The organism is Lewinella sp. JB7 (genome assembly GCF_024297185.1).
Lineage (GTDB): Bacteria > Bacteroidota > Bacteroidia > Chitinophagales > Saprospiraceae > Neolewinella.
In genome coordinates this window covers 346,030-403,700 of record NZ_JANCTD010000004.1, presented here as the reverse complement: position 1 = coordinate 403,700, position 57,671 = coordinate 346,030, and the positions used below count along the sequence as shown (strand labels likewise).

Below are 57,671 nucleotides of genomic sequence, written 5' to 3'. Positions count from 1 at the left end.
CTTGAACACCACGATCAGGTAGGGGGCGGTGGTGAGGAATGGCTTGTGCCAGTCGGTCCCGAACACGGCCAGGTCCTCCAGCCACTCCTCCGACATGCGGCCGTGGTAATTGTCGTACTCCTCCTTCTCGGCGGCCTCCCGAATCTGCCGTTTGATCTCCGGGTCGCTGACCACGCAGAAGTGCCACGGCTGTTTATGGGCACCCGAGGGAGCGGTAGCCGCGGTGCGCACGATGTCCTCGATCACGGTGCGCGGAACCGCCGCAGCGGAGAAATCGCGGACGGTACGGCGGCGACTTAGTTCGCGGTAATCAGCCGCCGCGGTGGCGGCCATGTCGTCGGGCGAGCGAGCCTGGTGGTCGAGGGGAAGGTAGTCGGGCATGGCCAAAAATAAGGATAGCATTCCGTCGCCGCCCAAGTCCGGACCCGTCGGACCAGTAGGGGGGCGAAGGTGGTAGATTATTCCGCTCCGTTCGTCGAACAGCGGATCGGGGCGGCAATAGGGGGGTAGGGCGGAACGTAATTTTGCCGTCTACCCCCCGATCGCCCAGTTATGAAAGCAGCCCTACTTTTTCTTTGCCTCTGCACGACTTCCCTCTTCGCTCAGTACCCCGGAGCCGGTGGCCCACCCGCCATCAAGGGTACGATCAGGGGGATGGTTACCGACGCCGAAACCGGAGACCCCGTCGAATACGCCACCATCGTGCTGCTGGCCGCCGACGGGCAGACCCAGATCAACGGTACGCTGACCGAACCCGACGGCAGCTTTAAGCTCACGGATATCCCGGTAGGGGAGTACCAGATCAAAGCCTCCTTCATCGGCTACACGGAGCAGACCGTCGCCGAGGTAAAGACCACGAAAAAAAGCCCCGACCTCGAGCTACCCCCGATTGCTTTGGCCACCGACGCCGTCATGCTGGACGGCGTAGAAGTTACGGGTGAAGCCAGCCTGGTGGAGAACCGCATCGACAAACTCGTTTACAACGCCGAGAAGGATGCCACCAACCAGGGCGGTGATGCCAGCGACGTACTACGCAAGGTGCCCCTGCTGAGCGTCGACCTGGAGGGCAACGTAAGTCTGCGCGGCTCCTCCAATCTCCGCATCCTCATCAACGGACGGCCATCGACCATCTTCGCCACCAGCGTCGCCGACGCCCTGAAGAGCATCCCCTCCGACCAGATCAAATCGGTGGAAGTGATCACCACCCCCTCGGCCCGCTACGACGGCGAAGGCTCCGGCGGCATCATCAACATCATCACCAAGAAGAAGGACGCCCAGGGCTTCACCGGCACCGTCAACTCCAGCATCGGCACCCGGCAGAACAACTTCGGGCTCAACGTCAATGCTCTCGTGGGGCGCTTCGGCATCAACGGCGGCGTGAACGGCTTCTGGAGCTGGAAACGTGACGCCCAAATCGATTTCCTGCGCACCGACTTCGGCCCTAACGGCCCCGTCCGCCAACTCAGCCAGCACGGGGTGAACGCCTCCGGTTTCTTCGGAGCCAACGGCAACCTCGGCGCCTTCTACGACTTCAACGCCTACAACAGCCTCAACCTGAGCGGGCGGTATAATCGATTCGCCCGCAACGTGGAGGGTACGACCGATGGCTTCATCAACGCCTATGCTGAGGGCAATAACGTCAGTTTTTCCCGCTTCAACGACAGCGAAAACGCCAACGCTGGTTTCGACGGTACCCTAGACTACCGCCGCACCTTTCCCGACCAACCGGACCGGGAACTCATCGTCGCCTTCCAGGTCAGCGGACAGGACAGCCGCACCGATAACATCGTCGACCAAACCGGCGACCTGGATATCTACCAGCGCGACCTGATCAACACCAACGACGGCCTGAACCTGGAGTACACCGGTCAGTTGGACTACGTCCACCCCGCCGGCGACCGCCTGAAGGTGGAAACCGGCCTGAAGACCGTGCTGCGCCGTATCGACAGTGACTACCGTACTCAGGTGAAACCCAACGACGCCGGCACTTTCACCGATTCCCCCCGGCTTACCGACCTGTTTCTTTATGACCAGGACGTATACGCCGCCTACCTAAGTGCTAACTGGACCATTAGCGATAACTGGGGACTCGTGGCCGGCGCCCGGTACGAGACAACGGAGATCGGCGGGGAATTCCGGAGCGAGAATCCGAGCTTCGGGAACAGCTACCAAAACTTCTTGCCGAGCATCATCCTGAGCCGTAAACTCAGTCAGTTCAGCAACCTGAAGGGCAGTTACAACCAGCGCATACAACGGCCGAGCCTGTACTACATTAACCCCTTTACGGCCATCTCGGACCCCAACTCCCTGCAGATCGGTAATCCCGACCTAAAACCCGAGGTCGTCGACCAGTACGAACTGGCTTACAACACCTACATCAAGGGCGTCGTCCTGAACGCCTCCGTGTACTACCGGGAGACTAAGGACCTCATCGAAAGCTTCCTGCGCATCGACGACGACGGCGTAGCCAGTACCACCACCTTTCTCAACATCGGCAGCAGCGATACCTACGGCGCCAACTTCTTCACCTCCTTCACGCTCTGGCAGAAACTGCAGTTACGGGCCAGCATTAACTACGGCCGCTATAACGGTACCGGTATCGTAGGGGGCGAACAACTGGAGCGCTCGGCCGACATCATCAGCGGCAACGGCGGCGGCAGCTACAAATTCAGCGACAAGCTGCGGGCTGACTTCTTCGTCTTCGGTCGCGGACCCCAGCAGACCCTCCAGGGCAGCAACCCGAGTTTCAGCATCTACGGCGTGGGCCTGAACTACGACCTCAGCGAACGCACCTCCCTGGGCTTACGGGTTATTACGCCCTTCAGCGACGATAAGGTATTCGCCTCCAGCCTACGCGGAGAAACCTTCGAGCAGGAAAGTTCCTTCACCATTCCCTTCCGCAGCTTCGGCATCAACTTCAGCCACAAGTTCGGCGCCATCGACTTCAAGGCGCAGAATCGCCGCAGTCGCGTGCGCAACGACGACCAGAAGGAGGGTGAGGGGAACCAGCAGTTTTAAATTTCCAATTGAAAATTTGACATTTAAAATTTGACATTGGCAATTTAAAATTTCGCCGATCCCCGCTTCTCGAAGGCCGGTCGCTCCGGCTGCGGCGTCGGGTTTTCGCGCAGTTGCCGCATCACCTCTTCGATCGCCCGTTCCAGTTGGGGGTCGCGGCCGGCCATGACTTCCTGCGGGTACTGCTCGACTACGATGTCCGGCGCGACGCCTTCGTTCTCGACCCGGTAGCCGTCCTTATCCCAGAAGGCTACGTTCGGGGCGGTCACCGATCCACCATCGATGAATTCGGGGAAACCTAAGACGCCGACCAGTCCGCCCCAGGTGCGCTTACCGATCATGGGCCCGAGCTCATTCTGCCGCCAGAGGTAGGGGAAGAGGTCTCCGCCCGAGCCGGCCGTTTCGTCGACGAGGAGAACCTTCGGCCCCTGAATAGAGGCGACGGGCGCGTGCTGGTCCTGGCCGTAGCGGTAGGTCCAGCTGTTCTGGTAGGGGCGCATGAGGAGTTCGATGTAGTAGTCCGCGATCTGCCCGCCGCCGTTGAACCGTTCGTCAACGATGATGGCCTGCTTATCGACCTGCGGGAAAAAGTAGCGCTTGAAGTACTCGAACCCACCGCCCCCGGTATTCGGCACGTATACGTAAGCTACCTTCCCGCCGGTGGCCGCATTCACCTTCCTGAGGTTACCCTCCACCCAGTCTCGATTACGCAGATCGTATTCGTCCTCGATGGGGGTGACCTTTACCTTCCGGGAGTTACTGCCGTCGGCACTGGGCCCGACCGTAAGCGTTACCGTGCGGCCCGCCGTCCGTTCGAAGAGGCGGTATAGGTTGTCACCGGCCACCAGCGGTTGACCGTCGACCGCCAGCAGGTAGTCGCCCTCCCGCACGTCGACCCCCGGCTCGGTAAGGGGGGAAGCCAGGTCGCGGTTCCAGTTGAGTCCCCCGTAGATTTTGGCGAAGCGGTAGCGATCGTTCGCGATGGCGTAGTCAGCGCCGAGTAGTCCACCCTTTACTTCCTCGGCTTCCCGCAGCGGTTCGCCCCGGCTTCCGAAGCGGTGGTGACCGACCCCGAGTTCGCTGCCCATCCACTCCATGACGCGGTACAGGTCGGCACTGGTACGTACGTCGGCCAGGAAGGGCTCGTACTTCGCCTTCATGGCGGCCCAGTCCACGCCGTGCATATTGGGGTCATAGAAATAATCCCGATTGACGCGCCACATTTCGTGGAAGATATTGCGCCATTCGGCTACGGGATCGATCCTTACGCTGAGTCCGTAGGCTTCCGGTTCCTTGAGGTCCTCCAGACTGGGTTGTTGTTGGTCGGTAACCCCCCAGCGGCCGTAGCTGCTGACGAAGAGCTTCTGGCCATCGGCCGTGGGGATGAACCAGTCGGCGGGAATGAGTTCCTCCATTTCCCGGGTTTCGAGGGAGTAGCGTTGCAGCACGGACTCCTCCTCCCCGTAATTGATGAACAGTAGTTCCCCCGCCACGGGTGCCGCCAGATTCGCGTAATTGCCGTTCGGGAGGGGTACGTGGACGATCCGCTTTTCCAGCCCGTCGAAGTCGATGCGCACCGGCCCCGGTACGGTATCGGCGGGCGGGGTAGCGGATTCTTCCATTGCCGGTTTTCCGGCCGAGCGCTCCTTCTCCAGGGCGGCTTCAAAACGCTCGTCGGCGTCCGTCCCTTCGCGGTCGTTGCGGTGGAAGAAGGGAGAGACCACTTCCTTCTGTAGGGTGATCAGGTAGATTCCGTTGGTGGCCCGCATGTCGTTGCTCGACTGCTGGAACCAGTTTACGACGGGTCCCGCGTCGGTGGAGGCGGTCAGGTAAAGGTACTTCCCCGTCGGGTCGAATACCGGCTCGGTGACATTGACGAGCGGATCGGTTACCGCCCGGGACGCTCCGTTGTCGACGTTATAGACGTACGCCCGTTCGAAGTTCGTCGGCGTAATCTTGGAGTAGGCCAGCCACTTGCTGTCGGGAGACCACGAACCGAAGAGGTCGCGGTACTCACCGGGGTAGTACAGTTGATCCTGGTCCACCTTAGTGACGCGTCCGCTGGCTACGTCGAGCACGTATAAGTTGCGACCATTATCCACGAAGGCCAGTCGGTTGGCGTCGGGCGACCAGTGGAGATGGGCGTAGAAACCGGTGCCGGGAAGTTCGATCTCGCGCACCTTGTCGCCCGGCCCCTCACGATCCAGGCGGGACAGGTGCAGGGCATATTCTCCGGAAGCATCGCTGAAGTACGCGACCGTCTTTCCGTCCGGCGACCAGGCGGGGTAGGTTTCGTGGGCGCCGGGGGAATGGCTCAGGTTCTCCACGTCACCCTGGTCGGCGGGCGCGGTGAGGATTTCGCCCCGGTAGTCGAACACCAGGCGCTTCCCGCTGGGAGATACGTCGGAGGAGCGTACGTGGTCGCCGGTCACGTAGCGGGGCCGGATATCGAGTACGTCTGCACTGAAATTGATGTCGAGTTGATTCACCTCGCCGGTGGTCGGATCGTAGGTGTGTAAATAGCCCGCTTGTTCGAAGATGACGGCTCCCGCGCCCGCGCGCAGGGCAATGACCGGAAAGTCCCGGAAGTCGGTCAGGCGATCGACGGATTGGGTGGCGGGATCGAAGGCATGGAGGTTGTATTCTCCGTCGCGGTCGCTGCGGAAATACACCTTGCCGTCGAGCCACTGGGGGGCATTGTCGTTACTGCCCGTCTCCGGTTTAGGGATTTCGACGACGGAGCTGTCCGCCCGGGTGAATACCCAGATCCGGGACACGGTACCACCCCGGTAGTTCTTCCACATGGAACTGCGGTCGCCCAGTGGGGTGTAGGCCAAACGGCTGCCGTCGGCGGAATAATCGGCCTGAAAGGCGGTCGGGATATTCAGGGGGGTCACGCGGCCGCCCTCCAGACCTACCGTAAATAGTTGGTTATACCGATTGGTGAATACGTCGCGCTTGGAGGTGAACAGAATTTGCTTGCCGTCCGGGGAGAAGGCCTGCACCTCGTCGGGGTAGGGATGCCAGGTCAGCCGCCGCGGAATCCCGCCGGTCACGGGGACGGTGTACACATCCAGGTTGCCGTCGTAAGCGCCGGTAAAGGCCAGGGTCTGGCCGTCAGGACTAAACACGGGGTGCGTTTCCTGCCCCTCCCCGATCGTAAGCCGCCGTACGTTACTGCCGTCCCGATCGGCAACCCATAGGTCGCCCGCGTAGGTGAAGGCGACGTGGTTGGCGCTGATGGCGGGATCCGCGAGGAGCCGTGTCTGGGCGGGAAGGGAGCCGGCAAGTAGTAAAAACAGCCCGGTGAGTAGTCGGTAAGTCATGGCAGGGATTTCGATTCGTAGGGAAAGTATATATATCCGGCGACATCCGTAGGTATCTTGCTCCGATGAAAGTCTCTACCGTACTCATTGCCAGTCTTATCACCTGTTCCCTCTTCGGTCAGCGGCCCGGCCCGGACCAGATCGGCGAATTAGCCAGGCACTACGCCGATGCCACCTTCCCGGAACTGATCGAGTTACTCAGCCTGCCGAATGATGCCCACTATCCGGAGGACATCGAGCGCAACGTCCGGTGGTGCGAATCGGCCTTTGCCCGTCGGGACTTCGTCCTGCAACGCATCGAAACACCCACCGTACCCTTATTACTGGCGCGGCGTGAGGTTGCGGGAGCGGAGAAGACGGTCCTGGTGTACTTACAGGTGGATGGTCAGCCAACGGATACCAGTCGTTGGAAAACCGATCCGTTTCGACCGGCCATCCGGCGGAGCGGCGGCGATACGGAAGGCGGGCAATGGCTAACCACTTTTTTACCCGAAGAACTGCGGGACGACGACCGCGTCTACGCCCGTTCCGCCTCGGATGCCAAGGGCCCCATCGGTATGTTACTGGCCGCCCTGGACGCCGTGTCCGATCAGGGGCTGGCCCCGAACTATAATCTAAAGATCATTATGGACTTCGAGGAGGAACTGGGTTCGCCCCGCCTTCCGGCCGCCGTCGACCGCCACCAGCAGCTCCTGGCGGCCGATATGCTCATCATCTTCGACGGTCCGCTCCACCCGAGCAACCGGCCGACGCTGAAGTTCGGAGCCCGGGGGATCGCCGACGTGACCCTGACGACCTACGGTCCGGTAGCCCCCCAGCACAGCGGTCACTACGGCAATTACGCGCCAAACCCCGCGCTGGCCCTGGCCCAGTTACTGGCCTCCATGAAGGATGCGGACGGAAGAGTACTGATCCCCGGCTACTACGAGGGCGTGAATCTTGACGCGGACACCCGCCAAATACTCGCTGCCGTGCCGGACGATGAGGTCGCGATCCGTGACCAACTCCAGATCGGGCGAGTAGACAGCGTCGGCCTCAGCTACCAGGAGTCGATCCAGTACCCTTCCCTCAATATCCGGGGCATGCGGAGCGGCTGGATCGACGAAGAGGCGCGCACCATCATCCCCGCCTGGGCCCGGGCGGAGCTGGACCTCCGACTGGTCCTGGAATCCGATCCGAACCGGCTCATACGTCTGGTAACGGAGCACATCGAACGCCAGGGATACCACGTACTCGATCGTGAACCAAGCAAGGAAGAACGCCTGGCTTACCCCCGGATCGCGACCCTTACCGCTCAGGTCTTCTACCAGTCGTTCCGGACGGACTTCGACACGGAGGTAGGGCAGTGGCTGCACCGGGCGCTGACCTACGTACACGGTCGCGAGCCGGTAATGATCCGGATGACGGGAGGCTCCATTCCGATTGCTCCCTTCGTCGTTACGCTGGGGATTCCTGCCGTTACGGTACCTACCGTCAATATGGACAACAACCAACACAGCCCCAACGAAAATTTGCGCATCGGAAACTACCGGGAGGGCGTGAAAACGATGATCGGTATCTTAACGGAGGAACTCTGACCTTCCCCATACACGGCTCCCGCGTCCGCGCCCCGTTGGTGAACTGCTGGTGCGTACAGCCGTTTGATCTTCATCCCGCGGACGGTCGCCGACCGATCGGGGGAGACGACCGGAAAACCCAATCCACCATGACCATTGACGACCACGCCATCGTGACCATGACCTACGAAGTCCGCGACGGCGGCCCGTCCGGCACCCTGCTGGAACGCATGGACGTTAATTACCCCTTCAAGTTTATGTTCGGTACCGGACGTATGCTGCCCGCCTGGGAGCGTCGCATCTTCGGTCTCAAAAGCGGAATGGGATTCAGCTTTCTGCTGGCCCCCGAGGATGCCTACGGGCAGACCAGCCCCGATCACATCCTCGAAGCACCTATTTCGATCTTCCGGAACGAGCGGGAACAGATCGAACCCGGCCTCCTGGAGCGCGGACAGTACCTTACGCTCACCGACTCCAACGGAAAGGCCGTCAACGCCAAGGTGATCGACTGGGACGATAAGTTCGTTACCCTCGATGCCAACCACGCGCTGGCCGGCAAGACTTTATTCTTCTCCGGAGCCATCCTCAGCGTCCGACCGCCCACCGTAGACGAGCTGGTGCGGAAGCAGTACATCGAGGAAGGAGGGGTAAGGAGCTAGAAATTTCAAAGTTTAAATATCAAATTTTAAATTTAAAATTTTCTAGCTGCGTAGGCCGCGAAGAACTCCGGTACCGTCTCAATGCCCTTGTAGAAATTCCAGAGGCCGAAGTGCTCGTTCGGACTGTGGAGGCCGTCGGTGTCAAAGCCGAAGCCCATCAGGATGGTCTCGATTTGGAGCACCTCCTTGAACTGGGCGACGATGGGGATGGAGCCGCCTTCGTACATAGGTACCGGCGTGTTCCCGAAGGTCTTTTCCATGGCCGCCTCGGCTGCTTTGTACTCGGGGGTGTCGGTGGGGGTGACGTAGGGGTTGCCGCCGTGGTGGGGAATGACATCCACCTTTACCGTCGGGGGTGCGATGCTTTTGAAGTGGTCGGAGAATAGTTTGGTGATCTTCTCGTGGTCCTGCCGCGACACCAGGCGCATGCTGATCTTGGCGTTGGCTACGGCCGGGATAACGGTCTTCGAGCCCTCACCCGTAAATCCGCCCCAGATACCGTTGACGTCGAGGGTGGGCAGGATGCCCGTACGTTCGTAAGTAGTGAATCCTTTTTCTCCCTCCAGGCCGAAAACGCCAGGCGAGTCCATGTACTCCTGCTCGTTGAAGGGAGCTTCCCGCATCAGGGTGCGGTCGCGCTCGCTGGGGAAGTGTACATCGTCGTAGAAGCCGGGGATGGTGATGTGCTTGTCCTCGTCCTTGAGACTGGCGATCATGTCGCAGAGTACGTTAATGGGATTGGCGACCGCGCCGCCGAAGAGCCCGGAGTGCATATCGGCGCGGGCCGAACGCACCTTCACGTCGAGGTAGGTCAGCCCCCGCAAGCCTACCGTGATGCTCGGATGACTCTTGCTCAGCAGACTCGTATCGGAAACCAGGATGACGTCGGCCTTCAGCTTGTCTTTGTGTTCCTTAATGAAGGGGACCAGGTTGGGGCTGCCGATCTCCTCCTCGCCCTCGATCATGAACTTGACGTTGCAGGGCAGGCTGTCCGTCTGGATCATCGCCTCTACGGCCTTGACGTGAATGAACATCTGCCCCTTGTCGTCGGTGGCGCCCCGGGCGAATACGGCGCCGTCGGGATGCTGGGCCGTTTTCTTTACGGTCGGCTCGAAGGGCGGCGTTTCCCACTCGTCGAGCGGATCGGCGGGCTGCACGTCGTAGTGGCCGTAGATCAGTACCGTAGGAGCCTTTTCGTCGACGATCTTTTCCGCGTACACGATCGGGTGGCCGTCCGTAGGGTAAAGTTCCGCCCGCTCCAGGCCGGCCCGGACGAGGTATTCCTGGACCTGCACGGCGCAGTGGTGAGTGTCTTTGTCGTGCTCGCGGGCGGTACTGATGCTGGGAATGCGGATCAGCGTTTTCAGTTCTTCAAGAAAGCGCTCACGGTGCTGGTCGATGTATTGCTGGGTGGTCATTCGGTTAAGTTAAGTACAACGCGGTCTCCGACCGCGACGGTAAAACGCTGCCTCCGGCGGCGAAGTAAGATGCTGCCTCCGGCAGCGGCAGTAAAATGCGGTCTCTGACCGCGACGGTAAAATGCGGTCTCTGACCGCGAAAGTAAGCTGCGGTCTCCGACTGCGGTAGCCGTCGGGGCGATCTCCAGTCACAACGAACACTACAACCCACCGACGAGGTTGTATAACAAATTCAGCAAACCATGAATATCCGTCGAATCCTACCCGTCCTTCCTTTTATCGTTCTGCTCACCGCCTGCGGCGAGAACGTCAGCGCCGGAGAGGCCATGGCCGGTGGTATGGGCATCATGGCCATCGGTGGCATCCTGGCCCTCATCATCATCGTGCTGGCCGTGCTCGACCTCATCAAAAAGCCTTATCCCATGGAGAAGAAGCTGATCTGGGGAGCGATCATTTTCTTTATTCCCTTTCTGGGGGCGCTGCTGTACTTCATCCTTGGCCGCAACAAGCAGTCGGTTTTTTAGAGGTACATATCCAGCAACTCCGTCAGTCGCTCTTCCGAGATTCCGCGTTCCAGGATGCCCCCGTAGGCAAAGGAAATTTTGCCGGTTTCCTCCGAGACGATGAAGCATGCGACGTCGATCTTCTCGGTGACTCCGACGGCCGCCCGGTGGCGCAGACCTACCGCCGCCGGCAGGTCGCTGTTCTCCGATACGGGCAAGATGGCGCTGGCCTTTACGATCCGACGGTTGGAGATCAGCACGGCCCCGTCGTGCAGTGGGCTTTCCTTATTGAAAATGCTGACCAGCAGTCCGTAGCTGATGTCCGCGTTCAGTTCCGTACCGCCGGTGATGACGGTGCTGGGATCGGCTTCCTGGGTACAGACGATGAGCGCGCCGGTCCGCTGCCGGGCCATGCGCAGGAAGGCGCGGCGTACGACGGCCGTTTGGGGGGCTTTGTCGCGCTCGAACTCCTCCCGGCCCAGTAGGCGGTTCCAGAAACTATCGCGCTGCTTCATGGTGCCGCTCCCGAGGAGCAGGAGAAAGCGGCGTACCTCGGGCTGAAAGATGATGATGAGGCTGATGAATCCGACCTGAATAAACTGATTGAGAATATTGCTCAGCAGATCCATCCCCAGGGCGGTAAAGGCCTGGTAGCTGAAGAACAGGGCGACGATGCCCACGAAGATGTTCAGCGCGATGCTTCCCCGCAGCAGGCGGTACAGCCAGTAGATCAGGTAGCCGACGACGAGCACGTCGAAGACGTCCCAGATGTCTACGGGAAGAAAACCGATCTTGAAGAGCAGGGGAAATCGCATGCCTCAGCTTACTGAACGCTGTCCTGGGCCACGTTTAGTCTTTCCAGGACGAGCGGCGTAATGTCGTAGCGGTCGTTGGTGATGAGCACGGCCGAGTTTTGTCCCTGGTTCAGGATATAGTCGTAGTTATTCTCGGCCTGCAGTTCTTCCAACACGGCCTTCACCCGCTCCGAAAACTCCTGCTGAATCCGCAGCTGATCTTCCTGGATGCTGCCCAGTGCGATGTCCCGCTGCTGCATGATCTCCTGTTCCTTTTTGGCCATGCGTTGCTGCTCGGCCTGGATCTTATTGGGTGCCAGGAGGCCCTGCTGTACTTGGTTCTGCACCCGCTGGACTTCCTTCTGGAAGGCAGCCACCCGCGCGTTGTGGTTCTGCTCGGCCTTGTTGAAGTTTTCCTCCAGGCGGCTCAGCTCGTCGGCCACCCGGGTATACCCGGCCTGAAGACTATCGACCTTGACGAATACGATGCTCAGGCCGGCTCCGGGCGCGCCGTCGGGCTCCGTGGTGGTTGGCGCGGCGGCGGTGGCCGTTTCTTCCGCGGCCGGACGGTCGCAGCTAAAAAAGCCCACGCAGAGCAGAACTAAAGCGGCGCTGGAAAGTATTCTTGCGAAGTCGGTCATCACTCTATCTTGATTTCCCGCAAAAGTACGCCGAGTTATGGGACGTGACCGCTTGCTCATCCTCCTTGCTTTCTTCACTACCTATTTTGTCTGGGGAGCCACCTACCTGGCCAATTACTGGGCGATTGATTCCATCCCCGTATTCGGCATGGGGGCCACCCGCTTTACCGTCGCCGGACTACTGCTCTACGGCTACACCGTACTTCGGGGGGATCGCACGCTGCCGCGACCGCGCTACCTGATCAATTCCGGCATCATCGGTGTCCTTTTGCTGAGTGTCGGGACGGGGGCCGTCGTCTGGGCGCAGCAGTACATTCCTACCAGCACCACTTCCCTCATCATTTCCTTCGAGCCCCTGGTGGTCATGCTGATGATGTGGGTGGTACTGGATAGTCGCCCCTCGGTAAAGGCATTCGTGGGGGCCTTCATCAGCATTTGCGGGATGGCGCTGCTGATCGCCCAACCCATTGCCGTGGGTGGGCCGGAAGCCACCAAGGGCTTCATCGGCATCGTTTCCGGTATGCTCTGTTGGGGAGCGGGTATGCTCCTGCGGCAGCGCCTCGATCTGGGGCCGAACCGGGTGCGGGCGACGGCCATGCAGATGATCGTAGCGGGGCTTTTCCTGGGCCTGTTCAGCCTGTCCCTTGACGAATGGGACGGGTGGAGCGTAGCTCAGCTCACCGCCCGCTCGGCTTATTCCTGGCTGTTTCTGGTTGTTTTCGGTTCCATTGCCGCCTTCACGGCCTTCAACTTCCTGCTGGGTAAAGTGAGTGCCGATAAGGTTTCCACGAACACCTACGTCAATCCGGTGGTAGCCGTGCTGCTCGGCGGACTCTTCAACGGCGAAGTGATCACGGGGCAGTCGCTGCTCGCCGGCGCGTTGCTGCTCGCGGGGGTCTACTTTATCAATTCCGCCAAATAAGGCGGCCGCCCGTCAGCCCATGCGCGCTTCGTAGTCGGCGTAGCCGAAACTGCGGTGCTGTACGACATCCCCCTCCGCGTCCACTACGACGATGTCCGGGTGGGGCACCCCGTTAAACATCGTCGACTTTACCGTGGTGTAGTGCGCCATATCCTCGAAAATGAGGGTATCGCCCACCCGCGCCGGCTGGCGGAAGTAGTAGGTGTCGAGATAGTCCCCGGCCAGGCAACTCATGCCCCCGAGGCGGTAGGGATAGGCGTACCCTTCTTTCTCTTCCGCGCTCGCGGCCCGTACGACCGGACGGTAGGGCATCTCCAGCGTATCGGGCATGTGGCAGGTAAAGCTGACGTCGAGCATCAGGGTTGCCGAACCGTAGTTGTTCACGATGTCGAGCACGGTGCACTGCAGGTAGCCCGTCTGCCATACGTGGGCACTGCCGGGCTCGAGGGTGACCTTCAGGTGGGGGTAACGCTTCCGTAGGTCGGTAAGGACTCCGATCAGTCGTGACGTGTCGTAGCCCTCCCGCGTCATCAGGTGGCCGCCCCCGAGGTTGAGCCATTCGATTTGCTCCAGATAGTGGCCGAACTGGGCGCGCGTACGCTCGATCAGGGTAGCCGTAGCGGCCGCATCGCTCTCGCACAGGGTATGCACGTGTAGGCCCCGCAGTCCACGTGGAGGACGGGTCGGCAGGTTGGGCAGGGTTTCGCCCAGGCGCCCGTGCTTGTTGGAGGGATTGTACAGGTCGGTTTCTACCGGGCTGTATTCCGGGTTTACCCGCAGGCCTACGCTGGTGCCGAGCTCCTCCCATTCCGCGCGGTACCGTTCCAGTTCGGTAAGCGTATTGAAGGTCAGATGGTGGGCCATCGCGGCGATTTGCCGGAATTCCGCGGGTCGGTAGACGGGGGCGTAGACGTGGGGCTGACGACCAAAGTGTTTTTCGATCAGCAGGGCCTCGTTCAGGCTGCTGGCGGTTGCTCCCGGCAGGTATTCCGCGATGATCGGAAAGGCGGGCCAGTACGCGAAGGCCTTCAGCGCCAGGATAATGTCGACACCGGCCGCCCGCGCTACGTCGGCCACCCGTTCCAGGTTACGGCGCATTTTGTCTTCTTCGATCACGAAAGCGGGAGAGGGGAGCGGCATGGAAAAATGTTAGGGAGTTTGCAAAATGTGGACTGGGGCGGCGGCGCGCGGGTCCAACAGGTCTATCGCTTGCAGGCCTTCACCCGAGCCTAGAACGCTTCGGGTCGCCGGGCGATGTTCCAGCGGATTCCCAGGTTGAGCAAGCTTGTTTCCAGGTCGCGGGCGGCCTGCTCGGAATCCTTACTCCGGGTAAAGTACTCACCCTCCAGCCAGAGGTTGGGACGGAGTTCGTACCCGGCCCGCAGCTGCAGAATGGTATTGGTGTAGTGGATTCCCTGGCCGATCTCGTTACCAAAGGTTTCGTTGCGCAGGTCGCTGGATTGGAAAGGATTCTCCCCCTCCACCACTCCCGGGCTACCCTCTCCCTGCTCGATCAGGTACGCCCGGCCGTACAGGTTCAGGCGGGGCAGGGGACGGTAGTCGAAACCAACCAGGTTTTCGGTAAAGTTGGCCCCCAGGGGGTGGGCCAGCGGCATGGCGAAGTGGGTATAGCTGCTCGGTCCGTCGTGGGAGTACATGTAGGGGCGGGCCACGTTGCGTTCCGCGACCAGGTCGAGCTGGTCGATCCCGAAGGCGTCGACGTGGCGGGCACCGATCTGGTAGGCCCACTTGTTGGCCCACCACCCACGTTTTTTTACGAACAACTCATCGTACTTGAATTCATCCAGGATAAACTGCCCGTACACCTCGGTACGGAAGGGCAGGCGGTACGCGGCCGTCAGGCCGATCACGACGTTGTCCGGGGAGCCCACGCTGCCCTCCACCGTGCGGTAGAGAATAACGGGATTGAGGTAGGCCAACTCAAATCCACTTTCCCGGTTAAGTACGACGGCTTCGAACAGTCCGACGGAGAGGCGCTTGCCGATGTCGATGGACAAGTGGTGAGCGACGAGAAACTTCTTCGGCAGCAGGGTGTCCGGCCCCGGCAGGTCCTGTGGACTGCCCGTCAGCTCCGCGAAAAGATTCCGGTAGTGGAACTTCCAGATGCGCCAGTTGATTTCCAGGAAGGGGTAGTTGTTGCTGAAATCGCTCAGGAACAGGCTGCGTTCGCCCTGACCGATGAAGTGCTGCCCGTAGCCGAGGCGGACCCCGACGTGACGCGTTACATCCGCCGACAGGTACCCGGCGCCGTTGAGAAAGTCATAGCCCCGCTCGATGTCAGCGAATCCGATGGTCAGGTCGTCCTTCGTCAGTCCGGCTCCCGGAAGCGATACGACCCGGTTGAAGTAGTCGCGAATGTAGTTCGGCGCGCCGAACTGCGTCTCCAGGATCTCGAAGTGCAGAAATATGCGATCGTCAATACCGGCGCGTAACCGCAATCCCCGCCGGTTGTACAGATAGGCCTGCTCGTCATCCTTTAGCTGACCGTAGCGGGCATCGATCACGGGATTTAGGCGGAGGTAGAAGTCTTTTTGGTTGTGCTCCAGGAAGAAGGAGGGCGTACGGTACAGGCTGCCGAGGAGCGGAGCCCGCTGGGAGGTGCGGTAGAGGGGGGAGCGGACCGATTCCAGGGCGAAGTCATCACCGATCCAGAAGGGCGCCCGGTCCGCATCCTCCGCGTCGGCCAGTGAGGGCAGGGCGAGCCACTCGTTGTTGTCGTCGAAAAAGCCCTGGAGCCGGTAGCGGTCTACGGCCGACAGGTCGCTTCCGTACAATTCGTAGTATGTCTTCGCGAGCCTGACGAGGTCACCGCGGCTGGCGGGCCGCAGGTTAAGGTCGGCCGCCGGAGCGGTAAAACCGGTATAACCGTACCGGAGCTGAAGCCGACGAATCAGGTCGTACCCTTCCTCGTTGACCGGTAAGGGGGCTCCCTGCGACAGGAGGAGACGGGTGGCCAGGACCAGTAGGGAGAAAAAGGACAGACGCAGCACGGGAAGGATTTACACGGAGGCGGGGGCAAGTTCGCCCGCATCCATTAACGGTAGTTCGCGGGTTTACGCGTGCAGGATCTTTTGCCGTTGGGCAAGGACTTCCTCCGCCTCTTCCCGTTCGGGGTCGGGTACGCAGCAGTCGACGGGGCATACGGCCGCGCACTGGGGCTCCTCGTGAAAACCCACGCACTCGGTACACTTGTCGGGAACGATGTAGTAGAACTCGTCGCTGACGGGTTCCTGATCTTCGTCGGGGGCAATCGTTTCTCCCGTCTCAATGGTATAGGGCGCACTGATGGTCGTGCCGTCGGAGATCGTCCACTCCACGCCGCCTTCGTAAATAGCATTGTTCGGGCATTCCGGTTCGCAGGCTCCGCAGTTGATGCAGTCGTCGGTAATCATAATGGCCATGGGGAGATCGTTTTAGGGGGGACAAAAGTACGGTGCGGGGTACACACCGTCTGCCGGAATGTGACCCTATTCGAGTGGTAACGTCAGTAAAGGGGCATCAGATTTGCATTAAACGCAAAAAAACATAACATTGAACGCCGGCCGGGCGTATTATGGCCTCAGTATTTAGCTTGGAAGAAGCCACCGGCTTCGACCTGACTACCCTACAGTTCAGTCTACGACATGGAAAGATACAGCGACGAAGAACTCGAAGAGTTCAAGGTTATCATAAAGGACAATTATCAGCAAGCCAAGAAGGAGTTGCAGATGCTCCGCGATCAGGTAAGTGAGTTCTCGGAGAACATTACCGAAGGCTTTGGTGCCGATTATACCCAGGACAGCAGCTCGGTGAGCCAGTTGGAACTATTGAATGAGCAGGTACTGCGCAAACGCGATCAGGTCCAGGACCTGCAAAACGCCATGCTGCGCATCAAGAACAAGGTGTACGGCGTCTGCTCCGTGACCGGTAAACTCATCGACCGCAAACGCCTGGAAGCCGTTCCCACAACCACCAAAAGCCTGGAAGGGATGCGCCTGCAGGCCAGCGGGGCGATGGACGTTACGGCGCAGGATCTGGCCCGTATGGCCAGTGAGCGCCGCGAGGGCCCCAACAAGGTGATCTCCAAGATCAAAAAACCACCCCCGCCCAAGGCCAAACCGGTAGTCAAAAAGCGCAGCCGCCGGCGCAAGGCCCAGGAGGAAGAAGAGGACGATCTCATCTGACCCATGGCCCTGATCATTCCCGTCCGCGGACACACCCCGCAGATCGGTACGGACTGCTTCCTTGCCCAAAACGCGACCCTCGTGGGGGAAGTCGTCATGGGCGATCACTGCAGCGTCTGGTTCACCGCCGTCATCCGGGGTGACGTAAACCGCATCGTAATGGGCGACCGCGTCAACGTACAGGACGGTGCCTGCATTCACTGTACCTACCAGCGAGCGGCCACGACCATCGGCAACGACGTCAGCATCGGTCACCGGGCCATCGTGCACGGGTGTACGGTGCACGACAGCGTCCTCATCGGCATGGGCGCGATCGTGATGGACGACGCGGTCATCGAAAGCAACGTGATCATCGGGGCCGGCGCGGTCGTGCCGGCCGGCATGCGGTGTGAACGCGATTCGGTGTACGCCGGCATCCCCGCCCGGAAGATCAAAACGCTTGCGCCCGACCAGCGGGAGGATACCATCGAACGCATCGCGGCCGCTTACCTCACCTACGCCGGGTGGTTTAAGGATTGATCTCGACCGCCGCCACGATGACGAAGGTCGGATAACACCGAAATTCCAGGTGAAAGTGCATGGTCACCGTCTCCGTACGTAAGTAGGCATCCGCGGTGCTGATCTCCGGTCCGTAATCCGCCAGGTTCACGTGCAGGTGTTCCCTAAAATCGAGTTGACGCTTTCCGTATGCCTTGTACATCGCCTCCTTGGCGGCCCAGATGAGGTGCAGCTGGGTCAGTTCGTATTCCTGTTGCAGATGTACGCTTTCCTCGACGTTGACGAACTTCCGGGCAAGGCGACGAATACGCGGCACGATGCGCTGTACGTCTACCCCACAGGGGCGGGGGTGGGCAATGGCGGCGGAATAGCCTACCGTATGACTGATACTTACGAAGAATAAGGAGTCATCCAGGTGCGGCTTGCCGTCGGTGTCCTTGATCAGTTCCGCCCGGACGCTGCGACCGCTCATGTGATGCAATAATAGCCGGGCGGCCAAAAACTCACGGCGGCGCTCGGCTCCCCGGATACGTTCGATCTGTTCGATCTCGCGGTGAAAGAGGGAGACGTGACCGCGGAGATCGGATTCCGATTCATCGATCCGCCACAGCCCCCATTCGCCGGGTGGCAGGACGGAGTCATGAAAAAGTAGAGGCAAGGAAGGGTAGTTCTATAGCCGAACCGCATTGATCCGGGTGTCAATGTAATAGCAGACGCAAGCTACTACAATACAGATGACTGCAATAGCAGCGGCAAGTTGCAAGGTGGCGGTGAACTGGGGAATTATAAAACCCACCGCCCAGCAGAGAAGAACTAGAAATATATATTTCATCTGGTGGGGTGGCGACGAACGCCAAAGGCTGGTGTGCCTTTAAAACCCTGACCCCTAACAACTTGTTCGCGTCGCTAATGCTAGTACGTCAACAACAGCGTTCGGGGCACCGCGCCGCGATCTACGATCTTCAACCCGCCGCCGACGGCTTTTACTCCGCCGCCGCCGACGGCTTTCTGGTGCACTGGCACCGCGCTGACGTGGACTTCGGACGCGTAGTCGCCACCGTGGAAGGCGGCAAGTTTCTGACGCTGACGACCACCGACGAAGGACTGGTAGCGGGGACCCTGGACGGCGGCGTCCACTGGCTTTATCCGGATATCCCCGAAAAGAACCGCCACGTCGCCCACCATCGTCGCGGCACCTTCAGCGTTCTCCGCGCAAACAATGAACTCTTCAGTGCCGGCGGCGACGGCGTACTCACCCGCTGGTCCGTAGCCGAAGCCCGCAGCCTCGAGAGCCTGCCACTGTCGCGTAACTCCCTGCGCCGGCTGGCCTACGATCCGGTGTACGACCGCCTGGCCGTAGGTGCCAGCGACGGAAAAATTTATTTGGTGGATCGGTCCGGTTTTTCCCTGATGGACGTTGCTCCCGCGCACCCGCCCTCCGTTTTCGCGCTGGCCTTTAGTCCCGACGGAGAGTACCTTTTTTCCGGTGGGCGCGATGCCCAGATGAGCCGCTGGCACGTACTCGGTGGCAAGCTGCGCCTCCAGCAATCCGTTACGGCTCACCTGATGACCGTCAATGCCATGGCCGTACACCCCTCCGGAGACTACCTCGCGACCGCCAGCCGCGATAAGACCGTCAAGCTGTGGCGTACCCACGACCTCGAACTGCTCAAAGTCTGCGAAGTCGTGCGCGACCGGGGCCACGTCAACTCCGTCAATACCCTGTGCTGGCTCGACCGGCACACCCTGATCACCGCGGGAGACGATCGGCGGGTGCTGGAGTGGAGCTTCGGGGAGTAGCGGGGAGGGTTTTACTCCTTCACGTATTCCTCGATCGGCGGACACGTACAGACGAAGTTCCGGTCCCCGTAGCCGTCGTCCACCCGCGCCACGCTGGGCCAGAACTTGAAACCCTGGCGAAGGTAGGGAAGCGGATAGGCCGCCTGACTGCGGGAATAGGGGTGGCTCCATTCGTCGGCCGTGACTTCGGCGATGGTATGGGGCGCGTTCTGTAGTACGTTGTCCGCGGCATCGACGTCGCCCCGCGCAATGGCATCGGCTTCGCGGCGGATGGAGAGGAGGGCGTCGCAGAAGCGGTCGAGCTCGTCCTTGCTCTCGCTCTCGGTGGGTTCGATCATGACGGTGCCGGCGACGGGCCACGAGAGGGTGGGGGCGTGGAAGCCGTAGTCGATCAGGCGCTTGGCCAGGTCTCCCGCGCTCATTACCGACTTGAAGGGGCGCAGATCGATGATCAGTTCGTGGGCGGCGCGGCCGTTTTCACCGGTAAAGAGCACGTCGTAGCTGTCGGCGATGCGGGCCTTGATGTAGTTGGCGTTGAGGATCGCGTACTCACTGGCTTCGCGCAATCCGCGCGCACCGAGCATCTTGATGTAGGCGTAGCTGATGAGCAGGATGCTGGCGCTGCCCCAGGGGGCGGAGGCCACCGCGGTGGTGCGTTTTTGTCCGCCGGTTTCCTGCAACGGGTGCCCGGGGAGGAAGGGGGCCAGTTTTTCGTTGCAGCAGATGGGCCCCATTCCGGGGCCGCCGCCGCCGTGGGGGATGGCGAAGGTCTTGTGCAGGTTGAGGTGGCATACGTCGGCACCGATGCGGCCGGGACTGGTGAGGCCGACCTGGGCGTTCATGTTGGCGCCGTCCATGTACACCAGCCCGCCGTGGGCGTGGATCAGTTCGCACATTTCCACGACGCCGGTTTCGAAGACGCCGTAGGTACTCGGGTAGGTGATCATCAGGGCGGCGAGTTTGTCGCTGTGCTTCTGGACCTTGTTGCGGAGATCCTCGATGTCCACGTTACCGGCCGCGTCGCTCTTTACGACCACGACCTGCATTCCGGCCATGACGGCGCTGGCGGGATTGGTACCGTGGGCCGACTCGGGAATGATGGCCACGTCACGGTGCCCTTCCTCACGGTGGAGGTGGTAGGCCCGGATTACCATCAGTCCGGCGTATTCTCCGCTGGCACCGCTGTTGGGCTGAAGACTGCAGGCGGTGAATCCGGTGATCTCGGCGAGGTCGTGCTCCAGCTCGCGGAAGAGTTCCTTGTACCCCTGGGCCTGTTCGATGGGCGCGAAGGGATGGATCTCGGCGAATTCGGGCCAGCTGACGGGGATCAGTTCCGTAGCCGCGTTCAGTTTCATAGTACACGAACCGAGCGGAATCATGCTGTGCGTCAGGCTGAGGTCCTTGTTTTCCAGCCGTTTGAGGTAGCGCATCATCTCCGTTTCCGTGCGGTAGTCGCGGAAATTGGGGTGCGTCAGGTACTCACTCTGGCGGCGGAGCGCGGGAGCAATGACGGACTCGATACCGGAGATCCCCCCCGCCGGGGTAAGTTCGGCGCCGGTGTACTTCAGATCTGCCCGGAAGATGCGGCAGAGCGCCTGCAGGTCCGTCGTAGCTACCGTCTCATCGAGGCTGATGCGGATACCGCCTTCGGCGGGGTAGAAAAAGTTGTAGCCCTCCGTTTCGGCGGCCTTACGGATACCGGCGATCTTTTCGGGGGCGGCTTCGACGTGGATGGTGTCGAAGAACTGATCACCGGCCAGGGTGAAGCCCGCGTCGCGCAACGCGTCGGCCAGAATGACCGTGAAGTGGTGAGTACGCAGGGCGATCGCCTTCAGTCCTTCCGCACCGTGGTAGCAGGCGTACATGGCGGCCATATTCGCCAGCAGGGCCTGGGCGGTACAGATATTGGACGTGGCCTTTTCGCGCCGGATGTGCTGTTCGCGCGTTTGGAGGGCCATGCGGAGCGCGAAGTTGCCGTGGCGGTCCTGGCTAACGCCGATGATGCGGCCGGGAATCAGGCGCTTGTAGGTATCCTGTACGGCGAAGTAAGCGGCGTGGGGTCCGCCGAAGCCCATGGGAACGCCGAACCGTTGGGTATTGCCGACTACGGCATCGGCGCCCCACTCGCCGGGAGGGACGAGCAGGGTAAGGGCCAGCAGATCGGCGGCCACGGTGACGGTGATATTCGCCGCTTTAGCGCGTTGGGTGACTTCCCGGTAATCCTCGACCCGACCGTTAGCGCCGGGGTACTGGAGTAGGATGCCGAATACCCGGTCTTCGTCAAGATCGAAGTCCGCTACGGGGCCTACCTCGATGGTGATGTTCAGGGGTTCGGCCCGGGTCTGCAGGACGGCCAGCGTCTGGGGCAGTACCAGGTCGGACACCAGGAATACACTGGCGGGGTCGGACTTTGCCCGTTTGTTCTTGTGGCCGTAGAACATGGTCATCGCTTCGGCGGCGGCGGTGCCCTCGTCGAGCAGACTGGCGTTGGCGACCGGCATGGCGGTGAGGTCGCTGACCATGGTCTGGAAATTCAGGAGGCTCTCGAGGCGCCCCTGGGCGATCTCCGCCTGGTAGGGCGTATACTGAGTATACCAACCGGGATTGCAAAACAGGTTGCGCAGAATGACGCTCGGCGTAATGGTGCCGTGGTAGCCCATACCGATGAAACTGCGAAATACCTTATTGCGGCTCGCGAGTCCCTTCAGGTGCTGGAGGTAGTAGTATTCGCTGATGGCGGAATCCACCTGCAGGGGGTCACGCAGGCGGATATTTTCCGGGACGGTCTGATCGATCAGGGTCTCCAGCGATTCAACGCCGATGGTGGCCAGCATCTCCCGGGTTTCCTCGGTGGAAGGGCCGATGTGGCGGTGGCGGAATTGGTCGTGGCGGGGGGTAAGGGCGGGCATGCGGAAGCATTGGTTTGAGGGGGCCGCAAAGGTAATGATTGGGGGTGAGCTAGTCGCCCGGAAGTGCGCGGGTTTCCGGACGCCCGGGCGTCCGTATCCTTGTTCCGCCGTATGCCAGTCTGCACGGCAACGCAAACGGTCGTCCAGTTGTCGCTCCCCCGGCTTTTCGCTGCGGGGCGGCGTATTCGCCCGGGGCACACGGCTGCTTACGGGGACTGCGACAATACTGCAAGATTCTGCAACAATAGTACAAGGGGCCGAAGCCCGGGACGGCTAACTTAGACAGCACACATTTTGATCACCCGTTAATCACTACTACCATGCAAACGCTGCTACGCGGTCTGTCGACCTGCTGTTTTTGTTTACTTCTATTTGCCTGCGAGCAAGAGACCGTCGAAGTGCGGGAGGTACCGTCTTCATCCGCCGTATCCTACGATATGTCCGGCACGTACGCCAACGCCGGCGCTACCCAAATCGATGGAATAGGATTCTTTGCCGATATCGCCGACTGCGACTACACCGCCGAGGGGGCGGACTATTCCATCCAACTTACGGGAGACCTGGAAGGCTGTCTGTACGTCTTCGTGAGCGACTACGCCTGTTCGCCCAGTGGGACCTACCGCGAGGAGGGAAGAGAATACTTCGTGGGTACCTACCTGGGGGATGCCGGTACCTTCTGGACCGACTATAAATTCGAGGGCAAGTACGAAGGGTGTTCGCCCGACGGATTCTTTCTGGGAGCGGAGATATTCGGACGGTGCCAGCACCCGATCGCCCGGGGCAGCGGGACCGGCATATTTACGGATGTCCGCGGACGGCTCGACTTCAAGGACGACGTCGAAGCCGGTAATTTCCCCTTCCGGGGACACCTGCGGTACTGAGCGGATCATTCAGGAACCGGTACCGCCTGGCTCCCGCGCCCCGCCGCCCCGCCTTGTGCTGGTTTTATCTTGAGTGCAGCACGACCGTTTCCCCGCTGCGGGCGCTACGTACCGCCGCGTCGAGAATTTCCATGACCGTCACGTTATTTTCCAGGGCCGAGAGGTCCGTGGGCCTAACCGTGACGGTACCCTCGATGACGGCCGCGAGGTAGGCGAAAGGATCGTCGTAGGGCGCCGTCCGTTCGGGCAGGGTAAGGGCTTCTTCCGTAAAGCCGTCGTAGCCCACCGGTTGCCGTATCCGCAAATCATGACGATTGTCGGCGTACACGACCCCCGTAAGGCCGTAAATCTCCATGTCCTTGCGACCGATCGGCCAGTTCCACGATGCCTGGATGAGGGCCACGGTCGAGGGATAGGTGAGAATGATGAGCGCCTCGTCGTCGACCAGCGGGTTATTTTCCGGCTGTTGTTGTTGGGTGACGGCCGTAACCGTAAGGGGTCGCTGACCGTCCATCAGCCAGGTCATGAGGTTGGCGCCGTAGCAGCCGAAGTCGGTGATCGCGCCGCCGCCGTTTAGGTTCGGATCCGTCAGCCACTCGAGGAATTCGGGGTCGACACCGATCTTTTTCGGTCCGCGGTGACCATCGCGAACGACGACCTTGCGCAATGCTCCCACCAGGCTGTCCTCCTTTACCAGGGCGTAGGCCCGGTGGTTGGTGGGGTACCAGGTAGTTTCGTAGTTGGTCAGTAGGTGAATGTCGTGTTCCCGGGCCAGCGCCTCCATTCGGTGGGCGTGATCGAGACTTACCGCCAGGGGCTTCTCGACCATTACGTGGATGCCACGGGGCGCGCACGTTTCCACGATCGCCAGGTGGTCGTAGATGGTGCCGAAGGCCGTCACCGCCGTTGGGGACTGAGCGTCCAGCATTTCCTCCAGGGTGGAGTACACGATATCTAGTCCGAACCCGTACTGCCCGGCGTAGCGCTCCGCCAACGTATCGTTGGGTTCCACGATACCGACGATCTCAATATCCCCGCGGCCCTCACTGTTGAAGATACCGTGGACGTGGGTGTGGGTAAGCCCCACGACGCCCACGCGTAGGGGGCCGGACTGGCCGGTAGCGTGAGTGACGGACATGAGGAGTATTGCAAGCAGCGTAAGGGTGCGGACCATGATCGATCGGAAGTTGGTGACCGTTAAGATCGACATAATAGCGGCATTCCGCAGCCGGAGAGACGGTTTGTAATCTGTGGACGACCGGCTAGAATTCCCGGTAGTTCCCCTCCAGGTACTGATTAGCTTCGTTTTCGGCAAAGCGCGCGGTTTCCGCGTTCCAGTGCAGCGTCAGTCCGGGGAAGCGACCCGCCACCACGCCTAGCAAGATTACCTCCGTTAGGCGGGCTGCGTAGCTGAAGGGGGCGCTGGTCTGACCCTTACCCAGGCAGGCATCGACAAACTGGTGGTAGTGTTTGGGGCTTTCTGATTCGTAGTTGCGGATGGGCGCGCCCAGATTTAGGGCACTGGCGGCGCTGGCGATCTCGGTGCCGATGTTCTGGTAGGCGCCGTCCACGATCAGGCGGGGCTCCTGCATGAAGTGGGGGAGGAGCAGTCGGCCCTTTTCGCCGATGAATACCGCGCCCTGGTCGGGTAGTTCGTCCCCGTTCGGGAGCTGCAGGTCTTCGTGGTCGGCCGGGGCACCGGGACCGTCGTACCACACCCACTTGAGGCGGTCGGCGGTGTGGCGGGTGCCGGGGAATTCGTAGGTCACCACGTTATTTTCCGGGAAGCCGTAGCCGGTCGGTGGTCGGCACTCGTTGACGATGGTCAGGGGTACGTCGAGTTCGAGCGCGTTGTAGGGGGTGTCGAAGATGTGGACGCCCATATCCCCGAGGGTGCCGCAGCCATAGTCCAGGATTTGTCGCCAGTTGCTGGGGTGGTAGCGGCCCTCCACGTAATCCCGTTGGGGAGCGGTGCCCTGCCAGAGGTTCCAGTCCAGGTAAGCCGGCACCGGGTCGCTCGTGGTGGGTTCGGGGCCGTCGTAGCCCCAGTTCTTGGGCGACCAGGCGCGCACGGTGTGCACCTTGCCGATGATGCCCGACTGGATCAGCTGGGTGGCCATGCGGTAGTCGTAAAAGCTGTGCACCTGGATCCCCATCTGGGTGACGAGGCGGCGCTCCCGGGCTACGCGGTCCATTTCCCGGGCTTCCGATACGTGGTGGGTAAGGGGCTTCTGGCAGTAGACCGCCTTATCCATACCCATAGCCAGCAGGGAGGCCGGAGCGTGAATGTGATCGGGTGTCGACACTACGACGGCATCGATGTCGTCGCCCATTTCCCGCATCATTACGCGGTAGTCGGCAAATGCCCGGGCGTTGGGGTGCAGTTCCTCGGCGGCACGCAACTTGGTGCTGTCTACGTCGCAGAGGGCCACGACGTCCACGTTGGCGTGGGAGGCAATGGCGCGCATATCTTCCATACCCTGGTAACCCAGTCCGATGTGGGCGGTACGGAGGCGATCTTTAGCACCGGCTCTTTGGGCGGCGCAGCCGGGGAGGAGGACGGTCGCGGCCAGGGCCGTGCTGCTCTGAATGAATGTTCTTCTTTTCATGTTGTTGTTCTGCCGGGCCTAAAGCTCCCGAATTTTGATGTTGCGAAACCAGAGTGGACTGCCGTGGTCCTGTAGGGCAATATACCCGCTGCGGAATTTACCGTAGTCGGGGGCACCCTTCCACTTGCCGGAGTTCCGCTTTTCCTTCCAGTCGTCGGAGTAGGGGACGAAAGAAAGGACCAGTTCACCGTTCAGCCAGTGTTCCACCCGCTCGGGGGTGTAGACGATGCGGGTAGTATTCCACTCCCCGGCCGGGTTCAGTTTCTTCTTGGCGGGATCGGGGGTGTACATGGCGTAGTCCGCGGCGGTGCTCTGCCAGTCCTGGAGTTGCTCGGGGTGCTCGGCGCCGAACTGACTGTTGTAGCCCGTCAGGTCGTGGATGTCCGCGTAACCTTCGTCGTCGATGAGTTGGTACTCGGGCGCGACCTCGGAGGGGGCGCCGTAGCCTTCCTTCACGTGGTAGAATACGCCGCTGTTGCCTCCGGGGGGGATTTTCCAGTCCAGGGATAATTCGAAGTTATCAAATTCCCGCTCTCCGTAGATGATGTCGCGACCGCCGGTGTAATCCTGCTCCAGTTCGACTTCGGTATCGAAGTACAGTACGCCGTCCTGGGCTACCCAGCCGGGGGGCATTTCCTGGGCGTTGTAGCCGCGCCATCCTTCCGTAGTCTCTCCGTCGAAGAGGCTGATCCATCCGTCGTCCGTGGTTTGGTTGCGGGGTGCGCAGGAGCAAAGGAGGAGGAGAAAGAGCAAAGAGCCCAGGGGGTGTTTCATGGATGATCGTTTGTGCGGTGGTGGAGATGTACTCCGGAGGGAAAGGTAATAAAACGGATGATAAGGGAGAATGTAAGGTCGAGCGGCCTCTGGTCCGAGACGTCAAAGGTCGAGGCGTTGCACGCCGAGTGGTTTTCGGTGGGGGGAGTTCGCTGCGGATTGCGCAGATATCAGGTCGAGCGGCCTCTGGTTCGAGACGTCTCACCACGGATGGCCACGGAATGGTCACGGATTTTTTGAGGGCCTCAGGCGTTACTTGGCGGTCAGCGGTGGCGGGGCACTTCAAGGTCGAGCGGCCTCTGGTCTGAGATACTAAAGGTCGAGGCGTTGCACGCCGAGTGGTTTCCGGTGAGAAGTTCACTGCGGATTGCGCAGATATCAGGTCGAGCGGCCTCCGGTCCGAAATGTCTCACCACGGATGGTCACGGATTGGCCACGGATTTTTTGAGGGCCTCAGGCGTTACTTGGTGGGCCGCAGTGGCGAGGCACTTCAGGTCGAGCGGCCTCTGGTCCGAGACGTCTCACCACGGATGGCCACGGATTGGCCACGGATTTTTTGAGGGCCTCAGGCGTTACTTGGCGGGCAGCAGTGGCGGGGCACTTCAAGGTTGAGCGGCCTCTGGTCCGAGACGTATCACCACGGATGGCCACGGATTGGCCACGGATTTTATGAGGGCCTTAGGCGTTACTTGGCGGGCAGCAGTGGCGGGGCACTTCAAGGTCGAGCGGCCTCCGGTCCGAAATGTCTCACCACGGATGGCCACGGATTGGCCACGGATTTTATGAGGGCCTTAGGCGTTACTTGGCGGGCAGCAGTGGCGGGGCACTTCAAGGTTGAGCGGCCTCTGGTCCGAGACGTCTCACCACGGATGGCCACGGATTGGCCACGGATTTTTTGACGGCCTCAGGCGTCACTTGGTGGGCCGCAGTGGCGGGGCACTTCAAGGTCGAGCGGCCTCCGGTCCGAGACGTCTCACCACGGATGGTCACGGATTGGCCACGGATTTTTGAGGGCCTTAGGCGTCACTTGGCGGGCAGCGGTGGCGGGGCACTTCAAGGTCGAGCGGCCTCTGGTCCGAGACGTCTCACCACGGATGGCTCATGAACTTCACGTAGCGCTCAGGCGGTACTTTGCGATCGACTTAGCGTTGGTTGGTAGCCTGGGCGGCTACGGGGGTGAATGCCAGGGAAGGTAGCTATTCATTCCATAGGCCGGCTCCCGCGTCCCCGCCGCCGGAACTGCTGGTAAAAAGTAAGTTTCGGCATATTACCTTAACGGCAGCATAAACCAACGATCATGACCCACAGCCGCCGCGCCTTCGTGCGCAACGCCGCCCTGCTTCCCGCCGCCCTAGCCGGTAGCGCCGCCCTGCGTTCCTCGCCCGCTCCGAAACTAGCCCACGTACCGGAGCAACTCACGGTTCTCTTCCAGGGCGACTCGATCACCGACGCCGGTCGCGACCGCGAACGCACCCAGGCCAACGACTTCGGACACACCGGTACGGGCTACGTCCTGCTCGCCTCCGCCGCTCTACTCGGCACCTACCCCGAAACGGAACTGACGAGCTACAACCGGGGCGTGAGCGGCAACAAGGTGTACCAGCTGGCCGAACGCTGGCAGGAGGAAGCCCTGGACCTGCAGCCCGACGTCATCAGCATCCTGATCGGCGTCAATGACTTCTGGCACATGCTGAACGGTAAGTACGACGGCACGGTCGATGTGTACCGCACCGACCTTAAGAACCTGCTCCAGCGCACGAAAGATGAATTGCCTGACGTGAAGTTCATGCTCGGCGAACCCTTCATCATCCGGGGTGGTAAGGCCGTAGAAGATGCTCGCTGGGCCAACGAATTTCCCGCCTACCAGGAAGCCGCCCGGGAGGTGGCCGATGAATTCGATACTGGATGGGTGCCCTACCAGCGAGTGTTCGACGACGCGCTGGAGGAAGCCCCCGCCGCCTACTGGGGAGCCGACGGCGTCCATCCCAGCCTGGCCGGAAGTTACCGGATGGCGCAGGCGTGGATGGAGACCTTCGATAAGCTGTGGTAGGCTAGGCGCTAACCGGTGAAGTAACCGTAGGCAATCAGGATCAGCACGACCACCAGTACCGACACGGCAATGTCGGCGGTGCGGACGCTGGCGCGGGTTTCGGCCTGCTGCTCGGCGGATACCGTGGCCATGGTCAGGCCGCGAATCTTCTCCAGCAGGGGTGCTTCGGTGGCGTAGCTGACCACGACCATCGTAAGGGCCGAGATCAGGAAGATCAGCAGGCTATAGTACTGGAAGAAGGTGTTGTTGATGATCCAGAAAAAAGAGCCTTCCGCGTACGCGAATCCTTCGTTAAGCATCACCGGGGTGTCGATCATGAGCCGGAACAGTCCCAGCGTAAAGCCCACGAGCATGGCTGCCAGGGCCCCCTTGGCGTTCAGTCGTTTGTTGAATACCCCGAAGAAAAAGACCACGAAGATTGGCGGCGCCAGGTAGCCCTGTACGCTCTGCAGGTAGTCGTAAAGGCCCCGACTGCCCTGGATCACCGGGATCCACAGCAGGCCGATGACCACCATTGCCGCGGTAGCGATACGGCCGACGCGCACCAGTTGTTGTTCACTCACGTTGGGCCGGAACTTGGAGTAGAGGTCCATCGTGAAGAGGGTCGAGGAAGCGTTGAATACGCCGGCCAGGGAGGACATGAGGGCGGCGAGCAGACCGGCCACGACGAGTCCGCGGATGCCGGCGGGCAGCACCTTGGCGACGAGCAGGGGAAAGACCTGCTGGGCGTTGGCGTTGATGATGTTGCCATCCGCGTCGAGGAGGGTTTCGGCCAGTTCGGGCATCTTGCCACTTGCGGCCAGGGCGAAGGTGATGATGCCGGGAATGATGAAGATGAATACGGGCAGCAGCTTAAACAAGGCCGCGGCGATCGTACCGCGGCGCGCCTCGGTCAGGTTGGCGGCCCCCAGCATGCGCTGCACGATGTACTGGTCGGTACACCAGTACCACAGGCCGATGATGGGTGCGCAAAAGAGCATTCCGATCCAGGGGTAATTGCTGTTGAAGTACCAGGCCATGCGTGTTTCGGTCAGCACCGGTTCCCAGGTGCCCTCCACGCCCTCAGGTACGAGAGGCTTCCAAAGGTTGAACATTTCGGAGCCCGCGATGCGCTTCAGTTCGCTCCAGCCACCGAGAGCGTCGAGGCCGTACACGGTGACGGTGACGGCCCCGAAGATCAGGATCACCGTCTGGATGGCCTCGGTGTAAGCCACGGCTTTGAGTCCGCCCAAAATAGTGTAAGCACCCGTCAGCAGAATCATGAGGATCGAGCCGACCCAGAAGCTGTCGAGCCCCATAAAGCTCACTTCCGGCAACAGGACGCCAAACACGATGCCCCCGGCGAAGATGCCGACGGCCACCTTGGTGAGTACGTAGGCGATCAGGGAGATGATCGACAGCACGTAGCGGGAGGCGGCGCTGAACCGTTTCTCCAGGAACTCCGGCATGGTGTAGATTTTGGAGCGCATGTAGAAGGGGGCGAGCACCCACCCCAGCACCAGGAGGCACCAGGCGTGGAGTTCGTAGTGGGCCATCGCTACGCCGTCGGTCGCCCCGGAGCCGGCCAGCCCGACGATGTGTTCGGAGCCGATGTTGGAAGCGAAGATGGATGAGCCGATGACGAACCAGCCGAGGTTGCGCCCCGCCAGGAAGTAGTCGTCGGAGGTGTCGTTCTTTTGCCGGATCACCCACCAGGCGATACCGAGAATGATGACGAAGTACAGGGCAATGATCACCCAGTCGAGGGTAGCGAGTACGGACATTGCAGGCGGGAATTACTTAGTAGAGAACTTGTAGGTCGTAGTGGTCGCGTACGTCTCTCCGGGCCGCAGTACGACGGAGGGGAATGCTGACTGGTTGGGCGAGTCGGGGTAGTGCTGGGTTTCCAGGCAGAGTCCGGAGCGCCGGCCGTAGGTGCCGCCGCCCGGCGCGGACAGGGTGCCGTCGAGGAAGTTGCCGGTGTAGAACTGAATGGCGGGCTCGTCGGTGAATACTTCCATATACCGACCGGTGGCGGGGTGATGCACGGTTGCCACGGGCGATGATCCGGAGGGGCTGTTCAGCACCCAGCAGTGATCGAATCCTTGGCCCTTCGTGAGCTGGTCGTCGGACTGCCCGATGTCGCGGCCGACGGGTTTGGGCTCGGTGAAGTCGAAGGGAGTGCCGGCAACCGGTTGCAATTCGCCGGTGGGGATCAGGGTGGCGTCGACGGGGAGGAACCGGTCGGCGTCGATCTCCACCACGTGGTCGAGGATGTCGCGGGAGAAATCGCCCGAGAGGTTAAAGTAGGCGTGCTGCGTCAGGTTGACGACGGTCGGTTGGTCGGTGGTGGCTTCGTAGCTCACTTCCAGGCTATTGTCGTCCCGGAGGGTGTACACGACCGTGGTGCTGAGGTTGCCCGGGTAGCCGCCCTCGCCGTCGGGACTCAGGTAAGTAAGGCGCAGACCGGGCTCGGTGTCCGAGGGTACTTCGCTGGCTTCCCAGATTACCTTGTCGAAGCCGGTGACCCCGCCGTGGAGGTGGTTGGGTCCATTGTTGGCTTCCAGGGTATACTCCTTGCCGTCGAGGGTGAATTTGGCGCCGGCAATGCGGTTGCCGTAGCGACCGATGAGGGCACCGAAGTAGGGATTATTGGTCCGGTATCCTTCCAGGTCGTCAAAACCCAGAGTGACGTTGGCGTAGTTCCCGGCCGAGTCGAGAGCAGTGAGGGAGGTGATGATGCCGCCGTAGGTGATCACCTCCACTTCCATGCCCCGGGCATTGCGGAGGGTGTACTTATCGACCGCCCCTCCGGCGCTCGTGGTGCCGTAAGCGGCCTTGGTGATTGTAGCGGTGGCGGTGACCGGTGTGGAGTCTGCCTCCCCGGTCGGTGGGGTTTCATTGCCGGCGCAGTGCGCGAAGAAGAGGGATGTGACCAGAAGGCAGAGGAAGGGTAGGCCCGTAACTGATGGGTAGCGCATGATGGTGTATTTGTCAGCTTAGTAGCCGTGTTGGAAAAGATGGTAGTAGGCCTCATTGGCGTTGAGGGCGTCCTTGAAGTCGCGTACCCGGGTGCGTTCGTCGATCACGAGGAGCTCGATACCGGCAATATCGGCCAGATCCTCCAGGTATTCCGTCGTCAGCGATTGGGTATAGACGGTGTGGTGAGCACCCCCCGCCAGGATCCAGGAGGTGGCGGCCACGTCTAGGTTGGGCTGGGGGTCCCAGAGTACCCGGGCAACGGGCAATTTGGGGAGGGCTTGCTGGGGCGCGATGCTTTCGACTTCATTGACCAGCAGGCGGAAACGGTTGCCCATATCGATGAGGGAGGCGTTGAGGGCACTGCCGGGCTTGCCGTCGAAGACCAGGCGAACCGGGTCGCTCTTTCCCCCGATGCCGAGCGGGTGAATCTCGCACGAGGGACGTCCGCTTGCGATGGACGGGCAGATCTCCAGCATGTGGGAGCCGAGGACGTACGACCTTTCGGGCGTGAAGTGGTATGTGTAATCCTCCATGAAGGAGGTACCGCCCTCCAACCCTTCACCCATCACCTTCATACAGCGGAGTAGGGCGCCGGTTTTCCAGTCGCCCTCGCCGCCGAAGCCGTAACCCTGCTGCATGAGGCGCTGGACGGCGATACCGGGTAGTTGTTTGAATGCACCGAGGTTTTCAAAGGTGTCGGTGAAGGCCCCGAAGTTGTTCTCTTCCAGGAAAGACTTGAGGGTCAGTTCGATACGGGCCGCTTCGAGCAACGACTCCCGCTGCGCGCCGCCGGCCACCAGGGCCGGGGTGAGGACGTAGGCGCTTTCGTATTCCTGTACTAGTTGGGTCGTGGCGGTGTCGGAGGCGGCTTCCCGGTGGGCCATGACGTCCTCGACGGAGTAGCCGTTCACCCCGAAGCCGAAGCGCATTTCGGCCGAAACCTTATTGCCCTCCGTCACGGCCACCTGCCGCATGTTGTCGCCGATGCGGGCAACCTGGAGGTTCTGGAATTCCGACCACCCGAGGGCGACGCGCGACCACACGTTGAGCTTGCGCTGTACGGCAGGGCTTTGCCAGTGACCGACGATGACCTTCCGTTTCTTCCGCATTCGCGACATCAAGAAGCCGAACTCCCGGTCGCCGTGGGCCGACTGGTTAAGGTTCATGAAGTCCATGTCGATGCTCTCCCAGGGGATCTCGGCGTTAAACTGGGTATGGAGGTGGCAGAGCGGTTTGCTAAGACAGGTGAGTCCGCGGATCCACATCTTCGCCGGGGAAAAGGTGTGCATCCAGACCACCACGCCGATGCAATTGCGGTCAGCGTTGGCTTCCAGACAGACCTGCAGGATCTCCTCCGAGGTAGTGACTACCGGCTTCTGCCGGAGGGCAACCGGCAGTTTGGCCTGGTCATTTATTCCATTTACTACCGTGGTGGTGTGGTTGGCCACCTGCTCCAGGGCGGCGGCCCCGTAGAGGTGTTGACTTCCGGTGATGAACCAGAGTTCTTTATTCTTCATCATCATGTGCTGGGTTACTGGCCGTAGTAAGCATTTTGGCCGTGCTTTCTTTCGTAATGTTTGCGGATGAGGGCATCCTTGAGGCGGGGGGCGGCCGGATTTATCTGGCGGGCGAGGTAGGCCATACGGGCTACTTCCTCCAGGACCCGGCTGTGGTACACCGCCTCAGCGGCATCCTCTCCCCAGGTGAAGGGACCGTGGTTGCCTAAAAGCACCATGGGCACTTCCCGGTAGTCGAGTCCCCGCTCCCGGAAGCAGTCGGTGATCTGGATTCCCGTATTGTGCTCGTAGTTGCCCGCGATCAGCTCGTCGCTCATGGGTGGTGCACATGGCACGTCTTCGGTAAGGTGATCGGCATGGGTGGTGCCCATGATGGGTATGTCCATTTGGGCCTGGGCCCAGGCTACGGAGTAGGTGGCGTGGGTGTGAGCGATCCCGCCGATGACCTCCCAACTCTTGTACAGCCAGGCGTGGGTCTTGGTGTCCGAGGAGGGGCGCAGCTTGCCTTCCACGATTTGGTTTTCGAAGTCGACAATGACGATGTCCTCCGGCGCGAGTTGCCCGTAGGCTACCCCGCTGGGCTTAATGGCGAAGGTGCCGGTGGAGCGGTCGACGGCGCTGACGTTACCGAAGGTGTAGATAACCAAGCCGAGAGCGTTGAGCTCCATGTTGGCCTCGTAGCACGCTCGTTTCAGTTCTTTATAGGAGGGCATAGGTGGGGGATTGTGCTTCAACGAAGGTGCCGAGTGCCACGTAGCGTTCGAAAAGCGGGCGGAACTGCCGCACCTGTTCCGGGTCGGGACGGTATTCGGCTTCGTAGTCACTCGCGAGTTGAGCGCTGGCGGTTAGGATATCGGGATAGAGTCCGGCGGCGACGGCGGCGTAGATGGCCGCGCCGAGGGCGGGAGCGTAGTCGGAGGTCGCGACGACGATCGGGCGGTCGAGCACGTTGGCCAGCGTCTGCATGATGTAGCCGGATTTGCGGGCCACTCCCCCGATGCCGATCACCTTGTCGATGCGGATGCCCTCGTCCTCGAAGCGCTCCACGATCTTGCGGGAGCCGAAGCAGATGGCGTGCACCAGGGCCTTAAACAGTTCGGGTGCGCCGGTGCCCAGAGAAATGTTGGTGATGGCGCTCTTCAGCGACTGGTCCGCATCGGGGGTGCGGCGACCGTTGATCCAGTCCAGGGCCGTGGGCAACTGGTCGGAGAGGGGAAGTGCTTCGGCGCGCTCGGTCAGGAGGCGGAGCAGGTTACGGTCCATTTCCTCGCTGAGTGCCTCCTTTTGTTCGTCGGTGAGGAGGGCGCTATCGGAGAGCAGCTCGCGGGTGGGGCCCATGATGACCCCCTTGAACCAGGCCAGTACGTCCCCGAAGGCCGACTGACCGGCTTCGAGGCCCACCATGCCCGGCAGGATGGAGCCGTCGACCTGTCCGCAGATGCCCCGGACGGCGTGGTCCTCAATCACCTCCCGCGAGGCGACCATCATATCGCAGGTGGAGGTGCCCATCACCCGCACCAGGCAGTGCTCGGTGATTCCCGCACCGATAGCTCCCGCGTGGGCGTCGAAGGTGCCGACGGACACTACGGTTGTGGTGGTCAGTCCGAGTTTTTTCGCCCATTCCTCGCTGAGGTTGCCGGCCACCGCGTCGGAGGTGTAGGTATCCTGGTATAGTCTAGCGCGGAGCTCAGCCAGGTAGGGGTGAAGCTGGGAGAGAAATTCGGTGGGCGGTAGACCGTCCCATTCCTCGTGCCACATGGCCTTGTGGCCGGCGGCACAGCGACTCCGCTTCAACTGGTCGATGTGCTTGCCGCCCGTGAGCAGGTGGGTCATCAGGTCGCAGTGCTCGACCCAGGAATAGGCCTGCTCCCGCACGGCGCTGTCCTCCCGGATCACGTGCAGAATTTTGGCCCAGAACCATTCGGAGGAGTAGATGCCGCCCGCGTACTTGGTATAGTCGGGGCCGCCCCAGTTGCGGGCCAGCTCGTTGATTTCCTCCGCTTCGGCGATGGCCGTGTGGTCCTTCCAGAGCACCATCATGGCGTTGGGGTTCTCCTCCAGGCCGGGGGAGAAGCACAGCGGCATCCCCGCCGCATCGACGGGTACGGGAGAGCTGCCAGTGGTATCTACGCAAATCCCTCTGACGCTTTGGGGAGCGACGCCGGATGTGGCGACCACGCTCCGGATCGTGCGTTCTAGTCCTTCGAGGTGATCGAGGGGATGCTGGCGAAACTGGTTGCGGGCCGGGTCGCAGTACTTGCCGGCCTTCCAGCGGGGGTACCAGTAGACCTCGGAGGCCATCTCCCGGCCGATTGCGGCGTCGATAAGCACCGCCCGCACGGAGTCGGAGCCGTAGTCGAGGCCGATGACGTAGTTGTTCGTGTCGGTCATATTCGGAGGGCTATAATTGGACGGTGTACACCACGAAGGCGTGGGCGGGAATCGCGACCCGGAGTTCGTTTTTCTGCAGGTTGATGCTGCTTTCGACCGGGCTGAGCTTCGTCGGCTCCGCGAAGGAGTTGACGGCCTCGAGATCGTCGGAGGCCATGGTCAGGACGGTGGCCGTAGCGGACGGTTTTGCTCCGGCGATGAGGATGTTCAGCGACTGCGGCTCGGCGCCGGTGTTGGCGACTTTGATGTACAGCTCATTGGTGGTAGCGTCCCTGGCGGCCGTAGCATAGAGTGCTTGCTGACCGGTTAGCGGCTCACCGTCCTCGGTGATGCGGAGCAAATCGGTACCGGCGTGGGTGGCGTAGAGTTTTTGGATGTAATAGTTGGCGGTGCCGTAGGCTTGCAGGTTGTTGAACCAGATCATGTCGGGCGTCCACTGCCAGCCCTCTTCGTGGGCCATGAGAGGAGCGTAGGAGGTCATGACGACCACGTCGGCGTTGCGTTCTATGCCGGTCATGTAGGCGGCTTCGGAGAGGGCGCAGTTCCAGTTGTTTTTATTCTCGGGACTGGCGATGGCTACGCTCTGGGCGGCGTATTCTCCGGCGAAAATCTTGGGTCCGTTGCGGTCGTAGCTGTCGTACCTGTTGGCGTTTTCGCGGAACCATTCGGGGGAGCGGTAGTAATGCTCGTCCACGAGTTCGGCCCCGAGGTCCGCCAATTGCTGCATACCGTAATCGAAGAACTCCCCGTCCGGGAAGGGCCCGCTGCCGGAAACGATGACGATGTCGGGGTACTTCGCCTGGATCGCCTTGCTGAATACTTCGTACCGTTCGATGTACTCCGGCCCCCACTGTTCGTTGCCGACGCCGATGTACTTGAGGTTGAAGGGTGCGGGGTGTCCCATATCGCGACGCACCTTGCCCCAGGCGGTGGTGACGTCACCGTTGGCGAATTCGATCAGGTCCAGGGCATCCTGCACGTAGGGGTCGAGCTCGTCCATCGGCACGAGTTCGCCGGTATTAAACTGGCAGGCCATGCCGCAGCTGAGAATGGGAAGGGGTTCAGCGCCCATGTCCTCCGACAGCTGGAAGTATTCGAAAAAGCCGAGGCCGAAACTCTGATAGTAATCGGGGGCCGGGCGGTGGTCGAATTCGGTGTTCCAGCGGTTGATGAGGTACTCCCGTTCCGCGATGGGGCCCACCGTTTTCTTCCACTGGTAACGCTGCGCCAGGGTACGCCCCTCCACGATGCAGCCGCCCGGGAAGCGGAGGAAACCGGGGTTCATGTCGTCGAGCAACTGCACGAGGTCCTTGCGCAGGCCCTTTTTGCGTCCCTTCCAGGTGTCCTGGGGGAAGAGGGAGATCATGTCGAGGTCTACCGTACCCCGGCCCTCGAAGGTGAGCTTCAGCTGCGCCTTGTCCACGGTCCGCTCGGCCGTAAGGGTGGCGGCGTAGTTCTTCCAGTCGCTTCCGCTCGGGTCGATGCTCGCTTCGCCGAGGGCGGCACCGTCCGGGTCGATCAGCTGCAGGTGGATGCGGCTGATGTTGCCTTCGCCGACTGCCGCATCGAGGGTAAGGTCGTAGCGGTCGCCTTCCTTTACGCCTATGCCACGGAATCCTTCGTTGATCAGGACGTAGTCGGGGCCCATCACCGTCACGCGCAGGTAGTTGGAATTTGCCTGGTCCTCGCCGATCTTGATCACGTCGCTTTTGCCGGAGCTTTCGTTGAGCGAGAATTTGTCGGTGCCGGGTTCCAGCCACCCGGTCTTGGGTAGGGTGAATTCGAAGCTGCGGTTCTTGACCAGCTCGGCGTAGAGCCCCCCGTCGGCGGCAAAGTTGATGTCCTCGAAGAAGAGGCCGTACATGGTGGGCTGAATGGTCGCTACGCTCGTGCCTGCGTCCAGGTTCAGGGTCCGGGTGCCGTCGGCGGTAGACTGTGCCGTAAGGACTTTCGGGCTACACCCGCTCAGCAGGAGCAAAGCCAGGCAGGCGGTAAGGATCGGTTTCATAATCTGTTGCTTTAAATCTGTTCTGCAATTACTGACTTTCCGTGGCACGGGGTAGCCATACTTTCATTTTTCCCACGCCCCGGTTCGACCAGGCGTAGTAGGGAATGGCGGTCAGGTTTTTGTTGGTCACCACCCGGATTCCGTCCAGTAAGTCGGGCCGATCCTCGACGACGAATTCATCCGTCATACCGAGGCGAATGTCGCCGAAAGCCCGCGGATTATCTACCTCCTCCACGGCGTAGACCAGGGGACCCCGCTCCAGGGCCAGTTTGCCCCGATCGTCCGCGACCCGCTCGTCGGCCCCGACCTTGCGCACGGGCATCGGAAATTCCAGGTCGATACGGTCGCCGGCCCGCCACGCACGGTCGATGGTGAAGTAGCCGTCAGCCGGGGCTAGGTCCAGGAGCTCCCCGTTCAGGCGGATGGTCGGGGCGTCGTTCAGCTGCTGGGCATACTGGTACAGTCCGCCGGGCATGACTTCGTTGCGCGCCCAGGAGGGTACCCGCAGTTTAAGAGTGGCCCGGGTGGGCTTAGCGGGATCGACGTTCAGGGTTATCCGCCCTTCCCAGGGGTAGGCCGTCTGCTGGCGCACAGTAAAGTTGACGCCGTTCAGGTCGATGTCCGCCGTACTGCCGGCGTAGAGATTGGTGTAGATGGTCTGGCCGCTCTTCGAGTACAGCAGGCCGGGAATGGCGGGGATGAACCGAATCAGGTTGGTCGGACAGCAGGAGCAGTCAAACCAGCTTTGGCGGGTACACGCGCCCCGGTTGAACTCATAGACGCCGTCTGACTCCAGGGCATTGGGGTAAAAAAACTTCGTCCCGTCCAGCGAGAGGCCGGAGATCAGGCCATTATACAGTGTACGCTCCAGTACGTCGAGGTACTTTACCTCGCCACTCTGGCGGTGCAGCCGGTGGTTCCAGTACACGCTGCCGATGGCGGCGCAGGTTTCGTTGTAGGCCGTCAGGTTGGGGAGTTCGTAATTATCCCCGAAGGCTTCCCCCTCGTGGCGGGCGCCGATGCCTCCCGTGAGGTAGGTTTTTTTCTCCACCATGTTGTCCCACAGGGCGTGCACCGCGCGGTCGTAAGCAGCGTCCTGCATCAGCACGGCGATGTCGGTCATGGTGGCATACATGTACACGGCGCGTACGGCGTGGCCGACCACCTCCTCCTGTTGGGTGACCGGCACGTGATCCTGGGAGTAGGGTCCGTAGAGGGGATGATTGTCGGGATTGCCGCGGTTGTCGAGGAAGTAGCGGGCCAGGTCCAGGTAGTCCCTCCGGGCCGTGAGTTCATACAGCTTGAGCAGGCCGGTTTCGACGATCTGGTGGCCGGGCACGTTGTGGATCTTTCCCGGACCGTCGCCGAAGGTGGCCACCACGAGGTCCGCGTTTTTCAGGGCGATGTCGAGGAAGTTGCGCTTGCCCGTCGCCAGGTGGTGGGTGTAGGCGGCTTCGTAGAGGTGACCGGCGTTATAGAGTTCGTGGCTGGCACCGAGAGATTCCCAGCGTACGCCTTCCTTCACTTCTACCCAGGGAGCCGGGGGCGCGGCCGGGTCGATGGTGCGCCAGGTAGTGAGGTAGCCGTCCGCTTCCTGGCCGACCGCGATGATGTCGATCAGGGTGTCCAGCAGGCGACTCAGCTGTGGATTAGGGGCACTGATGAGGGAGTTGGAGGCGCCCTCGATGATCTTGTACACGTCCGTATCGTCGAAGGGGAAGTCCCCCCTCACCTTACCCTCCAGTTGCTTGCCGGCGATGAGGAAGTTGTCCATGCGCCCCTCCTCCTCGCACTTTTGAATGGCGTACTCGATGGTCTTTTCCTGCACCCGCCGGATGATGGGCAGCCAGAATTCGTCCTCCATTTTGACGTGGCGGATGTCTACCGGCGTAATCGGGTAACCCATGGCTGCCGCCGTAGCTTTTTCGGGCGGGGACGCGGGAGCCGTACCGGAACAGGAAAAGAGCCATGCGCTCAGGCACAGCAGGCAGGCGGTTATCGGGCGATTCATGTGCGTCAGTTTAGGGGTTCTACCTGGGGCCAACCGTCGGTGGTCCAAGTGATTGGACTCGTGCCCAGTTTAGGTCGGGCATTGTCCGACGCGTCGTAGGCGTGGAAAAACATGTAGTCCGTCCCGTCGAATGTGTAGACGCTACAGTGACCGGCACCGTACCAGTTTTCGTTGCCCTGCAGAACGAGGGTGCCGCCTCCGTAGAATAGATTCTTTCCCTCCCGGTCGAAGTAGGGGCCCTCCACGCGGCTGGAACGGCCTACGACGACTTTGTAGGTGCTGTTCTCGCCGCGGCAGCAGAGGTCCCAGGACAGGAATTGATAGTACCAATCTCCCTTCTTGAAGATGAATGGGGCTTCCAGGGCGGCATCGCCGGGATTGTAGTCGCCGAGCTCGAAACTGCGTTCCCGGCGCGCGATGGTGTGCCACTCCTGGTCGTCGGACAGGCGGGTGAGGGAGGTGTCCAGCCTGGTTAGTTTCAGGCCGTTCCAGAAGGAGCCGAACGACATCCAGGGGGTGCCCGCCTCGTCGAAGATGATATTCGGGTCGATGGCGTTCCAGAGGTCGCGGTTGGGGTAGGAGCGGATAACGATGCCGTGGTCCGTCCACCCATAGTCGGCCGCGTCGGGATCGAGCGTTTTGCCGGTTGCCACCCCGATGGCCGAGGTGTTCTTGGCGAAGGCGGAAACGGAATAGTAGAGGTAGTACAGCCCGTTGTGTAGCAGCACGTCGGGGGCCCAGATGTGGTTGCCGAAGTCCGGGACGACGGTATCGGTCCACGTCGGCTTTTCCGGGAAGACGGGTGCGGCTTCGGTCCAGTGCTCCAGGTCGGGGGAGGTAAAGTGGGCTATTCCCCGACCGGTGCAGAACAGGTGGTAGGTATTGCCTTCCCGGATGACGACCGGGTCATGCACGCGGATATCGGCGATGTTCTGCGCTCCTGCGTTCCCGCCCCAGAGAAGTGCGAGTAGCAGGCAGCAGCCGAAGAGGGTATGCAGTTTTGTACGCACGTCAGGGTTGTTTTTGGATGCCTTCCGAGGTCATGATGACTCGCTGCAGGGTGCCGTCGGGATTGTAGTGCAGGCGATCGATGCTGACGGAGCGCCGGAAGCTGCCGCCGTGGGGAGAGATGCCTCCGGTGTGGTAGATGAAGTAGGGGACGCCCCGGTATTCGATGATCGACTGGTGGTTGGTGTTGGAGTTGCCGGCCAATTCGTTGAGGATGCCGCCGTACTGCCAGGGGCCGTGAATGGAACGGGACATGGCGTAGGCCGTCTTTTCCGGAAAGTGCTGGGCGTAGGAGAGGTAGTACCAGTCGCCCCGCCGGTGGATCCAGGGCGCTTCGGTGAAGTGGGGCAGTCCTTCCACGACCTTGATTTCTCCGGCGAGTTCGATCATATTGTCTTTGAGGGGGGCGTAGTAGCAGACGGTGTTGCCCCAGAAGAGGTAGGCCTGCCCGTCGTCGTCAGTGAAGACGGTGGGGTCGATGTCGTCCCAGCTGATGTCGGTGGCCGTAGTCATGTCGTTGGTCACGAGGGCCTTGCCGAGGGCATCGCGGAAGGGTCCGGTGGGCCGGTCGGCGACGGCTACTCCGATGGCCTTGCCGGGTACCGTGGCGTGCTCGACCGTGACGTAGAAGTAAAACTTGCCGTCGCGTTCGGTCGTCTGCGCCGCCCAGGCGTCGGCCTTTGCCCAGCTGAAGTCGCTGACCCGCAGCGGGACGGGGTATTCCTCCCAGTGGACCATATCGGTAGAGGAAAAGACCAGCCACTCGTTCATCTTGTAGAAGTGGAAATCGAGCGGGGCCTCGTCGTGGCCGGTGTAGAGAAACACCATGTCATTATAGACCAGGGCGGCCGGGTCGGCGGTGTACTTGTCCTGAATGATGGGGTTATTAAAGGTGGGGGGCACCACGTCCTGACCCTGAACCATGGGGCACAGCAACAACAAGCCGAGGGAGAAAAGAAGTCCTTCCTTCATCACTCGCCGGCTTTGAGTACGACCAGGGTGAAGGGGGCTAGTTCGAGGGAGATCTTGCCATTCCGTAAGGTGGCTCCGGTGAAGGGGGCGGTCTTGACGTGATCGGGGCGTTCGAAGGTGTTATGGTCCTGGAGGGCAGCGGAAGTCAGGATCTCCCCCGTTAGGCTGCCCAGATTGAGGGCGGCAACGTCGAGCTCGATGGTGTGGGCTTTGCCCGCGTCGATGTTTACCAGGGAGATGTGCACGTTCCCCGAAGAATCACGGGAGGCCGAGGCGGAGATGGCCGGCAGGGATTCGCCGTCGTGGGTATAGGTGGGGGATTCGAATTCCAGCGGGATGAGGGTTGCATCGTGGTGGACAGCGTACATCTTCATCACGTGGTAGGTGGGCGTGAGCAACATTTTCTCCCCTTCGGTCAGGATCACGGCCTGGAGGACGTTCACGGCCTGGGCCAGATTGGCCATCTTGACGCGGTCGGCGTGATTGTTGAAAATGTTGAGGGTAGTGCCGGCGATCATGGCGTCGCGCATGGTATTTTGTTGGTACAGGAAGCCTTCATTCGTGCCGGGTTCCACGTCGTACCAGCCACCCCACTCGTCGACGAAGAGGTCAACCTTCTTTTCCGGGTCGTGCTCATCCATGATGGCGACGTGCTTGGCTACAAATTCCTCCATTTTTAGCGCCTCGGCCATGGTGGCGAAGTATTGTTCTTCGGTGAATTCCTTGGCCGAACCCTTGTTGCCCCAGTCGATCACCGAATAATGGTGCAGCGCGATGGCGTCGATCAGGTTTTTGGGGATGTTCTCCATGAGCACTTTGGTCCAGTTGTAGTCGCCGCCGCTGGCGCCCGAAGCGATTTTGTAGATGCCGTCGGTGTTGTTCCAGTCGCTGGCGTAGGTGGCGAAGCGCCGGTAGAGGTCGGCATAGTACTCGGGGCGCATGTTGCCGCCGCAGCCCCAGGCCTCGTTGCCGATGCCCCAGTACTTGACCTTCCAGGGTTCTTCCCGGCCGTACTCCGCGCGCAGACTGGGCATCGGGCTGGTGCCGGCGGGGTGATTGGTGTACTTGATCCAGTCGGCAAACTCCTGGGGCGTGCCGCTACCCACGTTGGCGGAGAGGTAGGGCTCGGTGTCGAGGAGCTCGCACATGTTCAGGAATTCGTTGGTACCGAAGCTGTTGTCTTCCTTCACGTTGCCCCACCAGACGTTGAGAATCGACGGCCGGTCTTCCTTCGGGCCGATGCCGTCCTTCCAGTGGTAGGTGTCGGCGAAGCAGCCGCCCGGCCAGCGTAGGTTGGGAATTTTGAGGTCGCGCAGGGCCGCTACTACATCAAGTCGTACGCCCTCCCGGTTAGGGATATTGCTGGTATCGCCGACGTAGAAACCGCCGTAGATGCAGCGTCCGAGGTGTTCGGCGAAGTGGCCGTAGATGTGGCGGCTGATGGTCGGCGCATCGTCCTGGGGAGCGGCACGCATGGTGACCGTCTGAGCGAAGGAAGTCCCGCCGAGCAGCAAGATTAGGAGAGTGGGGTAAAAGATTTTGTGCATTGCAGGGATCGATTTACGGTTTAGATTTTTTACCCCAGAGGGTGGTGTGATTATCATTAAGGCCGGTGAAGAGGAGGGTTTCGGCTACCTCGTTTTCCCAGTCGCGGCCGCGTTCGACCCGGAGTCGGGCGCGGTGGTTCTCATATTCGAGGGTGAGCCACGGCGCGGCGTAGCTCCAGGTGCCGGTCAGGGTGCCCGAGAGGATTCCGCCGGCTTCCAGGTTGACGGCTTGCGCAGTGCTGAAATCCGGGGCCGTCTGTTCGTCGGCGTATCCGGGCACGACGCGGTAATCGAACACGATCGCTTCCCAGGGGCCGGTGAGTTCATCGGCAGCCACCGGACTTTCCGTTTCCGCGGCGAAGCGTTCGGGGCTGACCAGCGGCCATCCGTCCTCCGTCCAGAAGAGCTGGCGTACGTGCATGACCATAAAGAACGAATTTACTCCGGGGCGGCCCTGGTGGCCGATGTAGAAGGTATCGCCTTTTTTGAATACGCCGGGATGGGATACGCCCTGCCACCCGCCGTGGCCGTCGAAGCGGTAGGGGGCCAGGATCATCGGCAGGTCGTCGGCTTCCTCGTTCATGTTTCTCCCGGTGATGTCGAAGAAGGGGCCTTCGGCGTGGTCCGATCTTCCGACCCTTACGTTGTACTTGGTCTGTAGCCAGTCGTAAGAGAGGAAGAGGTAGTACTGATCAAACTCGGGATTATAGATGATCTCGGGACCTTCGATGTTTCCGTTTACCCGGTTGCCGGTGAAGCCGCGCTGGGCCACGCGGACGCCCTTGTCGTTGGCCCGTTTGGCGAGCCCGGTCGCGGGATCGAGTTCGAGGCGGTAGATGCCGTCCCAGGCCGAACCGTAGTACATATAGTGGGCGCCGTCCGGTGCTACGATCACCGTCGGGTCGATAGCGTTGGTCTGCACCGTAGCGTCGTCGAGGGAGGTGACCGCCAGGCCCTGCTCCACGAAGGGTCCGCGGGGGGAATTTGCGGTGGCCAGGCCGATCACGCTGAGCCGTGGGGTGGAGGAGGAAAGGGAGTAATAAAGCCGGTACTCCTCGCCCACTTTCAGGATATAGGGAGCCCACAGGGAGTTGAAGGGTTCGCCGCCGTTGCGCCGGATGAAGTTAGCCCCCTGAGTGGGCAGGCCGGGGAAGGCCCAGCCGACGAATTCCCATTCGACCAAATTGATACTCCGGCGAATCTGGATGCCCGGCCGGATTTCGTGACCGAAGGCTACGTCGGTGTTGTAGCAGTAGGTGAACTCCCCGTCCACCAGGTAGCTGGGATCGTGTACGTTGTAGTGGGCCCACTGTCCGGTTTGGTCGGCGGAGGCGAGCTGACCGTAAGTATCCGTCAGGACAGTAAAATCGATCGGGCCATTGCCCAGCGTGGTCGTGTCTACGGGGGTAGGCACGGGTGGGGTAGTGAGCACTACGGGCTCTTCCTTGGCACAACCGGAGAGGAGCCCCACTGCGACTGAGCAGGAGAAGAGAAATCGGCGGGTGGTCGGCGTGTATCTCATGTTTATCGGCTCACTTGGTGGGGGGATAAATTGATGGTCCGAACGGTTCGTCCGACGGCGTCGTAGAAAGTGACGGACCGGGCACCCACAGGAATACGGATGGTTCCGGAAGTTTGGCTCAGGTAGCCGCCGCCGAGGGAGTGCTCCACTTTTCTTGTCCGCCCGTCCGCAAGCTCCAGGGTGGTAGAAATTTCTCCCGGCCGAAAGGCTTCCTGGGGTACTGCCGGAGAGGTGCCGATGGTGTAGCACTCTGGCGCCGCCTGGTTGTTGGGGAGGACGATCATGTCCTCCCGGCTGCCCCTGGACAGGCGCACGGCCCCTCGGTTATTGCCGGTAGTATGCAGCCCCGTGACAGAGGACGGGACGACGCGAAAGTTCAGCCCGCCGGTATTCTCGAGCACGGTTCCCGTGGAAGCATCCAGGCTGCCGCTGATGACTTCGCGTTCGCGGTCGTTGCCGACGAGCAGGAGGTCGAGGTCGCCGTCTTTGTCCAGGTCCTCAGCGATCACGCCCAGCACGGGGCCGGCCTGTGCGCCGAACGGAAGCGGATGGATGCTGAATTTTTCCCCACCGACATTTTCCAGCAGGACGGAAGATTGCACCGCGCAGGAGAGGGTTTGCATTCCGGCCGTATCGAGCAGGGCGAGGATGTCGCTGGTCGTTGCCCTGGCATATTCGTGGTAGTAGAGAATGTCCTTTTTGATGCGCGGGAGCTGTTCCGCCAGGAGATCGAAGGGCGCGGCGGGATAATACTTTCCTTCCTCAAACTGCGAGAAAATCGGATCGGTGGTACCGTTTCGGTCGAAGTCGGCGTAGTGGAGCTGCAGGGGGTGATCGGGAAATGCGTCGAAAGGGGTATTGCGTCCGATGTTCCCAACGACGTAATCGGTGTCCCCGTCGTGGTCGAAATCGCCGGCGGTGAGGCTGTTCCACATGCCGGAAGATTGGGACAGCCCAAACTGGTCGGTCACCTCCGTCAGCCGGGCACCATCATTGCGAAATACCCGGATGCGCATAAATTCCCCCACCACGATCAGATCCGGTAGGTGGTCGTTGTTGTAGTCCGTCCAGAGGGCGGAGGTGACCATGCCGGGAAATTGTAGGCCCGGGCACACCCGGGCGGTCACGTCCTCAAAGCCCGCACCGGTATTGCGGAGCAAGTAGCTACGGGGTGTCGTGGGGTACTGACCGGGAACCACCCGTCCGCCGACGAACAGATCCGTCCGGCCGTCCCGGTCGAAGTCTCCCCCCGTGACGGTAGCGGTGCTGGCGAGTAGGGTAGGGAGTTGCCCTTCCGTTAGCGTGAAATTACCGGTGCCGTCGTTGCGGTAGATTCGATCCTGGTAGTTGGGGTGGTCGGCGTAGCGTTCCGTGCCGCCGCTGGTGACGTAGAGGTCCAGATCGCCGTCGGTGTCCACATCCAAGAACAGGGCACCGAGATCTTCGTAGTCTTCGGTGGGGAGTAATCTTTCCTCGAAAGTTCCTTCTGAAGTTTGCAGCAATAATCCGGCCGGGCTACCGTACGCTCCTCCGAGGAAGAGGTCGTCGAGTCCGTCACCGTTGACGTCGCCGACGGCTACGCCCGGACCCTGGGTGGTCAGGCCGTGCTGGAGAAGGGGTTGGTTGCTGAAGTCGCTCGGGGCGATCACTTCCTGGTGTTCGAACGCCAGCGGTGGCAGGGATTGCAGCAGCGTTGGATGCAGCTTCGCTTCGATCTGGGGCGGGGATGCGGTGGCGTAGTCTACGGTGACCAGACGGTCGGCCGGAATGTTATAGAGCACGTTTTCCCGCTCGTCCGGCCAGACGACGCGGAGGCTGTCCATAATCGAATCCCTCCCCAAGCCAAAATGTAGCCGGGTGGACCCCGAACTTTGGTAGCCACTGGCCGGCTGCTGGTAGCGGTGCTGCTGGGTGGCTCCGACGTGTACGGTGACCTGTGCTCCGAAACCGCCGGCGTTCGCCGGCGTGCCGCTTAGTTCCACCTGTACGTAGTGTCCGTTTTCACCCGACTGTTCCCGCAGGGTATTGCGGTAGACGAACGCCCCCGCGTTGAGGTTGTTGGTTACAATTTCGAGATCTCCGTCCAGATCCAGGTCGACGTATACCGCCCCGTTGGAAATGGAAGGTTGGTTGAAGCCCCATGCATTAGTGGCATTGTCGAAGGTGGCGTTTCCCGTATTGCGGTAGGCGTAGTTGGGTAGAACGATCGCCGGTAGTTGTTCCAGGCTGCGCAGCAGCAGCTTCCGGATGTCTTCCGGGCTGGAGAACGGGTCGACGGCATCCTGGCGAAACTTGACGAAATCCAGGTCGGTGATGTTCTTGCCGTAGCCGTTGGTGATGTAGAGATCCTGGAGGCCATCGTTATCAAAGTCCGCGAGCAGCGGTGCCCAACTCCAGTCCGTGCGATCTATACCGGCCAGCTGCCCGACTTCCCGGAAGCGGCCCGTGGGTTCGCCCAGTTGCAGCATGTTGCGCATGTACTGGTGGCCGTATCCGTAATCGAGAGCCCGCCGGAACCGGGCGTGCTGGTTGGGACCGAACATGGTCATGCGGCGGAAGTGATCCTCCGGCAACATGTCCAGGGTAACGAGGTCGAAATTGCCGTCGTTATCGACATCCCCGACGCAGTTGCCCATGGAGAAAAAACTAGTGTGGGCGAAGTAGCGGTCGGCCGCTTCGCTAAAGGTGCCGTCCTGATTGTTGAGGTAGAGCAGGTCACGGGAGAGGTAATCGTTCGAGACGTACACGTCCGGCCACCGATCGTGATTGGCATCGATGATGCCGACCCCCAGGCCGAAGCCCTCGAAGGTTATCCCCGCCCGGCGGGATACGTCCGTAAATACCGGATGGCCGAGCGAATCACTGTAGGTGTTCTCGTAGAGTACATCGGTGTTGCGGGCGGTACCGTCGGTCAGCATCGGTTTGATGGTGACCGCCGACCGCTCGAAACCGCCGCCGTTGAGGAGGTACATATCCAGGTCGCCGTCGCGGTCGTAGTCGAAGAATACCGCATGGTTGGATTCACCGGGGTTGTCCAGACCGTATTCCCCGGCGGCTTCGCGGAAGGTAGCGTCTCCCTGATTGACGTACAGTAGATTGGGGTAAATGCTTTGCCGGGCCGGTCCGCCTACGCTGACGTAAATGTCGTCGAATCCGTCGCTATTGATGTCTACTACGGTTACGCCGGTGCACCAGGTACCGGCAGTACTGATCCCGGATTCTTTGGTGACGTCCGTGAACCGTAAGTCCCCCCCGTTAAGGTACAAGTTGCTGCCGGTGACGTTACCCGTGAAGAACAGGTCGGGCCGGCCGTCGCGATTGAAGTCGCCCACGCCCACGCCGCCCCCGTTGTACAGGTATTCAAAGGTCAGGAGGTTCATGCTGTCGTCGGCGATCACGGTATTTTGAAAGTTGATGCCGGTATGGGTGGCATCCATTAATTGGAAGAGGGGTAGCGAGGAATCCCGTGAGCCACAGGATACCCAGCACGTCATGGCCACGCCGAGTCCGCAAAGCAGCACGAGGGGTGGAAATTGATCGGGCCGGGGGAGGTGACTCACGGGAGGTAAGCTCAATTAGCGGCGTTGCCCACCAGATTGGGATTGCGGTCGATCTCGGTTTGCGGAATGGGCAGGTACTCGTCTTCACCGGGCGTGAAGGTGTTGAACTCGAAATCGTGGGATTTAAGCTCCTCGAGTTTTGCGCCCTGGAGGTAGTCCCACCGCTTCAGGTCGTACCACCGTTTGCCCTCGATGGCCAGTTCCATGATCCGCTCGTGTTCGAGCTGGTCCATAAACTGCTCGGGGCTGTAGGCGGCGAACTCAGCCTCCCGGTCCGGGAGATTAGCGCGGTCTCTGACCTGCTGTACGTAAGCGGCCGCCGTGGCGATGTCCCCGGTTTTGGCCAGGCTTTCGGCGTACATCAGCAGCACGTCGGCGTAACGGATGATGTGGTAATCAAAGCCCGCCGAGAAGGCGTCCGATCCGGTAGCGGCGTTAGTGTACTTTTTGATGAAGTAGTCGTTCTCTCCGTAGCCGCGTTCGAACCAGTCCTGTCCGTAGGCGGTCGTGTAGCCTTCGTCGGGCTCGTACGACAGCAGGGTGGCGTGGTAGCGGGGATCGAGCTTACCGTCGACGGTCCGCTCCTTGCGCATTTCGGTGTACAGGAAGTTGGTGGGGAAAAAATCGAAGAAGTCGCCTACGGAGTAGGTGGGGGTCAGGGCCAGAAACTGCCGCCAATTGACGTTGGGGTCGCCGCCCCAGTTGAATTCGGAGCTCGTACTGGTCGTAAAATCAGCCCAGAAAATCTTGCCCGGGTTGGCATTTTCCACGCCGGGGTCCTGGGAAAACAGGTCCGCGTAGTTCGCGGCCAGGGCGTATTCGCCGGAGTTGATCACGGCGGCGAATAGGGGCAAGGCTTCGGCGTAGTTTCCCTCGTAGAGGTACACCTGACCGAGCAGCGCCTGGGCGGCGCCCTTGGTGGCACGGCCTTCCTGGCCCTGGTCGGTGCCGCTTACGTTGTCGTAGTTGACCGGCAGGCGGGAGATGGCGCCTTCCAGGTCGGATTTGACCTGAGCGTAGACCATCTCGTGGGTAACGGTTTCGTTGCTGGGGTAAAAGGACTCGACCCCGTCGGGCGTTTCGAGCACCAGAGGTACGTTATCGAGGGCATTGGTCAGGTTGAAGTAGGCCAGCGCGCGGAGGAAGTGGGCCTGCCCCAGCAGGCGCTCCCGCAATTCGGCGTCCACATCGTCAATTTTCGGAATATTTTCCAGAGCCTGGTTGGCCCGGGAAACCATGATGTAGTGGCCCGCCCAGTAGATTTCCAGCGCGCCGTCCGTGCCCGGAACGACGAATGAACTGAGGCCGGTCAGGAACGGCCAGGGGCTCCGGCTCGATATCTCGTCGCCCCGGCCGTCGGCGTAGATGGGCGTCATCCGTTGGTACATGCCGTCAATGATGAGGGCGTTGTAGATGGCATCCACCGCCGCAACCGCCTGGGTTTCGTTCTGGTAGTACTGGCCGGTAGATAAGCGGTTGGGGTCGACGACATCCAACTGGTCGGTGCAGGCGGTGATCCCGAGGAGCATGGCCGCCAGGGTGCCGAGGGTGATATTCTTGATTTGCATGACTTAGAATTTGAGTTGAACACCGAGCATGGTGGTTTTGGGCCGGGGGAAGGTGCCGAAGTCGAAGCCCGGATTCAGGATGCCCGCCTGGAAGTCCGGATTATAGCCCTTATAGGCGGCGAAGGTGTGCACGTTCTGTAGCGTGACGTAGATCCGCGCACTCTGCATATTGGCCCTGCGCAGGAGATCGCCCGCGAAGGTGTACCCCAGGGAGACGGTGTTGATGCGGAAGTAGTCGCCGCTCTGGAGCCAGCCGGGCCGGTTGGAATCGCGCTGGTTGTTGTTGGGATCGTTGATGACCACCCGGGGGATGTCGGTATTGGTGTTGGTCGGCGTCCAGCGATTCAGGATGTCCTCGTGCCAGTTGGTATAACCGGAGGTGGGCATCAGGCCGCGGTACAGGTTACTGTTGATGAGGTTGCCGCCGCTGCCCTGACCGAAGACGGTGAAGTCGAAACTCCGGTATTCCGCTACGAGGTTCAGGCCGTAGTAGTAGGTAGGCATCCCGGAGCCGAGGTACTGCCGGTCCTCGTCGTTGACGACGCCGTCGCCGGTCAGGTCGGCAAAGCGGATATCACCCGGGGCCGTGTTGGCATTCTGGAAGGGCGCCTCGGCGATCTCCTGGGCACTCTGGAAGATGCCTTCATACACCCAGCCGTAGTGCTGCCCGATGGGCTCACCGACCTCCGTTCTGGAACCGGCGCCCGAGATCAGATCGAGGGTGCCGATCTCCAGCACCTTGTTCTTGACGGTATAGAAGTTGGGAGCGATGCTCAGGCGAACGTTACCAATGGTTGGGCGCCAGTTGCCCGAAAGCTCGATGCCGGAGTTCTCGATGGAGCCGGCGTTGGTGGTCAGACCGGCCAGGGAGCCGTTGGAGAGGGGGATCGGTAGGTCGATGAGAACGTCCTTGGAGGTGTTGGAGTAGTACTCGGCCGTGAACTCTACCTGTCCGTCCAGTAGTTCCAGGTCCAGCCCGACGCTGCGGGTTACCCGCGTTTCCCAGGTGATGGCCGGGTCGACCAGAATGGTGGTGGCGGCTCCGAAGACCCGTCCCGTGGAATACTCGTAGGGAATGGCCCGGTTGATGGTTGCCTGGTAGCGGAAGTTGCCGATCTCCTGGTTGCCGAGCTCTCCGTATCCACCGCGCAGTTTTAGGCTCGTGATGGTTTCCGGTAGGGCAAAGGTCTTATGAAGCTTCCAACCAAGACCGATGGAGGGAAAGATGGCAAAACGGTCTTCCTCCCGGAAGCGGGAGGAGCCGTCCCTGCGAATGTTGAAGGTAAGCAGGTAGGTATCGTCGTAGGCGTAGGCTACGCGACCGAGAAAGGAGGCCAGGGTAGCCGGCTGCTGGTTGTCAGTCACGCTGAAGGTGGAAGCGTTGGAGAGGCTGCGGATGTAGGGCTTCTCCAGTCCCGAACCGATGGCGGTGAACTGGCGGAAGTTGAACTCCTGGAAGCTCTGGCCGGCCAGGACGGTGAGGTCGTGCTTGCCGATGACGTTCTTGTAGGTCAGCGTATTCTCCACGAGGAAGGAGTTGCTCGAGCGGTCGCCGACCTGGAGCTCGGCCAGGGGCCGGGGGAAGAAGTAGCCGAGATCGTACTGGGGCGCGAAGAGCTCGTCGGAAATGTCGGTGTTGTCGTACTGCAGGCTGGTCTTGAAGGTGAGCGATTTCGCGAGGTCCAGTTCGCCGTAAACGTTGGCCAGTAGGCGATTAACTTTACTTGAATTGGTTACCAGGGTGTTGAAGCCCGGCACGTTGAGGGTGATGGACTGGTGGATCACCGCGTCGGCCCCACCGAAGCCGCCCTCGCGGGAAGGATCCTCGACGGGGATCGTCGGGATGGCCTGCAGGAGGTCGTTGACCAGGGTAGGGCGACCACCGGGAATGAAGAGGGTGAACGCACCGTTGTAGAAAAGTGGGTTCTCATCGGAGCGCATGGCGTAGATGTTCTCGCCGATCCGGACCTTGCCGAGGTTGATCTCCGAGTTGACGCGGGCGGAGTACCGTTTGTAGTCCGGTCCGGAGCCCACCAGGGTGCCGCGGTTGTCGAGGTAGTCGAGGGAGACGAAGTAGTTTAGCAGTTCGGTCCCCCCGGTTAGGCCGAGGTTGTAGTTCTGGATCGAGCCATCCTTATAGCCCGCGTCCTGCCAGTCGGTATCGATGTTGTCGATGAAACTAGGGGAGGCGGGGTCGTTGCCGGGCACGGCTGCTTGTCCGCCATTCGTCAGGAGTTCGTTGCTGATGGTTTGGTAGCCCACCCGGTCAAGCACGGGTAGTCGCTGGGGCACGGTCTGCCGGCCGGCGTAGGCGGAGAAGTCGACATTGAAGCCCGTTTTTCTCTTGCCGGATTTTGTGGTAATGATGACGACCCCATTGGCGGCGCGGTTGCCGTAGATGGCCCCCGAGGTGGCATCCTTCAGGATTTGGATTGACTCGATGTCGTTGGGGTTGATGTCACGGATGCCGCCCGCCAACGGAAAGCCGTCGACGACGTACAGCGGTTCGGCGCCCGCACCGAGGCCGAAGGTGCTCACGCCGCGAATTCTTACGTTCGGCGCCGCACCCGGCTGACCGTCGCTGGTGATCGATACGCCGGCCACCCGACCCTGGAGCATCTGGGTGACGTCGTTGGAGGCCTGCTTGGTCAGCTCTTCGGCATTTACCACGCTCACGGCCCCGGTCAGGTCCTCCTTGCGCTGGGTGCCGTAGCCGACCACTACTACTTCGTCGAGTAGCGCTACGTCGGTTTCCATGGTCACGTCAATCTGACTGCGGTTGTTGACGGCTACTTCCACCCGGCGGTATCCGGTGTAGGAAAAGACAAGCGTCTCGTCAGGAGGCACGGAGAGCCGGTAGCTGCCGTCGAGATCCGTGACGGTACCGCCGGTTTGGCCTGGTACCGTGATACTCACTCCGATCAGCGGTTCGCCCTCCGCTGAAGTTACCGTTCCGGTTACCGCTTGTGCCTCAGCTTCCGAGGCGAACAGCAGCAGGCAAATAGTAATTGTTGGTACCAGCCATTGCGGGTATAGAACCCCCGGAGGTTTGGTCGCTCCGAATAGTTTGCATATCGACATATGAGACAGATTGTAATTATAAGTGTGTAATATACACTTACAAATGTATGTCCCGCAGACCGCTAATGCAAATGTTAATTTTGTTAAAGTTTGTATATCTGATAAATAGTCTGCCGAATTAGCATATTCCAAAGAAGATTTTTTGTGTTTATGTTACACTTATTTACCTTCCTGATCCCCGCGAAAATCTCTAGGTTTGCGGATATTAACCCTCCGGCAACAATATTCAGGTAGCATGTACGACGATTCGGATAAGGAAAGGCTACTACTAGCGGTAGACTGCATCGTCTTCGGCTTTGATGGAGAAAAGCTCAAAATTCTCCTGATCAAGCGGGGATTCGAGCCCGAACGGGGGAAGTGGTCCCTCATCGGCGGGTTCTTGCGTAAGAGCGAGGTCCTCCAGGACGCCGCAACCCGCATCCTGTCGGTGTATACGGGGCTCGACGACATATACATGGAGCAGGTAGGTACCTTCAGCGACGTCGATCGCGATCCCGAGGAGCGTACCGTCTCCACGGCCTACTACGCCCTGATCAATATCGCCGAGCATAGCCAAAAACTGAGTCACCGGTACTCGGCGCAGTGGTTCAGCGTGGAGGATGCGCCGCCGCTGATTTTCGACCACGATCGCATGGTGCGTCACGCACTTGAACGCCTGAAGATCAAGGCGGAGACGGAGCCCATCGGCTTCGAACTGCTGCCCGATAAATTCACGATGCTCCGGCTGCAGAAGCTCTACGAGGCCATTTACAACGTGTCGCTCGATAAGCGTAATTTTATCAATAAGGTCAGGTCCCTCGACATTCTGGAAAAGCTCGACGAGAAGGACAAAACCTCCTCCCGCAAGGGTTCCTTCCTTTACCGCTTCGATGCCGAGAAGTACCACCGGGCCGAACGCAGTCGCTCTCTCCTCAACCTTTAGGCGGATTACCGCCAATTATTCGACGGTGCATAAAGCCCAAAATGCCTAATTTACGGAGGGCAGGGCGCTTCCCGTCCATCCACGCCCCCTAAAATTAGCCGCCATGCATCGCCTCTTTTTCCTTCTCTGCCTGACCGTCGGCCTGGCCAACTGCGAGACCGCGGAGCAAGTGGAGTCCTCAACGGAAGCGACGGATTCCGTCGCGGAAACCGGGGTCGAAACTCCGGAAACCAATCATAACTGGCAGGCCATCGATTCCGAGGAGGCACTCGTCGCTACCGCCCTGCTGGCGGCCCCGGAAGCCAGTCGGGAGGGAGCGAAAGTGATTGGCTACAACACGGCCGGTGAGTTCGTCACCCTCCGCGAGGGCACCAATGAGTTCATCTGTCTGGCCGATGACCCCAACACCGAAGGGTTCAACGCGGCCTGCTACCATAAGGACCTGGAACCCTTCATGGCCCGCGGCCGGGAGCTCAGGGCGGCGGGAAGGAACAACCAGGAGATCTTTGATATCCGGGAGGAAGAAGCGAAATCCGGGAAGCTTACCATGGGTGAAATGGGGACGACCCTGCACATTTATTCCGGCCCGGAAGCCCGTTACGATCCCGCTACCGGCAGGGTCGACCAGGCGAAGTACCGCTACGTCGTCTACCTCCCCTTCGCTACCGCCGCCTCTACCGGACTGCCGGAGTCGCCCGTCGCCCCCAACCACCCGTGGATCATGGACCCCGGCACCCACCGGGCCCACATCATGATCTCTCCGATCAACGGGGAAGAGTAGCGCGGCCGTGCAGAAACCTACCGTAATCATCACCGGCGCGGGACAGGGCATCGGCCGGGCCACCGCCGGCTACCTGGCCGAACGAAACTACCGCGTGGCTCTTTTGGAACGCGACGCGGAAGCGGGCCGGGAAGCCCTCGCCGAGGTCGAAAAACTGGGTGAGGCCATGTTCGTGGAGACCGACGTAGCCCGGGAAGAGCAAGTGCGGGCGGCCGTCACCAGAGTAGCCGACCGGTGGGGTGGTGTCAACTACCTGGTCAACAACGCGGGCTTCGCGATCAATAAGCCGGTAGAAGAACTCTCGCTCGCCGAGTGGAATGCGGTCATCGGGACCAACCTGACCGGAGCTTTTCTCTGCTCCAAGTATTGCGCTTCGCTCCTGCGTTCCCGCCGGGGAGCTATCGTAAATTTATCCTCCGTGCGCCGTATGATGGCCGAACCCCACATCGAAGCCTACGCGGCGGCCAAGGGCGGCGTGCATTCCCTCACCCAGGCCCTGGCCATCAGCCTCGGTCCGGAGGTGCGGGTGAATAGCATCAGCCCCGGTTGGGTCGACGTCACCCCCTGGCAGAAGGCAAGCGCCCGCCAACCCGCCGACCTCCGCCCCGCCGACCACGCCCAACACCCCGTCGGCCGGGTCGGCGTACCCCACGATATTGCCGCCATGATCCACTACCTGCTATCCGATAACGGCGGCTTCATCACCGGCCAGGACTTCGTGGTCGATGGCGGTATGCTGCGCAAAATGATCTATGTCTGATAACTCCGGTTCCGTGCCCCCGAAACTGCTTCTCGCCGTGCTGTTCCTTACTTTCGGTTACCTGCACGCGCAGCTTCCGACGTACACCAATTTTAAGCAGTCCGACGTCTTCGACGAGCCCGTCACGCCCAGTTGTCATGCCTCCACGATCGTGGAACTCGGACCGGATCACCTCCTCGTCGCCTGGTTCGGAGGCAGCCGGGAAGGGGCGAAGGACGTAGCGATCTACGCCGGCGAACGGGTCGGAGGGGAGTGGTCACGGCCCCGGCAACTGGTGGCGCCCCTGGTGCGGGAAGGGGACACGCTGCCCTGCTGGAATCCGGTATTGTTCCGCAGCGCCCGCGGACGGCTGTATCTCTTCTACAAGGTGGGCAAGAACCCCCGCGAATGGTTCGGTGCCATGCTGACCTCCGACGACGACGGGCGGCACTGGAGTGACCCCCGCTACCTGCCGGACGGATTCCTCGGCCCCATCCGCAATAAACCAATCGAAATCGAGGCGGGCACCCTGCTTTGCGGGAGCAGTACGGAAAGCCCCCTGACCGACGAATGGCGCGTCCACCTCGAACGCTACCACGAGGCCGACGACCGCTGGGAAAAGGTGGAGGTGCCCAACCCACGGGAGTTCGAGATCATCCAGCCCACCTTCCTGCGGCACGGCGGGGACACCTTGCAGATCCTCTGTCGGAGCAAGCACGACCGGCTCGTATCCAGCTGGTCCTACGACCGGGGGCGTAGCTGGACGGAGGCCGACACCGTAGCCGTGCCCAACTCCAACTCCGGGGTCGATGCGGTTACACTCGCGTCCGGCCATTTTCTGCTGGTCAATAATCCCCTGCCGCGGGGTGAAAACTGGTGGAACGGGCGGAGCGTCCTGGACGTGGAGTGGTCCCCCGACGGCGTGCACTGGCAGCCGCTCCTAGATCTCGAGCGCCATGCGGAGGGGGAGTATAGTTATCCGGCCATCATACAGGCGGCGGACGGAACCGTTCACGTCGTGTATACCCACGATCGCCGGTCCATTCGCCACGCAAGTTTCCGGCTCGGGTCGGACTAGTCCGTCACCTTCAGTTCCCGGCGCAGTTCGCGCAGTTCCGTTTGTAAGCGTTCTTTTTCCGCCACCAGCGCGGGATCGTCGATCCGGTTTTCCATTTCCTGGGGATCCTCCTGTAGGTCGAAGAGTTCGTAGCCCTCGAAGCCGGGCTCGGTAAAGTGGATCAGTTTGTAGCGTTCGCCACGCACCCCCTCGTGACGGGCAACGCGGTGAAAGCTGTTCATTTCCTGGTAGTAACGGTAGTAGATGTGATCGCGCCAGTCGTCGGGCGCCGTACCACCGAAGAGGGGGACCAGGCTCTCTCCCTGAAGCTCATCGGGCGCGGGGACGCCGGCGAGTTCCAGGAGGGTGGGGGCCAGGTCGATGTTCATCACCAGTGCGTCCGAGGTGGTACCGCCAGCGATGCGTGCGGGGTACTTGACCATGAGGGGGGTGCGGTGACTTTCCTCGTACATGAAGCGCTTGTCGTACCAGCCGTGCTCGCCCAGGTAAAAGCCCTGGTCGCTGGTGTAAATCACGATGGTGTTCTCGGCCAGGCCGCTTTCCTCTAGGTAGTCGAGCACGCGACCGACGTTGTCGTCGACACTCTTCACGCTGGCGAGGTAATCCTGCATATAGCGCTGGTAGCGCCAGCCGAGTTCTTCATCCGTACCCTTCACCGACTGCCATTCCTCCCCGACCCGCTTGAGGAAGGGTGCGTAGGCGGCCCGCTGGGCGGGAGTGAGGCGGTCGATCTCCCGGTAGAAGTACTCGGCCATATATTTCGTGCCGTCCGGCCAGAAGGTCGCGCCCCCGGTACCCGGATCGTTGGGTTCATACTCCCTGATCACCTTGAGGTCCTGGCTGACGAACATGTCGGCAATGCGCATGTCGGCATTGGCGGCGGCGGGCCGGCCGGCGTAATCGTCGCGCAGGTTAGCGGGTTCGGGATAGCGTTTGTCGAGTAGGCCGGGCAGGTCGCCGGTATCCGGCATCCAATTGCGGTGGGGAGCCTTGTGCCAGTACAGCATCATGAAGGGCTGGTCGCCTTCCGCGTTGCGTTTGAGTTCCTCGAGGGCGTAGTCGGTGATCAGGCTGGTGGTGTATCCTTCTTCCGGAGCCAGGGTGTCGCCGTTGTGAATGAAGGTGGGGTTGTAGTAATCGCCCTGCCCGATGAGGGCCCGGTACTCGTCAAGACCGTGGGGAACGTAGGTAAGGTGGTGCTTGCCGAAGAGGGACGTGCGGTACCCGGCATCGTGGAGGGCTTCGGGAAAGGTCCACTGATTGGGGTCGAAGGGACTCAGGTTGTCAATCTTTCCGTTGAGGTGGCTGTACTTGCTGGTCAGGATCGCGGCGCGGCTGGGGGCGCAGATGGAGTTGGTCACGAAGCTGTTACGGAAGAGCATGCCGCCGTCGGCGATCCGGTCCAGGTTGGGCGTTTGCGTCAGCTCATCGGTGTAGGCTGAAATGGCCCGCTGGGCGTGGTC

42 protein-coding genes (2 of these 42 only partly in view) are annotated in these 57,671 nt (G+C 61.0%); 14 read left to right on the top strand and 28 right to left on the bottom strand.

The annotated features are described in order from the left end of the window. Positions 1-381: the 5' portion of a nitroreductase family protein gene (locus tag NMA52_RS09810; RefSeq protein WP_254827487.1), read on the bottom strand. The gene continues 279 nt to the left of window position 1, outside the view; the window shows 381 of its 660 coding nt (coding positions 1-381); it begins with the start codon at positions 379-381; the stop codon falls past the left edge of the window. 171 nt (positions 382-552) lie between these two features. Between NMA52_RS09810 and NMA52_RS09805 the strand changes: the two genes are divergently transcribed. Continuing rightward, on the top strand, positions 553-3,018 hold the full coding sequence (locus NMA52_RS09805) for an outer membrane beta-barrel family protein (RefSeq protein WP_254827486.1): 2,466 nt from the start codon (positions 553-555) through the stop codon (positions 3,016-3,018). A 44-nt stretch (positions 3,019-3,062) separates the two neighbouring features. On the opposite strand, the gene NMA52_RS09800 is transcribed toward NMA52_RS09805, so the two are convergent. Next, the gene (locus NMA52_RS09800) at positions 3,063-6,344 is read right to left on the bottom strand and encodes a S41 family peptidase (protein ID WP_254827485.1); all 3,282 of its coding nucleotides are present in this window, start codon (positions 6,342-6,344) and stop codon (positions 3,063-3,065) included. A 65-nt stretch (positions 6,345-6,409) separates the two neighbouring features. Here NMA52_RS09800 and NMA52_RS09795 point away from each other — a divergent pair, with 65 nt between their 5' ends. Together NMA52_RS09795 and NMA52_RS09790 are read left to right on the top strand one after the other, a co-directional pair. Continuing rightward, positions 6,410-7,921: a M20/M25/M40 family metallo-hydrolase gene (locus NMA52_RS09795; protein ID WP_254827484.1), complete on the top strand. Its 1,512-nt coding sequence runs from the start codon at positions 6,410-6,412 to the stop codon at positions 7,919-7,921. 128 nt (positions 7,922-8,049) lie between these two features. Then, entirely contained in the window at positions 8,050-8,559 is a 510-nt protein-coding gene (locus tag NMA52_RS09790; RefSeq protein WP_254827483.1) for a peptidylprolyl isomerase, read from the top strand. A 32-nt stretch (positions 8,560-8,591) separates the two neighbouring features. On the opposite strand, the gene NMA52_RS09785 is transcribed toward NMA52_RS09790, so the two are convergent. Beyond that, positions 8,592-9,977, bottom strand: coding sequence for a dipeptidase (locus NMA52_RS09785; RefSeq protein ID WP_254827482.1), 1,386 nt, complete (start codon positions 9,975-9,977; stop codon positions 8,592-8,594). A gap of 242 nt (positions 9,978-10,219) precedes the next feature. Between NMA52_RS09785 and NMA52_RS09780 the strand changes: the two genes are divergently transcribed. Beyond that, the gene (locus NMA52_RS09780; RefSeq protein ID WP_254827481.1) at positions 10,220-10,501 is read left to right on the top strand and encodes a PLD nuclease N-terminal domain-containing protein; all 282 of its coding nucleotides are present in this window, start codon (positions 10,220-10,222) and stop codon (positions 10,499-10,501) included. Here the strand turns inward: NMA52_RS09780 and cdaA are convergent. Both cdaA and NMA52_RS09770 read right to left on the bottom strand, forming a co-directional pair. Then, complete coding sequence (cdaA, locus tag NMA52_RS09775) at positions 10,498-11,295, bottom strand: diadenylate cyclase CdaA (RefSeq protein ID WP_254827480.1); 798 nt, start codon at positions 11,293-11,295, stop codon at positions 10,498-10,500. The genes NMA52_RS09780 and cdaA overlap by 4 nt on opposite strands. 8 nt (positions 11,296-11,303) lie before the next feature. After that, positions 11,304-11,915 carry an OmpH family outer membrane protein gene (locus NMA52_RS09770; RefSeq protein ID WP_254827479.1) on the bottom strand — a complete coding sequence of 204 codons (612 nt, stop codon included), beginning with the start codon at positions 11,913-11,915 and terminating at the stop codon, positions 11,304-11,306. A gap of 37 nt (positions 11,916-11,952) precedes the next feature. Here NMA52_RS09770 and NMA52_RS09765 point away from each other — a divergent pair, with 37 nt between their 5' ends. Continuing rightward, on the top strand, positions 11,953-12,837 hold the full coding sequence (locus tag NMA52_RS09765) for an EamA family transporter (RefSeq protein ID WP_254827478.1): 885 nt from the start codon (positions 11,953-11,955) through the stop codon (positions 12,835-12,837). Positions 12,838-12,849: 12 nt separating this feature from the next. Here the strand turns inward: NMA52_RS09765 and nspC are convergent, their stop codons facing one another. From nspC to NMA52_RS09750, 3 genes are all read right to left on the bottom strand, one after another. Further along, a complete protein-coding gene (gene nspC, locus NMA52_RS09760; RefSeq protein ID WP_254827477.1) occupies positions 12,850-13,977 on the bottom strand; it encodes a carboxynorspermidine decarboxylase in 1,128 nt (375 codons plus the stop codon). An 89-nt stretch (positions 13,978-14,066) separates the two neighbouring features. Further along, positions 14,067-15,848 carry a hypothetical protein gene (locus tag NMA52_RS09755; protein WP_254827476.1) on the bottom strand — a complete coding sequence of 594 codons (1,782 nt, stop codon included), beginning with the start codon at positions 15,846-15,848 and terminating at the stop codon, positions 14,067-14,069. Between the two features lie 63 nt (positions 15,849-15,911). Continuing rightward, entirely contained in the window at positions 15,912-16,259 is a 348-nt protein-coding gene (locus NMA52_RS09750; protein WP_254827475.1) for a 4Fe-4S dicluster domain-containing protein, read from the bottom strand. 222 nt (positions 16,260-16,481) lie between these two features. Here NMA52_RS09750 and NMA52_RS09745 point away from each other — a divergent pair, with 222 nt between their 5' ends. Both NMA52_RS09745 and NMA52_RS09740 read left to right on the top strand, forming a co-directional pair. Next, a complete protein-coding gene (locus tag NMA52_RS09745) occupies positions 16,482-17,021 on the top strand; it encodes a hypothetical protein (protein WP_254827474.1) in 540 nt (179 codons plus the stop codon). A gap of 3 nt (positions 17,022-17,024) precedes the next feature. Beyond that, a complete protein-coding gene (locus NMA52_RS09740; protein WP_254827473.1) occupies positions 17,025-17,540 on the top strand; it encodes a gamma carbonic anhydrase family protein in 516 nt (171 codons plus the stop codon). On the opposite strand, the gene NMA52_RS09735 is transcribed toward NMA52_RS09740, so the two are convergent. Continuing rightward, the gene (locus NMA52_RS09735) at positions 17,530-18,177 is read right to left on the bottom strand and encodes a 4'-phosphopantetheinyl transferase superfamily protein (RefSeq protein WP_254827472.1); all 648 of its coding nucleotides are present in this window, start codon (positions 18,175-18,177) and stop codon (positions 17,530-17,532) included. The two genes, NMA52_RS09740 and NMA52_RS09735, sit on opposite strands and share 11 nt — an antisense overlap. Before the next feature lie 251 nt (positions 18,178-18,428). Between NMA52_RS09735 and NMA52_RS09730 the strand changes: the two genes are divergently transcribed. After that, on the top strand, positions 18,429-19,319 hold the full coding sequence (locus tag NMA52_RS09730; RefSeq protein WP_254827471.1) for a WD40 repeat domain-containing protein: 891 nt from the start codon (positions 18,429-18,431) through the stop codon (positions 19,317-19,319). Positions 19,320-19,330: 11 nt separating this feature from the next. Here NMA52_RS09730 and gcvP read toward each other — a convergent pair whose 3' ends face one another. Next, positions 19,331-22,228 carry an aminomethyl-transferring glycine dehydrogenase gene (gcvP, locus tag NMA52_RS09725; RefSeq protein ID WP_254827470.1) on the bottom strand — a complete coding sequence of 966 codons (2,898 nt, stop codon included), beginning with the start codon at positions 22,226-22,228 and terminating at the stop codon, positions 19,331-19,333. Between the two features lie 320 nt (positions 22,229-22,548). On the opposite strand from gcvP, the gene NMA52_RS09720 reads away from it, so the two are divergent. Beyond that, the gene (locus tag NMA52_RS09720) at positions 22,549-23,109 is read left to right on the top strand and encodes a hypothetical protein (protein WP_254827469.1); all 561 of its coding nucleotides are present in this window, start codon (positions 22,549-22,551) and stop codon (positions 23,107-23,109) included. 64 nt (positions 23,110-23,173) lie between these two features. On the opposite strand, the gene NMA52_RS09715 is transcribed toward NMA52_RS09720, so the two are convergent. The 3 genes from NMA52_RS09715 to NMA52_RS09705 are packed head-to-tail and all read right to left on the bottom strand — an operon-like array spanning position 23,174 to position 26,492. Beyond that, positions 23,174-24,319 (bottom strand): Gfo/Idh/MocA family protein, encoded by a 1,146-nt coding sequence (locus NMA52_RS09715; protein WP_254827468.1) that lies wholly within the window; start codon positions 24,317-24,319, stop codon positions 23,174-23,176. Between the two features lie 52 nt (positions 24,320-24,371). Then, positions 24,372-25,718 (bottom strand): Gfo/Idh/MocA family oxidoreductase, encoded by a 1,347-nt coding sequence (locus tag NMA52_RS09710; RefSeq protein ID WP_254827467.1) that lies wholly within the window; start codon positions 25,716-25,718, stop codon positions 24,372-24,374. A gap of 18 nt (positions 25,719-25,736) precedes the next feature. Further along, positions 25,737-26,492: a DUF1080 domain-containing protein gene (locus NMA52_RS09705; RefSeq protein ID WP_254827466.1), complete on the bottom strand. Its 756-nt coding sequence runs from the start codon at positions 26,490-26,492 to the stop codon at positions 25,737-25,739. Between the two features lie 1,297 nt (positions 26,493-27,789). On the opposite strand from NMA52_RS09705, the gene NMA52_RS09700 reads away from it, so the two are divergent. Then, positions 27,790-28,542 (top strand): SGNH/GDSL hydrolase family protein, encoded by a 753-nt coding sequence (locus NMA52_RS09700; protein WP_254827465.1) that lies wholly within the window; start codon positions 27,790-27,792, stop codon positions 28,540-28,542. A gap of 8 nt (positions 28,543-28,550) precedes the next feature. Here the strand turns inward: NMA52_RS09700 and NMA52_RS09695 are convergent, their stop codons facing one another. Genes NMA52_RS09695 through NMA52_RS09630 form a run of 14 tightly spaced genes read right to left on the bottom strand, consistent with a single transcriptional unit; the run spans position 28,551 to position 52,601 of the window. Continuing rightward, positions 28,551-30,305: a sodium:solute symporter gene (locus tag NMA52_RS09695; protein WP_254827464.1), complete on the bottom strand. Its 1,755-nt coding sequence runs from the start codon at positions 30,303-30,305 to the stop codon at positions 28,551-28,553. Between the two features lie 12 nt (positions 30,306-30,317). Then, entirely contained in the window at positions 30,318-31,502 is a 1,185-nt protein-coding gene (locus NMA52_RS09690) for an aldose epimerase family protein (protein WP_254827463.1), read from the bottom strand. 18 nt (positions 31,503-31,520) lie between these two features. Next, the gene (araA, locus tag NMA52_RS09685; protein ID WP_371930952.1) at positions 31,521-33,026 is read right to left on the bottom strand and encodes an L-arabinose isomerase; all 1,506 of its coding nucleotides are present in this window, start codon (positions 33,024-33,026) and stop codon (positions 31,521-31,523) included. 8 nt (positions 33,027-33,034) lie between these two features. After that, positions 33,035-33,733: an L-ribulose-5-phosphate 4-epimerase gene (locus NMA52_RS09680; RefSeq protein WP_254827461.1), complete on the bottom strand. Its 699-nt coding sequence runs from the start codon at positions 33,731-33,733 to the stop codon at positions 33,035-33,037. Further along, positions 33,720-35,411 carry a ribulokinase gene (locus NMA52_RS09675; RefSeq protein WP_254827460.1) on the bottom strand — a complete coding sequence of 564 codons (1,692 nt, stop codon included), beginning with the start codon at positions 35,409-35,411 and terminating at the stop codon, positions 33,720-33,722. The genes NMA52_RS09680 and NMA52_RS09675 overlap by 14 nt, the downstream gene beginning before the upstream one ends. 10 nt (positions 35,412-35,421) lie before the next feature. Beyond that, positions 35,422-37,419, bottom strand: a complete 1,998-nt coding sequence (locus NMA52_RS09670; protein WP_254827459.1) for an alpha-L-arabinofuranosidase C-terminal domain-containing protein — start codon at positions 37,417-37,419, stop codon at positions 35,422-35,424. A 28-nt stretch (positions 37,420-37,447) separates the two neighbouring features. Further along, a complete protein-coding gene (locus NMA52_RS09665) occupies positions 37,448-39,430 on the bottom strand; it encodes a glycoside hydrolase family 127 protein (RefSeq protein ID WP_254827458.1) in 1,983 nt (660 codons plus the stop codon). Between the two features lie 5 nt (positions 39,431-39,435). Beyond that, positions 39,436-40,440 (bottom strand): family 43 glycosylhydrolase, encoded by a 1,005-nt coding sequence (locus tag NMA52_RS09660; protein WP_254827457.1) that lies wholly within the window; start codon positions 40,438-40,440, stop codon positions 39,436-39,438. A 1-nt stretch (position 40,441) separates the two neighbouring features. After that, on the bottom strand, positions 40,442-41,410 hold the full coding sequence (locus NMA52_RS09655) for a glycoside hydrolase family 43 protein (RefSeq protein WP_254827456.1): 969 nt from the start codon (positions 41,408-41,410) through the stop codon (positions 40,442-40,444). After that, positions 41,410-42,957: an alpha-N-arabinofuranosidase gene (locus tag NMA52_RS09650; protein WP_254827455.1), complete on the bottom strand. Its 1,548-nt coding sequence runs from the start codon at positions 42,955-42,957 to the stop codon at positions 41,410-41,412. Before NMA52_RS09650 ends, NMA52_RS09655 begins: the two co-directional genes overlap by 1 nt. A gap of 13 nt (positions 42,958-42,970) precedes the next feature. Then, entirely contained in the window at positions 42,971-44,479 is a 1,509-nt protein-coding gene (locus NMA52_RS09645; RefSeq protein ID WP_254827454.1) for an arabinan endo-1,5-alpha-L-arabinosidase, read from the bottom strand. Positions 44,480-44,481: 2 nt separating this feature from the next. Then, on the bottom strand, positions 44,482-48,039 hold the full coding sequence (locus tag NMA52_RS09640; RefSeq protein WP_254827453.1) for an FG-GAP-like repeat-containing protein: 3,558 nt from the start codon (positions 48,037-48,039) through the stop codon (positions 44,482-44,484). 11 nt (positions 48,040-48,050) lie between these two features. Continuing rightward, entirely contained in the window at positions 48,051-49,607 is a 1,557-nt protein-coding gene (locus NMA52_RS09635) for a RagB/SusD family nutrient uptake outer membrane protein (RefSeq protein ID WP_254827452.1), read from the bottom strand. Between the two features lie 3 nt (positions 49,608-49,610). Then, positions 49,611-52,601, bottom strand: coding sequence for a SusC/RagA family TonB-linked outer membrane protein (locus NMA52_RS09630; protein WP_371930957.1), 2,991 nt, complete (start codon positions 52,599-52,601; stop codon positions 49,611-49,613). 322 nt (positions 52,602-52,923) lie between these two features. On the opposite strand from NMA52_RS09630, the gene NMA52_RS09625 reads away from it, so the two are divergent. The 4 genes from NMA52_RS09625 (at position 52,924) to NMA52_RS09610 (ending at position 56,208) form a co-directional block, all read left to right on the top strand. After that, positions 52,924-53,610 (top strand): NUDIX domain-containing protein, encoded by a 687-nt coding sequence (locus tag NMA52_RS09625; RefSeq protein WP_254827450.1) that lies wholly within the window; start codon positions 52,924-52,926, stop codon positions 53,608-53,610. A 103-nt stretch (positions 53,611-53,713) separates the two neighbouring features. Next, positions 53,714-54,391 (top strand): hypothetical protein, encoded by a 678-nt coding sequence (locus NMA52_RS09620; RefSeq protein WP_254827449.1) that lies wholly within the window; start codon positions 53,714-53,716, stop codon positions 54,389-54,391. A gap of 7 nt (positions 54,392-54,398) precedes the next feature. Then, positions 54,399-55,151, top strand: coding sequence for an SDR family oxidoreductase (locus NMA52_RS09615; protein ID WP_254827448.1), 753 nt, complete (start codon positions 54,399-54,401; stop codon positions 55,149-55,151). Continuing rightward, positions 55,144-56,208, top strand: coding sequence for an exo-alpha-sialidase (locus tag NMA52_RS09610; RefSeq protein ID WP_254827447.1), 1,065 nt, complete (start codon positions 55,144-55,146; stop codon positions 56,206-56,208). The genes NMA52_RS09615 and NMA52_RS09610 overlap by 8 nt, the downstream gene beginning before the upstream one ends. Here NMA52_RS09610 and NMA52_RS09605 read toward each other — a convergent pair. Next, positions 56,205-57,671: the 3' portion of a sulfatase gene (locus tag NMA52_RS09605; RefSeq protein ID WP_254827446.1), read on the bottom strand. It continues 132 nt past the right edge of the window; 1,467 of the gene's 1,599 nt are visible here — the last part of the coding sequence; its start codon lies beyond the right edge, outside the window; its stop codon occupies positions 56,205-56,207. The two genes, NMA52_RS09610 and NMA52_RS09605, sit on opposite strands and share 4 nt — an antisense overlap.

Coding starts and splice junctions, on each gene's coding strand:
- NMA52_RS09805 (WP_254827486.1), top strand. CDS start 553: ATGAAAGCAGCCCTACTTTTTCTTTGCCTCTGCACGACTTCCCTCTTC.
- NMA52_RS09800 (WP_254827485.1), bottom strand. CDS start 6,344: ATGACTTACCGACTACTCACCGGGCTGTTTTTACTACTTGCCGGCTCC.
- NMA52_RS09795 (WP_254827484.1), top strand. CDS start 6,410: ATGAAAGTCTCTACCGTACTCATTGCCAGTCTTATCACCTGTTCCCTC.
- NMA52_RS09790 (WP_254827483.1), top strand. CDS start 8,050: ATGACCATTGACGACCACGCCATCGTGACCATGACCTACGAAGTCCGC.
- NMA52_RS09785 (WP_254827482.1), bottom strand. CDS start 9,977: ATGACCACCCAGCAATACATCGACCAGCACCGTGAGCGCTTTCTTGAA.
- NMA52_RS09780 (WP_254827481.1), top strand. CDS start 10,220: ATGAATATCCGTCGAATCCTACCCGTCCTTCCTTTTATCGTTCTGCTC.
- cdaA (WP_254827480.1), bottom strand. CDS start 11,295: ATGCGATTTCCCCTGCTCTTCAAGATCGGTTTTCTTCCCGTAGACATC.
- NMA52_RS09770 (WP_254827479.1), bottom strand. CDS start 11,915: ATGACCGACTTCGCAAGAATACTTTCCAGCGCCGCTTTAGTTCTGCTC.
- NMA52_RS09765 (WP_254827478.1), top strand. CDS start 11,953: ATGGGACGTGACCGCTTGCTCATCCTCCTTGCTTTCTTCACTACCTAT.
- nspC (WP_254827477.1), bottom strand. CDS start 13,977: ATGCCGCTCCCCTCTCCCGCTTTCGTGATCGAAGAAGACAAAATGCGC.
- NMA52_RS09750 (WP_254827475.1), bottom strand. CDS start 16,259: ATGGCCATTATGATTACCGACGACTGCATCAACTGCGGAGCCTGCGAA.
- NMA52_RS09745 (WP_254827474.1), top strand. CDS start 16,482: ATGGAAAGATACAGCGACGAAGAACTCGAAGAGTTCAAGGTTATCATA.
- NMA52_RS09740 (WP_254827473.1), top strand. CDS start 17,025: ATGGCCCTGATCATTCCCGTCCGCGGACACACCCCGCAGATCGGTACG.
- NMA52_RS09730 (WP_254827471.1), top strand. CDS start 18,429: ATGCTAGTACGTCAACAACAGCGTTCGGGGCACCGCGCCGCGATCTAC.
- gcvP (WP_254827470.1), bottom strand. CDS start 22,228: ATGCCCGCCCTTACCCCCCGCCACGACCAATTCCGCCACCGCCACATC.
- NMA52_RS09720 (WP_254827469.1), top strand. CDS start 22,549: ATGCAAACGCTGCTACGCGGTCTGTCGACCTGCTGTTTTTGTTTACTT.
- NMA52_RS09715 (WP_254827468.1), bottom strand. CDS start 24,319: ATGTCGATCTTAACGGTCACCAACTTCCGATCGATCATGGTCCGCACC.
- NMA52_RS09710 (WP_254827467.1), bottom strand. CDS start 25,718: ATGAAAAGAAGAACATTCATTCAGAGCAGCACGGCCCTGGCCGCGACC.
- NMA52_RS09705 (WP_254827466.1), bottom strand. CDS start 26,492: ATGAAACACCCCCTGGGCTCTTTGCTCTTTCTCCTCCTCCTTTGCTCC.
- NMA52_RS09700 (WP_254827465.1), top strand. CDS start 27,790: ATGACCCACAGCCGCCGCGCCTTCGTGCGCAACGCCGCCCTGCTTCCC.
- NMA52_RS09695 (WP_254827464.1), bottom strand. CDS start 30,305: ATGTCCGTACTCGCTACCCTCGACTGGGTGATCATTGCCCTGTACTTC.
- NMA52_RS09690 (WP_254827463.1), bottom strand. CDS start 31,502: ATGCGCTACCCATCAGTTACGGGCCTACCCTTCCTCTGCCTTCTGGTC.
- araA (WP_371930952.1), bottom strand. CDS start 33,026: ATGATGATGAAGAATAAAGAACTCTGGTTCATCACCGGAAGTCAACAC.
- NMA52_RS09680 (WP_254827461.1), bottom strand. CDS start 33,733: ATGCCCTCCTATAAAGAACTGAAACGAGCGTGCTACGAGGCCAACATG.
- NMA52_RS09675 (WP_254827460.1), bottom strand. CDS start 35,411: ATGACCGACACGAACAACTACGTCATCGGCCTCGACTACGGCTCCGAC.
- NMA52_RS09670 (WP_254827459.1), bottom strand. CDS start 37,419: ATGAAACCGATCCTTACCGCCTGCCTGGCTTTGCTCCTGCTGAGCGGG.
- NMA52_RS09665 (WP_254827458.1), bottom strand. CDS start 39,430: ATGAATCGCCCGATAACCGCCTGCCTGCTGTGCCTGAGCGCATGGCTC.
- NMA52_RS09655 (WP_254827456.1), bottom strand. CDS start 41,410: ATGAAGGAAGGACTTCTTTTCTCCCTCGGCTTGTTGTTGCTGTGCCCC.
- NMA52_RS09650 (WP_254827455.1), bottom strand. CDS start 42,957: ATGCACAAAATCTTTTACCCCACTCTCCTAATCTTGCTGCTCGGCGGG.
- NMA52_RS09645 (WP_254827454.1), bottom strand. CDS start 44,479: ATGAGATACACGCCGACCACCCGCCGATTTCTCTTCTCCTGCTCAGTC.
- NMA52_RS09635 (WP_254827452.1), bottom strand. CDS start 49,607: ATGCAAATCAAGAATATCACCCTCGGCACCCTGGCGGCCATGCTCCTC.
- NMA52_RS09625 (WP_254827450.1), top strand. CDS start 52,924: ATGTACGACGATTCGGATAAGGAAAGGCTACTACTAGCGGTAGACTGC.
- NMA52_RS09620 (WP_254827449.1), top strand. CDS start 53,714: ATGCATCGCCTCTTTTTCCTTCTCTGCCTGACCGTCGGCCTGGCCAAC.
- NMA52_RS09610 (WP_254827447.1), top strand. CDS start 55,144: ATGTCTGATAACTCCGGTTCCGTGCCCCCGAAACTGCTTCTCGCCGTG.